At 74.2% G+C, this 57,671-nt stretch carries 50 protein-coding genes and 2 tRNA genes (1 of these 52 running past the window's edge); 24 read left to right on the top strand and 28 right to left on the bottom strand.

What is annotated here, in order from left to right; all coding sequences use genetic code 11:
• The 5 genes from O2W14_RS13700 to O2W14_RS13680 all read right to left on the bottom strand — a co-directional run.
• Positions 1 to 211 carry the start of a glycosyltransferase gene (locus O2W14_RS13700; RefSeq protein WP_269176660.1) on the bottom strand. 755 nt of this gene lie to the left of the window's left edge, so the window shows 211 of its 966 coding nt (coding positions 1-211); the start codon lies at positions 209 to 211; its stop codon lies beyond the left edge, outside the window.
• Entirely contained in the window at positions 208 to 1,224 is a 1,017-nt protein-coding gene (locus O2W14_RS13695) for a glycosyltransferase family 9 protein (protein WP_269176659.1), read from the bottom strand. Before O2W14_RS13695 ends, O2W14_RS13700 begins: the two co-directional genes overlap by 4 nt.
• Positions 1,221 to 2,720 (bottom strand): HAD-IIIA family hydrolase, encoded by a 1,500-nt coding sequence (locus tag O2W14_RS13690; protein WP_269176658.1) that lies wholly within the window; start codon positions 2,718 to 2,720, stop codon positions 1,221 to 1,223. Before O2W14_RS13690 ends, O2W14_RS13695 begins: the two co-directional genes overlap by 4 nt.
• 212 nt (positions 2,721 to 2,932) lie before the next feature.
• Positions 2,933 to 3,439, bottom strand: a complete 507-nt coding sequence (locus O2W14_RS13685; RefSeq protein ID WP_269176657.1) for a MarR family winged helix-turn-helix transcriptional regulator — start codon at positions 3,437 to 3,439, stop codon at positions 2,933 to 2,935.
• 94 nt (positions 3,440 to 3,533) lie between these two features.
• The gene (locus tag O2W14_RS13680) at positions 3,534 to 4,631 is read right to left on the bottom strand and encodes a hypothetical protein (protein WP_269176656.1); all 1,098 of its coding nucleotides are present in this window, start codon (positions 4,629 to 4,631) and stop codon (positions 3,534 to 3,536) included.
• Between the two features lie 197 nt (positions 4,632 to 4,828).
• Between O2W14_RS13680 and O2W14_RS13675 the strand changes: the two genes are divergently transcribed.
• The 3 genes from O2W14_RS13675 (at position 4,829) to O2W14_RS13665 (ending at position 7,520) form a co-directional block, all read left to right on the top strand.
• A complete protein-coding gene (locus O2W14_RS13675; RefSeq protein WP_269176655.1) occupies positions 4,829 to 6,118 on the top strand; it encodes an alpha-hydroxy-acid oxidizing protein in 1,290 nt (429 codons plus the stop codon).
• Between the two features lie 67 nt (positions 6,119 to 6,185).
• The gene (locus O2W14_RS13670) at positions 6,186 to 7,088 is read left to right on the top strand and encodes a universal stress protein (protein WP_269176654.1); all 903 of its coding nucleotides are present in this window, start codon (positions 6,186 to 6,188) and stop codon (positions 7,086 to 7,088) included.
• Positions 7,089 to 7,241: 153 nt separating this feature from the next.
• Complete coding sequence (locus O2W14_RS13665) at positions 7,242 to 7,520, top strand: MSMEG_0570 family nitrogen starvation response protein (RefSeq protein WP_269176653.1); 279 nt, start codon at positions 7,242 to 7,244, stop codon at positions 7,518 to 7,520.
• Between the two features lie 69 nt (positions 7,521 to 7,589).
• On the opposite strand, the gene O2W14_RS13660 is transcribed toward O2W14_RS13665, so the two are convergent.
• The 3 genes from O2W14_RS13660 to O2W14_RS13650 all read right to left on the bottom strand — a co-directional run bounded on the left by O2W14_RS13660 (position 7,590) and on the right by O2W14_RS13650 (position 9,087).
• Positions 7,590 to 7,662 (bottom strand) — tRNA-Arg (locus O2W14_RS13660).
• Between the two features lie 17 nt (positions 7,663 to 7,679).
• Positions 7,680 to 7,768, bottom strand: a tRNA-Ser gene (locus tag O2W14_RS13655).
• A 98-nt stretch (positions 7,769 to 7,866) separates the two neighbouring features.
• A complete protein-coding gene (locus tag O2W14_RS13650) occupies positions 7,867 to 9,087 on the bottom strand; it encodes an MFS transporter (protein WP_269176652.1) in 1,221 nt (406 codons plus the stop codon).
• A gap of 90 nt (positions 9,088 to 9,177) precedes the next feature.
• Between O2W14_RS13650 and O2W14_RS13645 the strand changes: the two genes are divergently transcribed.
• The 7 genes from O2W14_RS13645 to O2W14_RS13615 all read left to right on the top strand — a co-directional run bounded on the left by O2W14_RS13645 (position 9,178) and on the right by O2W14_RS13615 (position 15,049).
• Positions 9,178 to 9,708, top strand: coding sequence for a CGNR zinc finger domain-containing protein (locus O2W14_RS13645; RefSeq protein WP_269176651.1), 531 nt, complete (start codon positions 9,178 to 9,180; stop codon positions 9,706 to 9,708).
• A 65-nt stretch (positions 9,709 to 9,773) separates the two neighbouring features.
• Entirely contained in the window at positions 9,774 to 11,204 is a 1,431-nt protein-coding gene (locus O2W14_RS13640; RefSeq protein ID WP_269176650.1) for a bifunctional phosphatase PAP2/diacylglycerol kinase family protein, read from the top strand.
• A gap of 163 nt (positions 11,205 to 11,367) precedes the next feature.
• Complete coding sequence (locus O2W14_RS13635; RefSeq protein ID WP_269176649.1) at positions 11,368 to 11,910, top strand: DUF6318 family protein; 543 nt, start codon at positions 11,368 to 11,370, stop codon at positions 11,908 to 11,910.
• Between the two features lie 512 nt (positions 11,911 to 12,422).
• Positions 12,423 to 12,848: a hypothetical protein gene (locus O2W14_RS13630; protein WP_269176648.1), complete on the top strand. Its 426-nt coding sequence runs from the start codon at positions 12,423 to 12,425 to the stop codon at positions 12,846 to 12,848.
• 149 nt (positions 12,849 to 12,997) lie between these two features.
• The gene (locus tag O2W14_RS13625) at positions 12,998 to 13,180 is read left to right on the top strand and encodes a hypothetical protein (RefSeq protein WP_269176647.1); all 183 of its coding nucleotides are present in this window, start codon (positions 12,998 to 13,000) and stop codon (positions 13,178 to 13,180) included.
• 271 nt (positions 13,181 to 13,451) lie between these two features.
• Positions 13,452 to 14,000 carry a DoxX family protein gene (locus tag O2W14_RS13620; protein ID WP_269176646.1) on the top strand — a complete coding sequence of 183 codons (549 nt, stop codon included), beginning with the start codon at positions 13,452 to 13,454 and terminating at the stop codon, positions 13,998 to 14,000.
• Positions 13,997 to 15,049 (top strand): PHP domain-containing protein, encoded by a 1,053-nt coding sequence (locus O2W14_RS13615; protein ID WP_269176980.1) that lies wholly within the window; start codon positions 13,997 to 13,999, stop codon positions 15,047 to 15,049. Before O2W14_RS13620 ends, O2W14_RS13615 begins: the two co-directional genes overlap by 4 nt.
• Here the strand turns inward: O2W14_RS13615 and O2W14_RS13610 are convergent.
• Positions 15,014 to 15,907: an ATP-grasp fold amidoligase family protein gene (locus O2W14_RS13610; RefSeq protein WP_269176645.1), complete on the bottom strand. Its 894-nt coding sequence runs from the start codon at positions 15,905 to 15,907 to the stop codon at positions 15,014 to 15,016. The two genes, O2W14_RS13615 and O2W14_RS13610, sit on opposite strands and share 36 nt — an antisense overlap.
• Positions 15,908 to 16,058: 151 nt before the next feature.
• On the opposite strand from O2W14_RS13610, the gene O2W14_RS13605 reads away from it, so the two are divergent.
• The 5 genes from O2W14_RS13605 to cysC all read left to right on the top strand — a co-directional run bounded on the left by O2W14_RS13605 (position 16,059) and on the right by cysC (position 19,320).
• Entirely contained in the window at positions 16,059 to 17,162 is a 1,104-nt protein-coding gene (locus tag O2W14_RS13605) for a hypothetical protein (protein WP_269176644.1), read from the top strand.
• Between the two features lie 47 nt (positions 17,163 to 17,209).
• Complete coding sequence (locus tag O2W14_RS13600) at positions 17,210 to 17,341, top strand: hypothetical protein (RefSeq protein ID WP_269176643.1); 132 nt, start codon at positions 17,210 to 17,212, stop codon at positions 17,339 to 17,341.
• 485 nt (positions 17,342 to 17,826) lie between these two features.
• Entirely contained in the window at positions 17,827 to 17,991 is a 165-nt protein-coding gene (locus O2W14_RS13595) for a hypothetical protein (RefSeq protein WP_269176642.1), read from the top strand.
• Positions 17,992 to 18,093: 102 nt separating this feature from the next.
• Positions 18,094 to 18,237, top strand: a complete 144-nt coding sequence (locus tag O2W14_RS13590; RefSeq protein ID WP_269176641.1) for a hypothetical protein — start codon at positions 18,094 to 18,096, stop codon at positions 18,235 to 18,237.
• A 57-nt stretch (positions 18,238 to 18,294) separates the two neighbouring features.
• Positions 18,295 to 19,320, top strand: coding sequence for an adenylyl-sulfate kinase (cysC, locus tag O2W14_RS13585; protein WP_269176640.1), 1,026 nt, complete (start codon positions 18,295 to 18,297; stop codon positions 19,318 to 19,320).
• A 69-nt stretch (positions 19,321 to 19,389) separates the two neighbouring features.
• On the opposite strand, the gene O2W14_RS13580 is transcribed toward cysC, so the two are convergent.
• From O2W14_RS13580 to O2W14_RS13570, 3 genes are all read right to left on the bottom strand, one after another.
• Positions 19,390 to 19,617: a hypothetical protein gene (locus tag O2W14_RS13580; protein WP_269176639.1), complete on the bottom strand. Its 228-nt coding sequence runs from the start codon at positions 19,615 to 19,617 to the stop codon at positions 19,390 to 19,392.
• A gap of 151 nt (positions 19,618 to 19,768) precedes the next feature.
• Positions 19,769 to 20,551, bottom strand: a complete 783-nt coding sequence (locus tag O2W14_RS13575; protein ID WP_269176638.1) for a PIG-L family deacetylase — start codon at positions 20,549 to 20,551, stop codon at positions 19,769 to 19,771.
• Positions 20,552 to 20,712: 161 nt separating this feature from the next.
• Positions 20,713 to 22,023: a glycosyltransferase gene (locus tag O2W14_RS13570; RefSeq protein ID WP_269176637.1), complete on the bottom strand. Its 1,311-nt coding sequence runs from the start codon at positions 22,021 to 22,023 to the stop codon at positions 20,713 to 20,715.
• A gap of 157 nt (positions 22,024 to 22,180) precedes the next feature.
• Between O2W14_RS13570 and O2W14_RS13565 the strand changes: the two genes are divergently transcribed.
• Entirely contained in the window at positions 22,181 to 23,377 is a 1,197-nt protein-coding gene (locus tag O2W14_RS13565) for a glycosyltransferase family 4 protein (RefSeq protein ID WP_269176636.1), read from the top strand.
• Here the strand turns inward: O2W14_RS13565 and O2W14_RS13560 are convergent.
• Complete coding sequence (locus tag O2W14_RS13560) at positions 23,336 to 24,871, bottom strand: lipopolysaccharide biosynthesis protein (RefSeq protein WP_269176635.1); 1,536 nt, start codon at positions 24,869 to 24,871, stop codon at positions 23,336 to 23,338. The genes O2W14_RS13565 and O2W14_RS13560 overlap by 42 nt on opposite strands.
• A gap of 670 nt (positions 24,872 to 25,541) precedes the next feature.
• Between O2W14_RS13560 and O2W14_RS13555 the strand changes: the two genes are divergently transcribed.
• The gene (locus tag O2W14_RS13555; RefSeq protein ID WP_269176634.1) at positions 25,542 to 26,393 is read left to right on the top strand and encodes a glycosyltransferase family 2 protein; all 852 of its coding nucleotides are present in this window, start codon (positions 25,542 to 25,544) and stop codon (positions 26,391 to 26,393) included.
• A gap of 128 nt (positions 26,394 to 26,521) precedes the next feature.
• On the opposite strand, the gene O2W14_RS13550 is transcribed toward O2W14_RS13555, so the two are convergent.
• Positions 26,522 to 29,062 (bottom strand): alpha/beta fold hydrolase, encoded by a 2,541-nt coding sequence (locus O2W14_RS13550; RefSeq protein WP_269176633.1) that lies wholly within the window; start codon positions 29,060 to 29,062, stop codon positions 26,522 to 26,524.
• Positions 29,063 to 29,430: 368 nt separating this feature from the next.
• Here O2W14_RS13550 and O2W14_RS13545 point away from each other — a divergent pair, with 368 nt between their 5' ends.
• Entirely contained in the window at positions 29,431 to 30,618 is a 1,188-nt protein-coding gene (locus O2W14_RS13545) for a glycosyltransferase family 4 protein (protein WP_269176632.1), read from the top strand.
• Positions 30,619 to 30,854: 236 nt separating this feature from the next.
• Here the strand turns inward: O2W14_RS13545 and O2W14_RS13540 are convergent, their stop codons facing one another.
• A complete protein-coding gene (locus tag O2W14_RS13540; protein ID WP_269176631.1) occupies positions 30,855 to 32,750 on the bottom strand; it encodes a hypothetical protein in 1,896 nt (631 codons plus the stop codon).
• Between the two features lie 117 nt (positions 32,751 to 32,867).
• Entirely contained in the window at positions 32,868 to 34,256 is a 1,389-nt protein-coding gene (locus O2W14_RS13535) for a glycosyltransferase family 2 protein (RefSeq protein WP_269176630.1), read from the bottom strand.
• A 176-nt stretch (positions 34,257 to 34,432) separates the two neighbouring features.
• Here O2W14_RS13535 and O2W14_RS13530 point away from each other — a divergent pair, with 176 nt between their 5' ends.
• Positions 34,433 to 35,398 carry a glycosyltransferase family 2 protein gene (locus O2W14_RS13530; RefSeq protein ID WP_269176629.1) on the top strand — a complete coding sequence of 322 codons (966 nt, stop codon included), beginning with the start codon at positions 34,433 to 34,435 and terminating at the stop codon, positions 35,396 to 35,398.
• 38 nt (positions 35,399 to 35,436) lie between these two features.
• On the opposite strand, the gene O2W14_RS13525 is transcribed toward O2W14_RS13530, so the two are convergent.
• Positions 35,437 to 36,264, bottom strand: coding sequence for a glycoside hydrolase family 16 protein (locus O2W14_RS13525; RefSeq protein WP_269176628.1), 828 nt, complete (start codon positions 36,262 to 36,264; stop codon positions 35,437 to 35,439).
• 382 nt (positions 36,265 to 36,646) lie between these two features.
• Positions 36,647 to 37,456, bottom strand: coding sequence for a glycoside hydrolase family 16 protein (locus O2W14_RS13520; RefSeq protein WP_269176627.1), 810 nt, complete (start codon positions 37,454 to 37,456; stop codon positions 36,647 to 36,649).
• A 13-nt stretch (positions 37,457 to 37,469) separates the two neighbouring features.
• Here O2W14_RS13520 and O2W14_RS13515 point away from each other — a divergent pair, with 13 nt between their 5' ends.
• A complete protein-coding gene (locus tag O2W14_RS13515) occupies positions 37,470 to 37,838 on the top strand; it encodes a hypothetical protein (protein ID WP_269176626.1) in 369 nt (122 codons plus the stop codon).
• A 499-nt stretch (positions 37,839 to 38,337) separates the two neighbouring features.
• Positions 38,338 to 39,267, top strand: a complete 930-nt coding sequence (locus O2W14_RS13510) for an alpha/beta fold hydrolase (protein WP_269176625.1) — start codon at positions 38,338 to 38,340, stop codon at positions 39,265 to 39,267.
• A 42-nt stretch (positions 39,268 to 39,309) separates the two neighbouring features.
• On the opposite strand, the gene O2W14_RS13505 is transcribed toward O2W14_RS13510, so the two are convergent.
• On the bottom strand, positions 39,310 to 41,925 hold the full coding sequence (locus O2W14_RS13505; protein ID WP_269176624.1) for an alpha/beta fold hydrolase: 2,616 nt from the start codon (positions 41,923 to 41,925) through the stop codon (positions 39,310 to 39,312).
• Positions 41,926 to 42,455: 530 nt separating this feature from the next.
• On the opposite strand from O2W14_RS13505, the gene O2W14_RS13500 reads away from it, so the two are divergent.
• Together O2W14_RS13500 and O2W14_RS13495 are read left to right on the top strand one after the other, a co-directional pair.
• Positions 42,456 to 43,358: a glycosyltransferase family 2 protein gene (locus O2W14_RS13500; protein ID WP_269176623.1), complete on the top strand. Its 903-nt coding sequence runs from the start codon at positions 42,456 to 42,458 to the stop codon at positions 43,356 to 43,358.
• Positions 43,355 to 43,993: a metal-dependent hydrolase gene (locus tag O2W14_RS13495; RefSeq protein WP_269176622.1), complete on the top strand. Its 639-nt coding sequence runs from the start codon at positions 43,355 to 43,357 to the stop codon at positions 43,991 to 43,993. The genes O2W14_RS13500 and O2W14_RS13495 overlap by 4 nt, the downstream gene beginning before the upstream one ends.
• 626 nt (positions 43,994 to 44,619) lie before the next feature.
• Here the strand turns inward: O2W14_RS13495 and O2W14_RS13490 are convergent.
• From O2W14_RS13490 to O2W14_RS13475, 4 genes are all read right to left on the bottom strand, one after another.
• Positions 44,620 to 45,603, bottom strand: coding sequence for a glycosyltransferase family 2 protein (locus tag O2W14_RS13490; RefSeq protein WP_269176621.1), 984 nt, complete (start codon positions 45,601 to 45,603; stop codon positions 44,620 to 44,622).
• Positions 45,604 to 46,007: 404 nt separating this feature from the next.
• Entirely contained in the window at positions 46,008 to 46,607 is a 600-nt protein-coding gene (locus O2W14_RS13485) for a hypothetical protein (protein WP_269176620.1), read from the bottom strand.
• A 1,569-nt stretch (positions 46,608 to 48,176) separates the two neighbouring features.
• Complete coding sequence (locus O2W14_RS13480; RefSeq protein ID WP_269176619.1) at positions 48,177 to 48,917, bottom strand: 3'(2'),5'-bisphosphate nucleotidase CysQ; 741 nt, start codon at positions 48,915 to 48,917, stop codon at positions 48,177 to 48,179.
• 231 nt (positions 48,918 to 49,148) lie between these two features.
• Positions 49,149 to 49,835 carry a hypothetical protein gene (locus O2W14_RS13475; protein WP_269176618.1) on the bottom strand — a complete coding sequence of 229 codons (687 nt, stop codon included), beginning with the start codon at positions 49,833 to 49,835 and terminating at the stop codon, positions 49,149 to 49,151.
• A gap of 492 nt (positions 49,836 to 50,327) precedes the next feature.
• Between O2W14_RS13475 and O2W14_RS13470 the strand changes: the two genes are divergently transcribed.
• Positions 50,328 to 51,398, top strand: coding sequence for an acyltransferase family protein (locus O2W14_RS13470; protein WP_269176617.1), 1,071 nt, complete (start codon positions 50,328 to 50,330; stop codon positions 51,396 to 51,398).
• Positions 51,399 to 51,544: 146 nt separating this feature from the next.
• Here O2W14_RS13470 and O2W14_RS13465 read toward each other — a convergent pair whose 3' ends face one another.
• The 5 genes from O2W14_RS13465 to galE all read right to left on the bottom strand — a co-directional run bounded on the left by O2W14_RS13465 (position 51,545) and on the right by galE (position 57,621).
• Positions 51,545 to 52,876: an oligosaccharide flippase family protein gene (locus O2W14_RS13465; protein WP_269176616.1), complete on the bottom strand. Its 1,332-nt coding sequence runs from the start codon at positions 52,874 to 52,876 to the stop codon at positions 51,545 to 51,547.
• Positions 52,877 to 53,044: 168 nt separating this feature from the next.
• Complete coding sequence (locus O2W14_RS13460; RefSeq protein ID WP_269176615.1) at positions 53,045 to 54,364, bottom strand: UDP-glucose dehydrogenase family protein; 1,320 nt, start codon at positions 54,362 to 54,364, stop codon at positions 53,045 to 53,047.
• 172 nt (positions 54,365 to 54,536) lie between these two features.
• Entirely contained in the window at positions 54,537 to 54,689 is a 153-nt protein-coding gene (locus tag O2W14_RS13455) for a hypothetical protein (RefSeq protein WP_269176614.1), read from the bottom strand.
• 108 nt (positions 54,690 to 54,797) lie between these two features.
• Complete coding sequence (locus O2W14_RS13450) at positions 54,798 to 56,291, bottom strand: sugar transferase (protein ID WP_269176613.1); 1,494 nt, start codon at positions 56,289 to 56,291, stop codon at positions 54,798 to 54,800.
• 334 nt (positions 56,292 to 56,625) lie between these two features.
• Complete coding sequence (gene galE, locus O2W14_RS13445) at positions 56,626 to 57,621, bottom strand: UDP-glucose 4-epimerase GalE (RefSeq protein WP_269176612.1); 996 nt, start codon at positions 57,619 to 57,621, stop codon at positions 56,626 to 56,628.
• Positions 57,622 to 57,671: the final 50 nt, after the last annotated feature.

Raw genomic sequence — 57,671 nt, 5'->3', positions numbered from 1 at the left:
CGCGGGTGCGCTGGAGGACGACGACGTCGGGCTGCTCCGCGCGCAGCTGCTCCGGCGTCACCTCCCGCACCGACGCCGGCCAGTCCCAGGTGCGGGCCCGGCCGAGGCCGTCGGGCCCACGGTCGGGCACCACGGGGAGCAGGTACTCGTGCGCGCCCTGGACGAAGGACGTCGTCCACGAGCCGTGCACGTGCCAGAGCAGGACCTTCACGCGGCCACCAGCTTCTCGACGGCGGCGACGACGTCGGCCGCGGTGACGGAGGACAGACAGGGGTGCCCCGGCACCGGGCACTCGCGGGCCCGGGAGTCGCGGCAGGGGGCGGACTGGTCGCCCAGCAGCACGGTCGGGACGCCGTAGGGCGCCCACCGCACGGCCGGCACCACTGGGGAGAACAGCGAGACGACGGGCGTGCCCACGGCGGCGGCCAGGTGCGCCGGACCGGTGTTGCCCACGACCACCGCAGCGGCGCCGTCGAGGAGGGCGGCCATCTCGGCCAGCGTGGTGGCCCCGCCCAGGTCGGTGCCGCGGGTGCCGGCGACGGCGGCGGTGAGCCCCCGCTCCCCCGGCCCGCCGGTGACCAGCACGCGGTACCCGGCGTTGGCGAGGGCCTCGACGGCCTCGGCGCAACGCTCGGCCGGCCAAGCGCGGGCGGGCACCGAGGCGCCCGGGTGCAGGACGACGTAGCCGGGGACCCGGTCGGTGGCCGGCAGCGGACGGCGGACGGCGAGCCGGCCGTCGTCGCCGGCGGGCAGCTCGAACCCGGCGGCCCGGGCCAGGGACAGCGCGCGCTCGGGCTCGGGCTGGTCGTCGTCGGTGCGGTGCCGGACGTCGAGCAGCGAGCCGGGGTAGTCGACGCTGATCGCGCTGATCCGGGCCACGCCGGCGGTGCGCAGCACCAGGGCCAGCGGCAGCGGCGACTGGTGGAACGACGTGGAGACGACGGCCTCGGTGACCCCGGCGGCGCGCACCCGGTCGGCGAGCGCGGCCAGGTCGGCGGCGTCGACGGGCTGGGGGTGCCCGTCGATCCACGGGCAGTGCCAGGTCAGCACCTCGTCGACGCCGGGCAGCAGCTCGGCGGCGGCGGTGCCCTGCGGGCTGGCCAGGAAGACCACCCGGTTGGCACCGGCCGCGACCGCCCGCACCAGCGGGCCCTGCAACAGCACGTCCCCGGCGTTGTCCAGCCGGGCGACCAGGACGGTGCGGCTGGGGAGGCCGCGCGTCACCAGGCTCCTGCCAACACGTCACCGACCGCCTCGGTGAGCGTGGGCGCGCGGTGCCGGGCGGCGGTGACCTCGGCCGGCAGCGTGACCGGCGTGGGCACGAGGATGCCGTGCGCACCGGCGGCGGCCGCAGCACCCAGGTCGGCGGCGATGTCGCCGATGACGACGCAGCGGGCCGGGTCGACGCCGAGCTCGGCGCAGGCGGCGGTGACCATGCCCGGCGCGGGCTTGCGGCAGTCGCAGCCGTCCTCGGGGGCGTGCGGGCAGACCTGCACGGTGTCGAAGGGGCCCAGCAGCTCGGCGACCCGGGCGTTGACGGCGTCGGCCTGGGCCCGGGTGATCAGCCCGCGGCCGACCCCCGACTGGTTGGTGACCAGCCCGATCCGCACGCCCCGGGCGCGCAGGGAGTCCAGCGCCTCGCGGGCGCCGTCGACGGGGGCGACCAGCGCCGGGTCGCCGTTGTAGGGGACGTCGTGCACGAGCGTGCCGTCGCGGTCGAAGAGCACCAGGTCCGGCAGACCGCGCCAGGCCAGGACGTCGCGGTGCACGACGGCGCCGCGCAGGAAGTGCCAGGTGGCCAGCGGCGGGATGACCGCGCTGGTCAGGGCCATGGTGGTGACCTCGGCGCGGTCGCGCGGGCCGGGGGCGATGCGGGCCCAGGCGAACTCCGCCGTCCCGGCGAGCCAGCCCAGCGCCACCAGCCCGGCGGCCCTGGGCCTCCTGGCGGCCAGCAGCCCGACGGTGGCGAGCGCGGCGCCGGTGACCGCGAGGTGCCGGGGGCGGCGGCCGACGGCGGCGTCGGCGCGGTCGCGCCAGGTGGGGCCGTGCAGCCGGCGCATCAGCACGTCGTCGGCGTTGCCGGCCTGCACGCGGGCGGAGACCCAGCGGTCGACCGGGCGCACCGGGTGGGTGATCCAGCGCTGCCCGCGGGTCAGCGTGGACCCGGTGTCCATGACCCGCAGCGCCAGGTCGGAGTCCTCCCGGAAGGCGCGCGGGAAGCGCTCGTCGAACCCGCCGACCGCGGCCAGGGCGGACCGGCGGTAGGCGAGGTCGGCGGTGATCCAGCTGCTGGTGGCCAGGCCCGCGGTGCCGCGCTCCCAGTCGGTGGGCCGGCGGTCGGTGGGCAGCGGCACGCGCACCCGGCCCTGCGTGCCGGCGACGTCGTCCGGGAGCGCGGCCAGGTCGGTGGCGAGCCGGTCGTACCAGTCGGGGTCGGGGACGACGTCGTCATCGAGGAAGGCGATCCACTCGGTGGTCGCGGTGCGCCAGCCCAGGTTGCGGGCGCGGGCCGGGCCACCGCCGCCGGTGCGCACCACCCGCACCGGGGGCAGACCCGGGCGCTCGGGGCGCAGCGGCTCACCGGTGGGCCGGTCGTCGACGAGCACGAGTTCGGCCGGGCGGGGCCCGGTGCTGGTGGCGAGGGCCTCGAGCAGCACGTCGAGGGACGGGCGGCCGACGGTCGGCACGACCACCGTGCAGCCGCTCAGGTCACCCGTCATGCCCTCACGATCCCCTGCAGGTCCACCGGAGAAACACTACGGGCTTTAAGTTTTCGCCGGGCAGGCGGCGGATTACCCCGATCGAGGGACCCTCACGCGTCGGATCCGTCGCGATCACCGGTCTGGTCGCCTATCCCGCCCCGGGGCAGCGGTGCCTGCGTCGGGGCGGGACCCGGTGGAGAGGTCCGCCTGCCCGCCACCGGCGGCGGACGCTACGAGCGGGGGCGGCGGGTGGCCGCGGAGACCCGGGCCAGGGCGTCGGTGACCACGGGGGCGTCGTCGCCGAGCATGGTGAGCAGGTGGGCCACCAGGTCGTCGTGGGTGGCGGTCGCGGCGCGCACCCGCTCCCGGCCGGAGTCGGTCAGCCGGGCGTGCAGCAGCCGCCGGTCCTCCCCCAGTCGCTCGCGGGTCACCAGGCCGTCGTCCACGAGCCGGTTGACGGTGCTGGTGATGCCCGGGCGGCTGAGCCCGACGGCCTCGGCCAGGTCGCCCATCGACGCCCACTCCTCCGGCGACTCCGCCACCCGGCGCAGCACCTCGAACCCGGTCAGCGACAGCCCGTGCTGGCGGTGCAGGGCAGAGTCCACGCGGTGGGTGATGCGGTCGTGCACCTGGACGATGCGCAGCCAGGTCTCGGTGCTGCTGGGCCCGGCCGCAGCCAGGCCGCGCACGTCACGGGGCACGCCTCGGGGCGGCGCGCCGTCGTGCAGGCGGTCCATGTGCTGGTCCATGAGCGGGTCCACGTCTGTCGTCGGGGTGTCGGTGCGGGTCGTCCGGCCGGTGCGTCCGAGTGTGCCGGTGTGGTCTGCCGGCTCAGCGGTCCGTGTCTGCGTGCCGGCCGCGGGAACGTCGCGCACCCAGCAACCCGAGCGTCCCCGCCGCGCCGACCAGCGCCAGTCCGGCGGCGACCGCGACCGGTGAGCCCGTGCTCTCCGGGACCGCCCGGTCGCGGGCAGCCACGTCCAGGGCCAGCCCGGCGGTCGCGGCGGAGTCGCCGCCGGTGAACCGCACCGTGGTCGACCCCAGCGCCGCGCCGCGCGGGATCTGCACGACGGTCTCCACGCTGCCGTCGGCGGCGGCGGCCACGGTGGTCAGCGGCTCGTTGACCCCGGGGATCGTCACGGCGACCGGCTCGCCGGCGGTGAAGCCGGTGGCCCGCACGGTGACCACCCCGCCCGGGGAGACCGCGGCCGCGGAGCTGCTGGCGGCCGGCACACTGCTCCGCCCGGCCGAGCCGCTCGGGGCGCCGGGGCTGCTGGTGCGCGGCGGCGTGTCCGCGTCCGGCGAGCCGGTGGGCGTCCCGCCGGTGGGTCCGGGCGTGCTGCCCGACGTCGTCCCGGGAGCCGGGGTCGCCGGGTCGGCCGGCTGCGAGGTGCCCGGCACCGGGATCGCCGGGACGGCGGCCTCCGGGGAGCCCGGCCCGCCGGTGGTCGGTGGGGTGGTCCCCGACTCCACGGAGGTGGCGGGCCCGGGCCGTGTCGCCGTGGCCGGCGGGGCGGTGCTGGACGGGGGTGCGGCGACCGCCGCGCAGTCCTCGGCGCTGGGCCGGGTGTAGGTCTCGAGCTCCACCGGGGCCTCCGGCGTCCCGTCGCCGGCGCTGACGGCGACCGAGACGTCGACGGTCACGCCCCAGGCGATGGGGGCGCTGACCAGCTCGACCTGCTGCCCGGCGGCCAGCACCGCGGAGTCCTGCTCGGCGCTGCCGTCGAACACCAGCGCGACCCGGTGCGGCTGGGTGCCGTTCGTGACCAGCGTGCGCACGACGCCGGGGCCGCAACTGGGGCCGTGGGTGACCGTGGCGGTGGGCCGGCGGGGGTCCTCCATCGCAGCGGCGGGGGTGGCGAGGGCGACCCCGCCGGCGCCCAGCGCGAGGACGGCGACGGCCAGGGCCCGCGCGTACGACGTCGGCACGGTGGACCCCCCGATCTCGCCGGCCGGAGGGCGACTGCCCCGGCCCCTGGCTGCACTGCCCCGATCATCTCCGCTGCATGCGCTCAGTGGCCGCTTCGTCACTCCAGTCACGTCCGTGTCGCGCGCGTGTCGCGACGGGCGTGTCGGGCCGGCAGGTGCATGCAGGCCGGCGAGACACGCGTCACTACGGTGGGCCGGTGAGCTCAGCGGCGGGGACCGGACGGCGGCGGCAGGACGCGGTCTACCGGGCCGGCGTCTACGGCCGCACCCCGCGCGTGCCGACCAGCTACCGCGCCCTGGCCCGCGAGGCACGGCGCCGGCTGGGTGCCCGCGCCCACGACTACGTCGCCGGTGGCGCAGGTGACGAGGACACCCAGCGCGCCGACCGGGCCGCCTTCGACCGCTGGTCGGTGGTGCCCCGGGTGCTGCGCGACGTCAGCTCCCGGGACACCTCGGTCGAGCTGTTTGGACGACGACTGCCCGCCCCGGTGCTGCTGGGCCCGGTGGGCGCCCTGGAGCTGGTGCACCCCGACGCCGACCTGGCCGTGGCCCGGGCCGCCGCCTCCGTGGGCGTGCCGATGGTCTTCTCCAACCAGGCGTCGGTGCCGATGGAGACCACCGCGGCGGCGATGGGCGAGGCACCGCGCTGGCTGCAGCTGTACTGGTCGAGCTCCGACGAGCTGGTCGCCAGCCTGCTGGGCCGGGCGGAGGCCAGCGGCTGCGAGGCCGTGGTGGTCACCCTCGACACCACGATGCTCGGCTGGCGCCCGCGCGACCTGGACCTGGGCCACCTGCCCTTCGCCCTGGGCAAGGGGATCGCGCAGTACACCTCCGACCCGGTGTTCCGCCGACTGGTGGCCGAGCGGGTCGCCGCCTCGGCCGGCGCCCCGCGGGACCCGCAGCCCCGACCCACGTCCGCGGCGGTGCGCGCGCTGGTCGGCATGGCCCGCGCTTGGCCCGGCCCGCTGGTGGAGAACCTGCGCTCCCCGCTCCCCCGCGCGGCCGTGGAGACCTTCCTGGCCATCTACTCCCGCCCCTCGATCACCTGGGACGACCTGGCGTTCCTGCGGGAGCACACCCGGCTGCCGATCGTGCTCAAGGGCGTCCTGCACCCCGACGACGCCCGGCGCGCGGTCGACGAGGGCGTCGACGGCCTGGTGGTCAGCACCCACGGCGGGCGCCAGGTCGACCGCTCGATCGCCGCGCTGGACGCCCTGCCCGACGTGGTCGACGCCGTCGCCGACCGGGTGCCGGTGCTGCTGGACAGCGGGGTGCGCAGCGGCGCCGACGTGCTGGTCGCCGTCGCCCTCGGTGCCCGCGCGGTGCTGCTGGGCCGACCGTTCGCCTGGGGCCTGGGGCTGGCCGGGGAGGAGGGCGTCCGGCAGGTCGTGGAGGACGTGCTCGCCGAGTTCGACCTGACCCTGGGGCTCACCGGCCACACCGCGGTCGGCCAGCTCTCCCGCAAGGTCTTGCGACGCCGTCCGTGAGGCCGGTGCTGGCCGCCGGCGGCGCCGCCGGGCAGGCTGGGACGACACCGCCGCCGAGGAGGCCACGATGACCGTCCTGCTGGCCTGGGAGGCCGCCGAGCACGGCGGCGGGGACGACGCCGCGCTGCGGCTGGCCGTGCGGCTGGCCCGCGCCGAGCAGTCGCCGGTGGTGGTCACCACGGTCGTGCCGCCGGACCCGGCCACCCCGGTCACGTCCCGGCTGGACCGGGAGTACCTGCAGTGGCGGGCGGCGCTGACCGCGACCCGGCAGGCCGAGGCGCTCACCGCGCTGCGGGCGGCGGGCGTGGACGACGTCCGGACGGCGGTGGTGCCGGCGTCCTCGGTGCCCGCCGGGCTGGTCGAGGCGGCGTCCACCTACCGGGCCCGGCTGCTGGTGCTGGGGGCGGCGGCGGAGGCGCCGGCCGGGCGCTTTTCGGCCGGATCGGTGGCCGAGCGGCTGCTGCACAGCTCGCCGGTGCCGCTGGCCCTGGCGCCGCGGGCCTGGTCGGCCGACGCCGCACCGGCCCGGCTGACCTGCGCGTGGGCCGGAACGGCACGGTCGGCGGAGGCGCTCGCGGCGACCCTGGCGTTCGCCGAGCGGTGGCGGGTGCCGGTCCGGCTGGTCACGTTCGTGCCCGAGCGGGCGGCGCTGCTCCCCTCGGCCGCCGGCGACCGCATGGAGCAGGTGGTCAGCGAGGAGTGGGCCGGGCAGGTGCAGGGCGCGCTGGACGAGGTGGCGGCCGGCTGGGCCGGGCCGGGGCCCGCGCCGGCCACGCTGCTGGCCCGCGGCGCCGGCTGGGCCGGGGCGGTGGCCGAGACGCCGTGGGTGCCCGGCGACGTGCTGGTGGTCGGGTCCGCACGGTCCGGTCCGCCCGGGCAGGTGTTCGTGGGGTCGACCGCGACCAAGCTCCTCCGGGCGGCGACGGTGCCCCTGCTCGTCGTCCCGAACGGCTCGCCGACCACCTCTTGACGCCCCGCTGTGCCGTGGGTCACAGTTGAGGTGCGGGTGGGGGAAGCCGGTACACATGGCCATCCAGTTCCTGGGGATGGACCGACCAACGCGGCCAGACCGTCAGGGCCGGCCCCCCGCCCGCCACACACCTCCCTGACGCACACTCACCCCGTGCCCGAGGTGGAGTTCGACGTCCGGTGGCCGGACATGTCGCAGCAGTGGGTCTACTCGCCCTCGACCGTGGTCGAGGACGTCTTCACGGCCGGGGCGGCGTACTCGGTGGGCGAGTTCGTCGCGCTCACCCGCGAGGCGATGGGCGAGGCCAGCCGCCGCGTGCAGGAGCGCTGGGGCTCCCCGTGCTCGCGCGCCGCGGCCACGCTCGCCTCCGTCGAGGCCACCGCGGCCCGCTTCCCGGCCGGCGAGGTGCAGGTGGCCGGCTTCCGCCGGTGAGGCCGGACAACACGAACGGCCCCGCTCCTCACGAAGAGGAACGGGGCCGTTCGCTGTCTCAACCAGACGTGCACCCGAAGGGACTCGAACCCCTAACCTTCTGATCCGTAGTCAGATGCTCTATCCGTTGAGCTACGGGTGCGTGTGTTCAGTTGTGCGCGGAGGCTCCGGGATTTGAACCCGGGATGGGGATTAACCCAAACCGCATTAGCAGTGCGGCGCCATAGACCGGACTAGGCGAAGCCTCCCGGGTCCCGAGTCGCCCCGGAACCACCGAGGAGAGAGGTTACCAGCGTCCGGCGCCCGGGTTCCACGGGGGTGGCCGACCGGGCGCCGGGAGGCCTCCTCAGGCGTGGACGACGTCCCGCCGGGGAGCCGTCGGCAGGCCCGGGCCGCGCCCGGGGACCAGCGTCACCGCGACCGCCACGGCTGCGGCACCAGTGGCCATCACCAGCGCCCCGCCGACGCCGGCCGGGCCCTCGATGAGCGCACCGCCCACCGCCGCGCCGACCGCCGAGGCGCCGAAGGCCACCGTCGACAGCCAGGTGAAGGCCTCGGTGACCGCCGACGCCGGGGCGATGGAGCCCACCAGCGAGCTCTGCACGGTCAGGGTGGGCGCGATCGCCGTCCCGCCGAGGAACAGCAGGGCGGCCAGCACCCAGGGGCTGGACACCGCGGCGAGCGGCGCCAGGCCGATGGTCACGCCGAGCAGGCACCAGCGGTACTGGCGCGGCAGCGAGGCACTGAGGACACGGGCGCCGAACCACAGTCCACCGATCGTGGAGCCCAGCGCCCACACGGCCAGCAGGACACCGGACATCCCCGGCGACCCGGCGGCGTCGGCGAAGGCCGGGACGGCGACCTCGAGGCCACCGACGGCGACCATCAGCGCTGTGCCGCTGATCAGGACGCGCGGCATGCCGGGCAGGGTCACGGTCGCGAAGAGGCGGCGGCGGGGTGCCGCCACGGGCTGCCAGGCGCGCATCGGGGCGCTCATCACCACGCCGAGGGCGCCGCCGATGCCGAGCACGCCGGCGACGGCCAGCGCGACGACGGGGCTGGCCAGGAAGGTGAGGGCGGCGACGAGCGTGGGGCCGGCGACGAAGACCAGCTCGGTGGCGGTGGCGTCCAGCGCGTAGGCGGTGGGCCGGATCTTCGGGTCGACCCGCGACCACAGCGCGCGCACGGTGCCCGAGATGAGCGGGGTGCTCATCCCGACCGCTGCTGCGGCGGCGAACATGACCGGGACCGGGGCGCCGCGCAGGACGGCGACGGCGACGCCGAGCAGCAGCAGCGGGTAGGCCAGCGCCTGCAGGAGGAGCACCGGGCGCGGGCTGCGCCGGTCGGCGAGCCGGCCGAGCACGGGCGCGACCATCGCGGTGGCGATGCCGAACGTGGCCGAGATCCCACCGGCAACCGCATAGGAACCGGTCTCCTGCTGCACCATGAGCAGCAGGGCCAGCGGCACCATCGCCGACGGCAGTCGGCCGGCGAAGCCGGCCAGCAGCAGCACCGGGGCGGACGGCAGCCGCCACACGGGCAGGTAGGAACGCATGACAGGACTCACTTCAGCACGGTCGAGACGGGGAATCGTAGGGGCTCAACAGCCGTTGACCCCCTACAGCTTCCCGACGGTAGCACGGAGGTAGGGAGTCAAATGGACTATGACACCTACGGGTCGAATGCCGTCGAGCTCGCCATCGACCTGGCCAACGTCGACCGAGCCGATCCGGCCTGGGTGCGCACCTTCCTCGACGCCCATCACGAGTGGTGGACCGAGGGGACGGCGACGGAGCTCACCGACCCGGAGGACGAGGCGGTCGGGCAGACGTCGTCCCTCGTGCGCGAGGTCGCGCTGGCCGAGAGCCAGCCCGAGGTGATGACCCGGCTCAACGCCCTGCTGGACCTGGCCTCCCCCAAGCCCTACGCCACCGACCACGACGGCGAGCTGCACCTGCACTACGCCCGACCCGACGCCGGGGCGGTCGAGCAGCTGACGACCACCGTGGCGATGGGGCTGTCCCAGGTCGTCGTGCAGCACGGGTGGCAGCGGCTGGGGGTCTGCTCGGCCGAGGGCTGCGGCAACGTCTACGTCGACACCTCGCGCAACGCCAGCCGCCGGTACTGCTCCAACACCTGCTCCAGCCGCTCGACCGTGGCCGCCTACCGGGCCCGCCAGCGCAGTTGACCCGACGGGGTCATGGAGTCCCAGCTCCCGGCTCCGTGGCGCTCGTGCTCCACTAGCGTCCGCCCATGGCCTCACCCCGCCGCTGGGACGCGATGCTGCTCGCCCACGTCGGCCGACTGCCCACGACGCGGGTCGACCGCTGGCTGCGCCGGCTGTCCACCTCCGCCGACCACGGCAAGCTCTGGCTGCTCCTCGCCCTGGTGCTCGGGCTGCAGCGCGGTCAGCAGCGGCGTGGCGCCGTCCGGGGACTGGGGTCGCTGGCCTTCTCCAGCGCGCTGGTCAACGTCGTCCTCAAGCGGGTCTTCGGCCGGGTGCGGCCGGACCTGGCGAACGTGGCGACCGACCGGTCGCTGCGCCGGGCGCCGCACACCCTCTCCTTCCCCAGCGGCCACTCCGCGTCGGCGGCCGCCTTCGCCACCGGCGTGGCGCTGGAGAGCCCGCTGGCCGGCGCGCTGATCGCGCCGGTGGCGCTGGGCGTCGGCTACTCCCGGGTGCACGTCGGCGTGCACTACCCGGGCGACGTGCTCGCCGGCATGGCGGTCGGCGGCGCGGTGGCCGCGGCCACGCAGCACTGGTGGCGGGTGCGCCCAACCGACCCCGCCCGGGTCTGGACGGCGTGGGACGCCCCGGCGCTGCCCGGGGGCGAGGGGCTGGTGGTCGCGGTGAACCCGCGGTCCGGGCGCGAGGACTACTCCCCCGCCGCCGACATCGCCGAGCTGCTTCCGGCGGCCGAGGTGCTCGAGCTGACCGAGGACGCCGGCGTCCGCGAGCTGCTGGGCGAGGCGGTGCGGTCGGGGCGGGCGAGGGCGCTGGGCGTGGCCGGTGGCGACGGCAGCGTCGCGGCTGCCGCGGCGGTCGCACTGGAGGCCGGGCTCCCCCTGGCCGTCGTGCCGGCCGGGACGCTCAACCACTTCGCCCGCGACCTCGGGGTGGCCACACCGCGGGAGGCAGCTGCTGCTGTGGTGCACGGCTCGGCCGTGCAGGTGGACGTCGCGGAGGTCAACGGCGTGCCGTTCCTCAACACCGCCTCGATCGGCTCGTACCCGGAGATGGTCGAGCGCCGGGACGCACTCTCCGGACGGCTGGGCAAGTGGGCCGCACTGAGCGTCGCCGCGGCACAGGTGCTGCGGCACGGGTCGCCGGTGGAGCTGGAGATCAACGGGGAGCGCATCTCCGCGTGGATCCTGTTCATCGGCAACGGCGTCTACGTGCCCCGCGGGATGTCGCCGGCCTGGCGCCCGCGACTGGAGGACGGACTGCTGGACGTGCAGTACCTGCGCGCCGACCTGCGCTTCGGCCGCACCCGCGCGGTGCTGGCCACGCTGTTCGGGGTGAGCGAGCACAGCCGCACCTACGCGCAGTTCCAGGTGCCCGAGCTGCGGGTGCGGTCACTGTCGGGGCCGCAGCAGGTCGCCTACGACGGGGAGACCGGCGACTTCGCGACCGAGTTCGTGTTCCGCAAGCGCGAGCGGCTGACCGTCTACTGCGAGCGCTGACAGTCGAGCCCTGCCCCCCACTGGGGGCAGGGCTCGACCGTCCACAGTTCGGCCTTTCGGGCGACGCGGAACGGCCGCTGGACTGCGTAGTGTCCGGTGGACTTTCTGGACGTACGCGGGAGGACGACGGATGCGGTGGGGGCGAGGGGCTGCAGCGGCAGCTGTGGCGATCGCGGTGCTCGCGGGCTGTTCGAGCGGCGAGACGGCGAACGAGACCCTGCCCCCGGTGACGTCCTCAGCCGCCCCGACCAGCGAGGCTCTCCAGCCGCTTGGACCGCCCGACTTACGGCTTCCCGCGGGGGCCCGCGAGCAGACAGCGGCCGGGGCTAAAGCCTTCCTGGATTACTACGTCGAGTTGATGAACTACTCGACGACCAGTCTTGCAACAGAGTCCCTGCGCGATTTGAGTCGCGACTGCCAGACCTGCAGCAGGTTTGCCGATGGGTTGGACGAAGTGTCTGACTCGCAACGGCGTATCGAGGGCGCCGAATTCTCAATCAACGGCAGTAGCGATCCACTAGTTCGCAACGGCACTGCCGAGTTCTCCATGTCGCTTACTCAGCGGAAGTCTCGCCTCCTGTCAGCCGCTGGCGAGCCGCTGCCCGAATTCGATCAAGCGGATACGACATTCGCAGGGAGCGGCGCCCTACTGTCCTGGGACGCCGAAAGAAACACCTGGTTGATGTCGAACATCACCTTCCAGTGACTACATCTAGCTTCAGCCGTTTCGTCGCAGTCGTTGCTACCGCCCTCACTATTTTCCTGGTTCCAACAGTCGCTCTAGCGGCAGCCGATCCATGCCCCGACTACCTAGCCAACTGCATCAGCGCCGGCGCGGAAGATGGCTCCCTGTTCCTGCAGGCAGCCGACGTGACAACGTCTGAAAACTCGGCGGTCTGGCGGGCCAGCAACTCTGCGCCTGCTATTGCGCAGTACCGCTGGCGACTGTCGACGCCATGCGCCCTGACCGATCCAGTAGCTGGCGGCTGCCTACCCGGCGAAACAGCGTGTCCTGTCGTACCCGACCGAATCATCGGTTTGTACGTGGTCCAACGACAACGCCTGGCCCAGCCGATAACAGACGGCCGCCAGCCCGACGTAGACGGATTGACGCCAGACCCACCACTGCCCGCAGGCTCGCCCTACGGCACATGGGGCGATGACGCAGAAATCTGCGTCGACATCACCGACCTGAACCCGCCGCCGTCGCCGGACGAGGTGTTCCGATACTTCCAGACCCTCCCCCTGCCACAGCTGACCACCCGCCAGCAGCCGCCCGGCGAGGCGCTCGTCGGGCTGCCGGTCGTCTTCTTCACCGACAGCCCCACGACGCAGGTCTTCACCGTCGACATCCGCGGCTTTGCCGTCACGATCACCGCCCAGGCGACGTCCTTCGCCTGGACCACCGGCGACGGCACCACCCTGACCACCACCGACCCCGGTGCGCCCTACCCCGACCAGACCATCACGCACGACTACGCCGCCGGCACCTACACGGCCGGCCTCACCACCACCTGGGGCGGCACGTACTCCGTCGACGGCGGCGCGCAGGCCGACGTCCCGGGCACCACGACCACGGACGGCGCCCCGACGACCTTCACCGTCCGCCAGGCGCGCTCGGTGCTGACCAACCCCTACGACTGACCGGGACGCCCCACCGGCAACAACTAGGCCGTATGGACGATCCGCTGGCAACCCGACCATGCTGGATCCCAAGATGCATCACCGACGTTGGCATGACTTGCCCGAGGATCGTCCAACGGACCGCAACCCTGGGCCACTAGACACGACACGTGGTCATCGCCGTCATCTCCGCCGTCTGGGTCACCGCCTCCGCCGGGCTCGCGCTGGTGGTCGGGCGGGGCATCCGCCAGGCCGACGAGCACGCGCCGTTCAGCGACCACCTCGTCGGCCTCCCCGCAGAGCTGACCGTCGCCGACGTCCTCGGCGCACGCGCCGTCCAGCCCAGCCACTGACGGTCCGTCGTCCGCCGGGCTGACCCGGTCCCACCTGCCACTGCCCCTGGGCACCCCCGGGCCTGAGGTCGCACCGCGACAGCGCATCCGGTCCGGGTCCGGACCGAGACGCGGGGCCGACCGGCACCTCGCGATCCCGACGATGGAAACAGCGACCGGCGCTCGCCCAGCGATGATCGCCACTTCTCACTACGGTCACCGAGCAGGAGGTTGTCCCGGTCAGCACCGGGCAACCGCACTGCAGACGTCACCGATGGGAAGAGGTACCTCCATGTTGGTCCGCCGGATCGCCCGGCCCTTGATCGCCGGCACGTTCCTCTACGGGGGCATCGACACCCTCCGCCACCCGCAGAGCCGGGTGCCGGGTGCTGCCCCGATCGTCGAGCAGCTCACCGAGATCGCCGACAAGCAGCTCCCCGTCCAGGTCTCCCACGACGTCGAGCAGTGGGTGAAGTTCAACGCCGCCGCCCAGGTCGGCGCCGGCTCGCTGTTCGCGCTGGGCCGCTTCCCGCGCTTCTCCGCCCTCGTGCTGGCCACCTCGCTGGTGCCCACCACGCTGGCCGGTCACCGCTTCTGGGAGCACACGGACCCGAAGGAGCGCTTCGGGCAGACCAGCAACTTCCTGAAGAACACCTCGATGCTCGGTGGCCTGCTGCTCGCCGCCGTCGACACCGAGGGCAAGCCCTCGGTCGGCTGGTGGGCCCGCCGCAGCGCCACCGCCGCCGCCGCTGCCGCCGAGGCCAGCTACACCAAGGCCTCCAAGAAGGCCGCCAAGGCCCAGAAGCGCGCCAGCAAGCAGGTCAAGAAGGTCGGCCGCTGAGCACTGCACCACTGCCGCCCGCGGGCGCGCTCCGGAGGATCGCCTTCCTCCTGGAGCGCGCCCGCGAGCCGTCGTACCGGGTGAAGGCCTTCCGCACCGCGGCCGCCGTCATCGCCGGGCTGGACGACGCCGAGCTCGACCGGCGGGTGCGCACGAAGACGCTGACCGAGCTCAAGGGCATCGGCGACAAGACGGCCGCGGTGGTCGTCGAGGCGCACCGCGGTGAGGTCCCGGCCTACCTCCGCGGCTTGGAGGAGACCCACGCCGAACTCGCCCCGCTCGCCGACGACGCCGCAGCCCTGCGCGCCGCGCTCAAGGGCGACCTGCACGCCCACTCGGACTGGTCCGACGGCGGCAGCCCGATCCGCGAGATGGCCGAGGCGGCGATCTCCATCGGGCACGACTACCTGGCCCTCACCGACCACTCCCCCCGGCTCACCGTCGCCAACGGGCTCTCCGCCGCCCGGCTCGAGCAGCAGTTGGACGTCGTCGCGGCGCTGAACGCCGAGCTCGCACCGTTCCGCGTCCTCACCGGCATCGAGTGCGACATCAACGTCGACGGCAGCCTCGACCAGACCGACGAGCTGCTGGGCCGCCTGGACGTCGTCGTCGCCAGCGTGCACTCCGAGCTGCGGGCCCCCGCCGCCCAGATGACCGAGCGCATGCTCGCCGCGGTCGAGAACCCGCACACCGACGTCCTCGGGCACTGCACGGGCCGGCTGGTCATCGGGCGGCAGCAGCGCAACGGCAGTCAGAAGCCACGACCCGAGAGCCAGTTCGACGCCGACGCCGTCTTCCGGGCCTGCGTCGAGCACGGGACGGCGGTGGAGATCAACTCCCGCCCCGAGCGGCTGGACCCTCCGCTGCGCCTGCTCTCCCTCGCCGTGGACCTCGGCTGCGACTTCTCCATCGACACCGACGCGCACGCCCCCGGTCAGCTCGACTGGCAGGACGCCGGCTGCGCCCGGGCCGTCGAGTGCGGCGTCCCGGCCGACCGGGTGGTCAACACCCTGTCAGCGGACGACCTGCTGGCCCGCACGCACGGCTGAGCCCCGCACCTCCGACTGCGGTGGCAACTGCCACCACCCACCCAGCTCGGCGTCCAGCGCCGGGTCGAAGGCGTCCAGCCCGCCGCCGGGGTAGGGCGTGAGCTCGCCGAACCACACCTCGCCATCGACGTCGAAGAGGTCGACGCGCACGAAGTCGAAGGCCGCACCCAGCGCCTCGGCCACCTTGGTCATCTCCGCCAGCGCCGCCGGCGGCGGGGTCACCGGCCCGGGGGCGACCGCCTCGGTGACCGTGACCGGCCGCCAGTCGGGGTCGTAGAGCCGCCGCTGGTGGGCGCCGAACCGCCCGGTGTCCACCTGCACCAGCCGCACCCGGCCGCCGAAGACGAGGAACTTGTGGTCGGCCGGGACGGCGCCGTCCGCGCCGATGAACTCCTCGACCAGCAGCAGCCGGCGCGCCTGGCTGTAGACCCACTCGCCACGGTCGCGGAACAGCGGCTCGTCCAGCCAGCCGGCCGTGACCTGTCGGAGCTCGGCGACGTCGGGCGTGCCGGTGCCGATGTGCACCCGCATGGTGCCGTGGTTGGACTTGAGCACCCAGCGCTCGGGCAGGTCCACCCCGGACAGCGCGGCGACGTCGGTGCCGGTCCACAGCACCCGCGGGACCTGCACGGCCGGCACCACCTCGGCGGCGTAGGCCTTCATCGCCAGCTTGTCGCCCAGCTGCCCGATCAGCGGCCGCCGGTCGTGCACCACCCGCCAGTTCACCTTCTCGGTGAACGTCCGCGGCGGACGGCCCGGCCAGCGGCCGTGCGCCCGCCGGTAGAGCACGGCCCGCTTGGCGCCCAGCGGCAGCCGGACGAGGACGGCGTCCGGCAACGACGCGGCGATCGGACGCACCCGGCCAGTCTGCCGGGACGCCCCGCGCGGGGTCCTTCTAGGGTGCAGCCGTGAGCACCGGAGGCCTGCGCTGAACACCCCGTCGGACCCCCGCCCCGGGGTCGGCTTCCTGGCCAAGGACCCGTGGCACCCCGCGATCCGTCGCGAGCACATGATCGCCGCCCAGCTGGTGCGCCGGGGCATGCCCGTGCGCTTCGTCCAGGCCCCCAGCGACTGGCGCCGGCTCACCACCGACCCGGGCAACTGGACCCGGCACGTCGGGCGCGGCCGGTTCCTCCCCGTCGCTCCCGGCATCGAGGTCTCCGAGCGCTCCACCCTGCTGCCCGGGCTGCGCGGCCCGGTCGCCGAGCGGGTCGACGCGGCCCTCTACCACCGGTTCCTGCGCCGCTCCGGCTGGTCTGAGGAGCTCACCGTGGTGATGTTCCCGTGGGAGTGGCGGGCCACCCGCGGGCTGGGCGGCCGGGTGGTGTTCGACTGCACCGACGACTGGGCGCGACTGCTCCCCCAGGCCCGCGGGCTCCGCGACCAGCTGCGCCGGATCGCCGACGAGGCCGACGAGGTGGTGGTGGTCAACCAGGTGCTCGCCGACCTCTTCCCCGGCCGGACGCCGGTCGTCGTCCCCAACGGGACCGACGAGCAGCTGCTCACCGCGCCGCGCACGGTCGCGCGGGTGCCGCGGTCGGCGGTCTACGTGGGCAGCATCGCCGAGCGCTTTGACGTCGGCCTGGTGCGCGCGGTGCTCACCGCCCTGCCGGACTGGACGCTCACCGTGCACGGCCAGCTGGTCTTCCCGCTGCGCGCGCAGGCCGCGGCCGAGGAGTTCCTCGGCCTGGAGCGCGAGTTCCCCGGCCGGTTCCGCTACGCCGGGCTGCTCTCCCGGGACCGGCTCCCGGAGGTGCTGGACGCCGCGGCCGTCGGGCTGATCCCCGACGTGGCCAGCCGCGCCCTGGGCCAGTCGTCGATGAAGACCTACGACTACTGCTCGCGCGGGGTACCGGTGGTCGCCACCGCCGGGCACCTCGAGCACTCCAGCGACGTCCCACCGCACACCTACGTGGTGGACGGCGCCCGGGAGATGGCCGAGGCCGTGCAGGCCGCCGCCGACGAGCCGACCGGCTGGGCCGGCGACCGGATCGGCTGGGCGGCCGCGCGCACCTGGGACCGCCGCACGGACGCCTGGCTGGACGCCGCGCTGGGAGATCGTCCGGCCGCTGTGACAGGAGTGGACCCGTCATCAGGACGCACAACGGAGTGACCGGGTGTCGCCGGTGCCGGAAGGCGCCGCGGCCGTAGCGTGCCGCCATGACGAGCACCGCGCCCGCCCCGGTCGACCCCGCCCTCGCACTGGCCGACGCCCTGCAGTCCGGCTTCGCCGCCCAGCGCGCCGGCCACCAGCGCGTGAAGCTGCCGGAGAGCCGCCCCGCGACCCGCTGACGTCGCGGGGCCGGGAGGTCAGGGACCGGCCTCGGCCCGCCCGACCGCACGCCCGGGACGTCGAAGCGTGCGCGTCGGACGCGCGGCGCAGCGGCATGCCGTCGGCCAGGACCAGCCGGGGTGCGACGCCCCGCAGGACGGCGACGAGGAGGGATGCGCCGGTCATCGCCTCGCTCCTTCCTCGACGACGGAGGTCGCGGTTGCGGCCCACCCGCCGGACACGACCGACGAGACGGTCGACAGCCCCTCCCCGAGGCGGAGTCGTGGGCGCCACGCAGGGCAGGACGACGGCCGTGGTCGACACGGGCACCCGGCTCGGGCGCTGCGCGGTCCGGGTGCTGATCGCATCGTGCGCCTGGTCAACCGACCGATCGTCACCACCGCACCACGACCGGTGGCGTCCTCCAGGTGAGGGATGCGGCACATGACGAGTTCCCGGGCACCTGGGCGCTCCCCACCCGGCGCCGAACCTGCATGATCGTCGCGTGATCAGAGCCCTCGCCGCGCACGTGACCAGTGCCGGGACCGTCCCGGGCGCCACCGCCGGGCGCGTCCTGCACCTGCACCGCTACACCCGGTCGGGCGACGACCCGTTCAGCGGCTCCTCCCTGTACCGCTGCCGCTGCGGGGTCGTGCGCCCCGGCATGTGAGCCCGCCGTCCGGGTCGCACGACACCCCGGGTGGATGAGCCGTCACCGACAGTTCACCTCCCGTCCGTCCCGCCCGGGCCGCACGCCCCGCACCCTGGGGTCGTGCCGAACTCGACGTCAGCCGCGGTCGCCCGTCGGCGGCTGCCGGTGGTCCACCTCCACCGCTTCCGCCGGGCCGGCGACGACCCGTTCAGCGGCTCCGGCCTCTACGCCTGCCGCTGCGGCGTCGTCCGCCCCGCCGTGTGACCTGGTCCCGCCGCACCTGCTCCCCCACCCGGTCGACGGGCTTGCCAGACTGCTGCCATGGCGCAGACCCGCACCCGGCTGACGCACGCCCAGCTCGCCGACCTGGCGCGGCACGCCTTCGGACTCAGCCCGGTGGCACCCGACCTCCCGCAGACCGACCTCGAGGACGCCGAGGGGGTCCTGGTCGCCACCGCCGACGACGGGGGGCTGACCGTGCGGGAGATCCCGCGCTGGCGTTCCCCCTCCGCCGTGCGGGCCGAGCTCGACGCACGCGGCTGGGAACGGCCCGCGGCGTGGGTGGGCACGCCGCCCGAGGACCCCGCCGGCCTGCCCGAGCGGCTGCTGGTGCTGCTGCCGGTCGCCGGCACCGCCCCCGACTCGGCGGTCATCTCGCTGAGCGCGGCGGCATGGGCGACCCGCGCGCCCGGGGTGGAGCTGTTCGTCGTCCCGGTCCCGGTGAGCGCGGCCGACCCCGAGGTCAGCTGGACCGAGCTGGCCGCGGCCTACGGCGCCGGGCCGGTCGCGAGCCGGGTCGAGCCGGCGCCGCCGTCCACGGGTGGGCGGGTGGTGATGTTCACCGGGCTGTCCGGCGCCGGGAAGTCGACCATCGCCAGCCGCCTGGTCGAGCTGCTGCTGGAGTCCGGGCGCACGGTGACCCTGCTCGACGGCGACGACGTGCGCACCCACCTGTCGGCCGGGCTCGGGTTCTCCCGGGCCGACCGGGACACCAACGTGCGGCGGATCGGCTGGGTCGCCGCGCAGGTCGCCAAGCACGGCGGGCTGGCGGTGTGCGCGCCGATCGCCCCCTACGCCGCCACCCGCACCGACGCCCGGCGCCTGGTCGAGGAGCAGGCCGGTCCGGGTTCGTTCGTCCTGGTGCACGTGGCCACACCGCTGGAGGAGTGCGAGGCGCGGGACCGCAAGGGCCTCTACGCCCGGGCCCGCCGAGGCGAGATCGCCGAGTTCACCGGCATCAGCGACCCCTACGAGGCACCCACGGACGCCGAGCTGACCATCGACACCCGGTCGTCGGACGTCGACGCCAGCGCCCGGCTCGTGCTGGAGCACCTCGAGGGGCGGTGAGGACCGAGCACGTGGCGCCGGCGGTCGAGGAGGGTCGGAGTCCTGTCCCGACTGCCGCGGGGCCCCGGGTCAGCCGAGGTGCAGCATGCGGCGCAACGGCCCGCGGTAGCTCCCGCATCCGCACAGTGCGCAGTCGCTGCCGGCCCGGTAGTGCTCGTGCGTCCGCTTGCCGTGGCCGCAGGAGCAGGGCCTGCCCAGCGACTGGAGCGCCTCAGCCGAGCGGGAGCCGACCGTCCGGACGACGTCCCGGCGGTCCGGCACGCTCACGACGCTGTTGTCCCACACCGGCTGTGCCACGACGGTCTCCAATACTCAACGTGAATCACCGCTGACAGGCGGTCACTTCGGAGACTAGCCGTGTCGGGTGCCGGCACCCCGCCGACATGCCTGCGGATCACCCGTCGAGGGGGCTCGATCGCCTCGTCCGTACCGCTGCGTCACATCTGCCTCAGCGAGACGTCGGCACGTCCACCGTGCGGTACCGACGCGCCAGCCACGCCGCTTCCGGTGAGACCGTGTCCTGGACCGGGTCCAGGTGGAGCAGTCGGTCGAACCGCGCGTAGACCTCGACCGTGGCGGCCTTGTCGGCCAGCTCCCGGCCGTCCACGTTCGCCGGCAGCTCCGCCGACGGGTACCCCACGTAGCCGGCCACGGGCACCGACGCATCCCACCGCGCGGAGGCCGCAGCCGTCAGCTGCGCCACCGTGTGGTGGTCGCTGTGGTCACCATCGGCATGGCCCCGCTCCCCGTCCAGCGTGCGGATCCCCGTGGGCCGGACGTGCGTCATCACACCGGACAGCACCGCCAGGAGGTCCTCGGCGCCGTAGGCCTGAGCCGGGCTGTCCACGGTCCACAGCACCGGGACCTGCCCCTGTACCAGCTGCCGCAGGCTCGTCCGGGCCGACCGCGGCCAGCCGGAGCCGTCCATGCCGCCGTCCGGCAGGCGCAGGAAGAACAGCCGGACGGACGGGACGCCGGTCAGCGTGGCCTCCGTCAGCACGCGCCCCGCCACCGTGACGCGGGCACGCGCCCAGACGTCCGGGGCGCCGGCCATCGCGGCGTAGGCCGCAGCGATGCCCCGCTCGCGCGCGCGGTGGTAGGCGTTGCGCTGCCCCGCGTCGCCGGAGGTGACGTAGACCGTCGTCGTGCACACACCGGCCTGCAGGTCGTTCGCGAGATCGGGGTTGATGAAGAAGAGGTCGTCGTCCGGGTGCGCCACCACGGTGAGCACGCCCCCGGTGCACCCGGGGGCGGGCGGGGGCGGGAGGGTGCCGCCCCTGCGGTCCGACCACGCCGCCGCCGCCCGTCCCAGCGCCACCTCACCCGTGTGGCGACCCCGCAGGACCACGTCGCGCCCCCGCCGGCCCAGGAGGGTGCGCAGTTGCCGGGCGTTCACGCGCTCGTCGCGCGACGAGCGCGCAGCCGACTGCGCACGTAGGCGTCGGGGCCGCGGAACGCCCCCAGTCGCTCGACCCGCTTGAGCTCCTGCGGGGCGGCCGGCTCGTCGAACGAACGGGCGGCCGGCACGGGGGTCCCGGCCCCGCGTCGCTGCCTGGCCCGGACCACGGCGTACGGCAGCTGCGCCGCGACACCCAGCAGGTGCCGGGGGTCGTGGGCCACCAGCGAGGTGAGCGTGGCCGTGAACCCGAGCCCGTAGGCCCGGAGCTGGTCCCGCAGCTCGGGGTAGTCGGCCCGGTGGGTGTGGAAGACGACGGCGGCCGGCTCGTAGCCGATCACGCCACCGTTCCACAGGAGGCTGATGAAGGCCGCCAGGTCCTCGCCACCGCGCGCGGGCGTCCCCGTCCCCAGGGCGACGTCGAAGGCGCCCAGGCGCCGCAGGGCGCTCGCCCGGAAGGCCATGTTGGCGCCGGCCCCCACTGCGCCGGCCCCGTAGACGGCGAAGCGGCGCACCTCGCGCCCCTCCCAGTCCTGCACGAGCACCTCGGCGCGGGACGCAGGGCCGCCCGCCCCACCTCGGTAGGTCAGGGGCTGGAACACCCGGGTGCCACCGAACCCGCCGTAGTGGCGCTCGAACCACAACTGGGCTGCCGTCTCCAGCTCCGCGGGCAGGATGAGCCCGGTGACCGCGTCCTCGTCGGGCCGGAGCGCGAAGCGGGTGCCCAGCGCCCGCAGCCATCCCGGGTCGACCTGGACGTCGTCGTCGGTGAACGCGATGACCTCGCCGCGCGCTGCGGCCACCCCGGCGTTCCGGGCCGCGGAGATGCCGGGGACCGGCTCCCGGACCACTCGTACCCGCCGGAGCCCCTCGACGACCTGTGCCGCGACCCCCGGGGGGCTGTCACGGGAGTTGTCGACGACGATCACCTCGGCGTCGGGGTAGTCCAGCTGGTCCAGCGCGACCAGGCTGGCCCGCAGCTGCTGGGGTCGGGCCAGGTTGGTCGGGACGACGACGCTCGCACTGGGGAGCTGGGCGTCCGGGACGGTGGCCCTCGTCGGAGCGCCCGGCGACGACGCGGCGTCGACGAGCCGGCGCAGCCGCTCGGCGGGGATCGCCTCGGCACCGTCGAAGCCCGCCTCGACCACGGCGACCGGCGCCCCGCCCCGGCGGACCACGAGCCAGGCCCCGGACCAGCGGCGCCCGTCCGCCCGCACCGCGGGGAGTGCCGGGACGTCACGGTCGGCGTCGACCACGGCGACGACGACCCGCACCTCCGGGATGGGTCCGACGGGCTGAGCGCTCATCGTCCCAACCTAGCCCGGGCAGACGCCCCTCCGGCCTGGTCCGGACGGACTTCACCCGTCGGGGCGCATGTCACACGAACCACACAGCTCACACTGTGGTCACGGCGAGCCCGGCGACAGAGGATCGTCACGTCCCTCCCGCTCGAGATCAGGTGTCATGCGCATACTCAGCCAGATAGCGAGCCTCCAACGCTCCGGTGGGATCGAGGTCAACACCCTCGAGAGCGTGCGCGCCCTCACCGCCCGAGGTCACGACGTGCACCTGCTGTACGGCCCCGACTTCCCAGGGGTGGAGGGCGCCGGCATGCGCCCGGACTTCGAGGCAGCGGGTGTCACCCTGCACGGCCCCTTCGACATGGCGTCGTCCGTGCGCGGCGCCCCGCTGGCGGTCCGGCGCTCCCTGTCGGCCGGGGCGTACGCCGCCCGGTTGGCTCCCGACGTGCTGTGGCTGCAGCGCTTCGAGCAGATCATCTGGGGGCACGCCGTCGCCACCCGTTCGGGCACCCCGCTGGTGGTCCACCTCCACCACCCACCGAACCTGGGCCGCGCTCTGCCGCTGCTGTCCCGGGGCGTGTCCCGGTACGTCGCGGTGTCGGAGTACATCCGGCAGCAGTACGTCGCAGCGGGCGCACCGGAAGGCCTCGTGGAGGTCGTGCACAACGCCGTGCCGCCGCAGCTGTACCGGGAGGGCGGCGTGCCCGAACGTGACGCCGCGCGGGCGGCGCTCGGGCTCCCGGCCGGGACGCGCACGGCCCTGTTCTACGGCCGGTTGGCCGAGGACAAGGGACTCGAGACCGCCCTGTCGGCCTGGGAACGTCTCGCACCCGGCGCGGACGAGGCGCACCTGGTGCTGGCCGGTGAGTTCCTGCCCGCACCGCCGCCCGGGCTCACCGCCCGCATCGACCGCCTGGTGGCAGCCGGCACGCTGACCCTCCTGCCGGCGCAGCGCGACGTCCTCCCCCTGTTGCACGCAGCCGACCTGGTCGTCTTCCCCACCATCATGGTCGAGGCGTTCGGCCGTGTGGCGCTGGAGGCGCTCATGACCGGGCGCCCGGTGCTGGCGTCGCACAACGGTGGTGTCCCCGAGGTGCTCTCCGGTCCGATGAGCCGCTTCCTCGTCCCCACCGGCGACGCACCCGCGCTGGCCGCCGGTCTCCGGGACCTCCTCGGCTGGCGGACGACGGAACCGGAACTCGGGCGGCAGTGCGCCGCGCATGCCCACGAGCACTTCCCGTTCGCCGCCTACACCGACCAGATCGAACGGGTGCTGGAGGAGGCGGCCACCACCCGGCGCCCGCGTCGGCGCCGGCGTTCAGTCGGTCGCGGCCCTGCGGCCACGTCGGTGCCGGCCTGAGGGACGGGCGTCGCGCCCGGCCACACCTCCACCGCTGTCCCCGTTCCGGGCCGCCCGCAGCTGCACCAGCAGCCAGGGCAGGCAGAGCACGGCCAGCCCGAACCGGACACCGAGCGAGGCCGGCGAGTCCGGCAACCACAGCGTCGCCGCGCTCAGGCCCACGACGGCGAGGACGGCGAGGGCCAGCCTCGGCGGGGTCCGGGGGATGCGCACCCCGGCCGGCAGTGCCAGCTGGTGACCGAGGGCCTGCACGGCGAACGCCGCTGCCGTCGCGGCGGCTGCGCCGACCAGCCCCCACACGGGCACCAGCACCACGTTCAGTCCCACGTTGACCACGGCCGCCGCGATGGCGCTCACCGCCAGGTTCCTGGTGCGCCCCAGGGTGACCAGCACCCAGTGCGAGGCGATGCCGATGAGCACCGGGAACGCGGCCAGCGCGACCACGAAGACGACCGGCAGCAGGTCGCCCGGGCGGTAGTCCGGTGGCGCGACGATCCGCAGTCCCAGCGGGGCACCCAGCGTGATCCCGAGCAGGACCGGCAGCATGAGCTTGAGCAGTCCGTTCCGGGCACCGGCCACCACCTGCGACCGCTCCACCTGGTCGCGGACAGCGGCGATCCGGGGCAACCACGCCCCGTCGGTCATGCTCAGCAGCAGGACCGCCACGTTCCCGATGGTGTAGGCGATCTGGTACCTGCCGGCGTCCGCCGGGCCCATCAGCTTGAGGATGACCAGCCGGTCGCCGGCGTTGAGCACGTAGATGGCCAGGCCGCTGATCATGAGCGGGATGCCGAGCTGGAGGCCCCGCCGGCTCACCTCGAGCGCGGCGACGCCGCGCCACCCGGGCCGGACGAGCAGCAGGCCGATCACCACGGTCACGGCGAGCGCGACGAGGTTGCCCTCCGCGTAGTGGCCGGCGTCCCGTTCGCCGCCCAGCACCAGGATGGCCAGCCCCAGGACCTGGCCACCGATCCCGGCGAAGATGTTGATGAACGCGAAGGCCCTGAGCCGGTCCTGGCTCAGCAGCATGGCGGAGACGAGCAGGACCCCGGCGGCGAACGGCGTCCAGGCCACGGTGACGACCAGGATCCGGGCGCCCTGGTCGAAGCCGAGCGCCGGGCCCCAGAGCGGTTGGGTGAGGAAGGCGATCACGGTGAGCAGGACGGCACCGAGCAGGCCCACGCCGACCAGCGCCCTGGCCGGCGCATCACCGCCCGCCTCGGCGCGGAGCAGGATCAGCGACTGGTCCAGCCCCATCACCGCGAGGATGACGAGCACCTGGTGCAGCGCGATCGCCGAGGACAGCTGCCCGAACTGCTCCGGTGGCAGCAGGTAGGCCAGCACCGGTGAGACCACGACGGCGCTGAGCAGCTGGACCCCGAGGACGCCCACGTAGAGCAGGTCACGACCGAACAGGCTCGACGGACCGTCCCCCTCGGCCGCGTCCTGGCCGGACGGCACCTGGGCCGGGTCCTCGGCCGGCGCGGAGACCATGCGCACGGCACCGCCCTGCGGCTCGACGCCGTCCGGAGCAGGTCCAGGGACCACTGCGGCCCCGTCGGCGACCGGCCAGGCCGGGGACGAGGCCGCCCGACGCTCGGCGTCCGCACCGTCCTGCTGCGGTGGACGATCTCCCGGAACGTGCACACCCATCCTCTCGCGGACCCGGTCAGCGGACGTGCCGACCTCGTCGACGGCGGCCCCAGCGGGTCTCTGCAGTACAACACCCGCGGGACGACACGAGCCACGTGCCGTCGAACGGACTCCTCAATCCGGGTGTGTGCTCTGCCGCACGGTCACCACCGTGTGCGCTGCGCCACGAGGGCGGTCCATGTCGTGCGCCACAGTGACCCTCCCCCGGTGGACAGTGGGTACCCCCTTCGGTATGAAGGAGTGGGCCTGAGGTCACGGAGAGTCAGAGCGCCGGTGGCGACGACGCGGTCGACGGCGGTGGCGGCAGGGACGTCGATGTCCCCCGCGCAGCTCCCTCCTCCCCTGAGGCCTGTTCACAGGGTGCGTGATGACCTGCCGGGCGCTGAACTGGTCGCCTTTGCCCGGCGGCGAGCAGAGGCGAAACCGGGCCCTTCATCCTCGGAGAGGGACTCGTATGCCGAACGTCGTAGAACTCCACGCCCGTGCCCCGCAGTCGACGACCGCGCCGCGGGTGAGCGTGGTGATCCCCACGTACAACGAGGCGAAGAACCTGCCGCACGTCTTCGCGCTCATCCCCCCGGACGTGCACCAGGTCATCGTGGTCGACGGCCGGAGCGTCGACGACACCATCGAGGTGGCCCGCTCGCTGCGCCCCGACGTCACGGTGGTGCTGCAGAACCGCATCGGCAAGGGCAACGCGATGGCCTGTGGCTTCGCCGCCGTCACCGGTGACGTCATCGTCATGCTCGACGCCGACGGGTCCGCGGACCCCCGGGAGATCCCCCAGTTCGTCGCTGCGCTCACCGCCGGCGCGGACTTCGCCAAGGGCACCCGGTTCGCCAACGGCGGCGGCAGCGCCGACATCACCCGGACTCGCGCCTGGGGCAACCGCTGGCTCAACCGCGCGGCCAACGTGCTGTTCGGCACCCGCTACACCGACCTCTGCTACGGGTACAACGCCTTCTGGACCTACTGCCTCGACGTCCTCGAGCTCGACGCCGAGGGCCGCTCCCGGGAGCAAAAGCTCTGGGGCGACGGGTTCGAGATCGAGACGCTCATCAACACCCGGGTCGCGAAGGCCCGGCTCCGCATCGTCGAGGTGCCCAGCTTCGAGTTCGAGCGCATCCACGGTCAGAGCAACCTCAACACCTGGCGGGACGGTCTCCGCGTGCTGCGCGCCCTCGGCGTCGAGCGGCTCAACGACAAGGGCAGGAACGCCGTGCGCCGCCCGACCGCCGCAGCAGCAGCTGCCGAGCAGCTGGCCGTGCCGACGGCGGTCGCCGTCCCGCGCCGGTCGGCCCCCGACCGGGACGGCGGTCCCGCCGAGGCCCTCGCGGAGGTCGTCGACATCCGCACGGCGTGACGGTGCGACGACGGCACGTCCCTCGCCCCGGCCGGTGAGGCCCTGACGGAGCGCCCCGGACCACCTGGTCCGGGGCGCTCCGTCGTCCCACCGCTGTGCAGGCCGCACACCCGGCGGGACGGCGTGGCTCAGCTGTCGACGAACCTGTCGACGTCGGCGGTGATGAGCTCGGCGATGCCGTCGACGTAGGGCCGGCGCAGCATCGCCAGGTGGTCGGCGTCGATGCTGCGGATCTCGTGGTCCCCGACCAGGAGTGCGTCCCACCAGGCGGCCAGGTCGGGGTTCTCGTTGGACATCACGAGGAGGGCCCGTCCCGCCCATGGCCGGGGCCGGTGGAAGCGGGCCACCCGGGCACCGTGCTGGTGGAAGACCTCCTTCTGCACCTCGGGGGCGCGGCGGATCATGCCGGCCGTCACCACCTGGAAGCGGGTCCGCCACAGCTCGCGCGGGGTGAGCGGCTCGGCGGCCGGCCCCAGCTGCCGCGGTGCGCCCTCACCCCGTGCCGGCAGCGGGAGGTAGGTGTCCAGCAGGACGACGTCGACGACCTGGCGCCCGCGCTCCTGGAGCAGGTGCGCCACCGCCAGGGCGAAGAGCCCGCCGAGTGAGTGGCCGACCAGCACGACCGGCCCGTCGGGAGCGACCTGCTCGATCACCTCGAGGTAGCGACGGGCCGCCCGGCCGACGGTCCAGTCCGGGATGCCCCGGTTCTCGAAGCCGTGGACCTGGAGGCCGTAGAAGGGCTGCTCGGGGCCCATCGCCCCGGCGAGCGCCTCGAAGGCGGCGGCGGCGCCACCGGCCCCGGCGAAGCAGAACAGCGGCGGTCGGCTGCCCGTCGTCCTGAACTCCACCAGCGTGCCGGCGCGCCCTCGGGGCCGACCACCGCTCGAGGACTCGTCGACCAGCCTGGCGAAGGCGCTCAGCGTCGGGTGCTCCGCGAGGTCCGCGGTCGTCAGCGAGACGCCCAGCCGCCCCGTGACCGCGGCGAGCATCTCCTCCACGGCCAGCGAGTCGCCGCCGAGCGCGGTGAAGCTCTCGTCCCGGCCGACCTCGTCCAGGTGCAGGATCGGTGCCCAGATCGCCGCCAGCGACGTCTCCGCCGTGGTCGCCGGCGGCACCGGCCGGGGCCGCGGCGGGACCGGCGGCAGCGCGGCGAAGTCGACCTTGCCCCGCTCGGTGCGCGGCAGGGCGTCCAGCAGCACCACGTCCCGCGGCACCATCCACTCCGGCAGCTTCACCGAGGCGCCCGCCCGCACGAGGGCGGGCGAGGCGGTGCGCTGCGCCGGGTCGGGCACCACCCAGGCGACCAGCCGGGGATCGCCGTCGTCCGAGGTGACCGCGCGGACGACGGAGTCCTTGACCTCGGACAGGGTCAGCAGCGCCGCCTCCACCTCACCGGGCTCGACGAGGTAGCCCCGGATCTTCACCGAGTCGTCGGCGCGACCGAGGAGGTGCACGACACCGTCCTCGCCGATGCGCGCCCGGTCCCCGGTCCCGTACCGGGTCCGCCCGTCGGGCATGCGCTCGAACCTCGCCGCGGTCAGCTCCGGCGCGCCCCAGTAACCGGCCGCGAGGTACGCCGACCGGACGTACAGGCCGCCCACCTCACCGGGCGCGACCGGCTGACGGTCCTCGTCGAGCACCTCCAGCTCGCGCAGCGAGACCGCCCGGCCCCCGGGCACCACACCCGAGGGGACGGGGTCGGTCGACCGGATCTCGAAGGTCATCAGCGACCCCGTCTCCGACGAGCCCATCCAGTTCATGAAGCTGGCCTCGGGGGTCAGGTGCGTGCGGAAGGCGGTGACGTCACGGCCGTTGACCTTCTCACCGCCGGTCACCACCAGCCGGAGGTACGGGAGGACGGCCCCGGCCGGGAGCGTCGCGTGCAGGGCTCGGACCAGCGCGGGGGCGCTGACCAGCAGTGTGGGGCGCACCTCGTCCAGCCAGCCGGGCAGTCCGGGGAGACCGCGCACCCGCGGGTCCCGGGCGCAGACGGTCGCACCGTTGAGCAGGGCGTCCCAGAAGGTGATCTGACCGGCGGCGAACGCGATCGGCATGACGAACGCGAGCCGGTCGGCCGGGGTCACCCGGAACTCCTCCGGGCCGAGCGCCCCACAGCTCAGGATGAACCGCTGGGTGTAGAGCACCCCCTTGGGCGCACCGGTGCTCCCGGAGGTGAACACCAGGGACGCCCCGTCGTCCGGCGTCGTGACCGGCACGTCGGCGTCCTCGACGGGCCCGGCGGTGGTCGGGGTCAGGCCGAGCACGTCCGTGACGCCCGGGAGCGCAGCCGCCCGCTCCTGCCGTGCGGGTTCGGCGAGGACGGTCGACACCCCGGCCAGCTGCACCACCTGGGCCAGCCGGGCGTCGGGGAGCATCACGTCGAGGGTCACGCACGGGCAGCCACTGGCGGTGATGGCGAGGAAGGCCGCGAGGGAGTCGGTGCCCTGTTCGGCGTACAGCCCGACCGGACGGCGGGCACCGCCGTCCGCGGCGTCGCGGCGGGCCAGCTCGGTGGCCAGGACCCGCACGCGGGCGTAGAGCTCGGCGAAGGTCAGCTCGCCGTCGTATGCCTCGAGGGCCGGCTGGTCGGGCAGGGCTGCGGCGAGCTCGGCCAACCGGTCGAGGACACCGGAGTGCGGACCGGGCACGACGAGCGGTGGCAGCGGCACGGCCTCACCCGGTGACGTGGCGACGGGAGCGACGGAGCGTGGGCGAGCGACGATGGTGGCCTCCGTGGTCGTCGAGCCGGGAAGGGGTCGACCCACAGTGACACGCCGACGCCGGGTCGCACCACCAGTCACGGCCGCGCGGCCACGCTGTCACCCGATCGAGCGGGCGGACACCCGCATGCCACCCGTGCGGGCGAGGTGACGTTCCAGGAGCCCGAACAGGCGTGCTCGGAGCGTTAGCCTCCGCACATGACGGCAGTGTTTCCTCCAGCTGTGACCCCCGGCACCGCACGCAGCCCCCGACGAGACGCCGGCGCAGCGGCCGGCCCGGGGCGCGCGCAGGGCCGCGGGCACGAGGCGGCCGGGCGATGAGGATCGTCACCCAGGCCCTGAGCCTCGAGCGTCTCGGCGGCATCGAGGTCAACACCGTGGAGGTCGCCCGCGCCCTGGTGGCCAGGGGCCACGAGGTCCACCTGCTCCACGGGCCGTCCTTCGGGCTCACCGACGTCGACATGACCGCGGACTACGAGGCCGCCGGGGTCACCGTGCACGGCCCGTTCCCGATGGCCACCTCCCTGATCGGCGCACCGTCCGCGCTGCCGTCCTTCCTGCCTGCCGCGCGTCTGGTCGCCCGGCTGCAGCCGGACGTCCTCTGGCTGCAGCGCTTCGAGCACATCGTGTGGGGCCAGGTGGTGTCGCGCCGCGCGAACGTGCCCCTGGTCTGCCACCTGCACCACATGCCGAACTTCGGTCGGGCGATGCCCTACCTCGCCACCGGCGTCACGCGGTTCGTCGCCGTCTCCGACTTCATCCGTCAGCAGTGGGCCGACCGGGGCCTCGACCCTGCGCGCGTCGACGTCGTGCACAACGCCGTCCCGCCGGAGACCTACCGTCCTGGGCAGGACGCCGAGCTGGCCGCGGCCCGGGCGCGGTTCGGCCTCCCCGCGCACAGCCGCACGGCGCTGTACTACGGCCGGCTGACGGCGGACAAGGGCCTGGACGTGGCACTGGACGCCTGGGAGCTGCTGGGTCCGGGAGTCTCCGGCGCCACCCTGGTGCTCGCCGGTGACCTCGACCCCGTGGGGGACCCCGAGCTGGCGGCGCGTGTCCGGCAGCTGGCCGCCAACGGCACCGTGACCTGGCTGCCCACCCAGCGTGACGTGCTGCCCCTGCTGCACGCCGCCGACGTCGTCCTGTTCCCGACGAAGCTGCCGGAGGCCTTCGGTCGCGTGGCGCTGGAGGCGCTGATGACCGGGCGCCCCGTGCTGGCCTCCGACATCGGTGCCGTGCCGGAGGTCCTGACCGGGCGGCTCGACCGGCTGCTGGTCCCCCCGGGGGACGCACGCGCCCTGGCGGAGCAGCTCCGTCTGCTGCTCGACTGGCGGGACACCCAGCCCGGGTTCGGCGCCTGGTGCGCCGCGGAGGCCGAGGCGCACTTCTCCTTCACGGCGCACCTCAGTGCGGTCGAGAGCGTCCTGGACCACGCGACCTGCCAGGGCGCGGAGCGGCCGAGGCCGTCGAGGGCGCCGCGACGGGTCGCCGGGCAGAACGGCTGACCGCACCGGGCCGTCGCGCCCGGTGCGGCCGCTCCCCCACCCCAGGACGCACCGGCAGGGCACGGCTCCGCGGTCCTGACCGGACGACGCCACCCGCTGCCGGTCGCTGCCGGTGCCCCCGCACGCCCTGCGGAGCAGCTCGTGCACTGCTCGGCGCGGGAGGCCGGACAGCACGGCGGCCGCACCGTGTGAACGGTGCGGCCGGCCCTACCGTCCCGGGACGGGACCCCGCTGCCTCAGTAGTTGCACCGGTAGACGACGGTGTCCCCCTTCTGGAACACCTGGGTGAACGCCGGAGCCTGCTGCAGCCGGGTGACGAAGTCCTGGTAGACCGACGGCGGGACGGTCCCGTACAGCCGGGAGTGCGCCTCCGCCGACGGCCCGACCACGATGTGCAGGGGCTCCGCGGCGCTGCCCTGGACACACAGGCTGGCACTGAAGGTCACCAGGCCGGCCGGGTCCTCGGCGAAGACGCCGAAGTCGGGCTGGGCGAAGATGCTGCCCGGGCCGTCCTCGGCGTGCAGCGGGTAGTCGGCCGTGGCACGCAGCGGGAAGTTGGGCGTCATCGGCAGCAGCAGCGACCCGTCCGGGGTGGACGTCTCGAACCAGGTGTCGGCCGCGACGTCGGACTCCCAGATCCGGCCGATCAGCTCCGATGCGTACAGCGCGGGGAGCAGCAGCGTGGCCATCACCGCGGCGACCACGACCGCCACCACCCGGCGCAGGACCGGCACCCGGACCCGGTCGGCGAACAGCACCCGGGCGATGAGGTAGCAGGCCCACGGCAGGGCGAAGAGGTACATCCGGAAGACGGCCTCCTGCCCGTACGGCTGACCGAACACCAGCATCGCGGGCATGACGCCGATCAGCGCAGGGACGACGACGCGGCTGGCCACTCGCTGCCGCAGCCCGATGAACAGGGCGATCGCGGCCATCAGCGCGACCAGGAGCACGAGCACCGGCGCGGCCCACAGGGAGAGCGCCTGCCCGGGCAGCGCCTGGGTGAGGTCGATGGTCGGCGGAGCGGCGTTCTCGACGCCCCCAGCGGCGAACAAGGTCCACCTGGACGTGACGAAGGTCCACGCCTGGGCCAACCAGGCCGCCTCGATCGCGACGAAGACCAGCAGCAGCCACGGCCGGGCAGGCCGCAGCAGCACACAGATGACGCCCGTCTGGACCAGGCTGATCACCGGGGACAGCTGGTGGGACGTCGCGATGTAGGCGAAGGCGACGATCAGGACCGCCGTGCCCCGCCACGAGCTCCAGAAGCGGCTGACCTGGGGCAGGTCGTCGGCCGGCGGGGTCGCCGCCGTCGCTGCCCGGCGGGGCCAGCGGACCCCGGCACTGCCGGCCGGCACCGTCCGCAGCAGGCCACCGACCACGACGAGGCTGACGACGAAGGCGCCCGCCTGCGGGGCGAAGTAGTTCTGTGCGATCCAGTCGCCGAGGGTGAACAGCAGCGCGGCGCCGTACCTCACCCGACGGGACGTGGTCAGGGCACCGACGACCCAGTAGATGAGCGCCGCACTGACCAGGGCGAAGAACGGCTGGGACCACTGGGCCAGGTCGATGACCGGGATGCCCGTGAGCCGGTGCACGCCGGCGGCCAGGTAGAAGAAGCCCGGGAAGTTCTGGTAGATGTCGATCGACCGGTCGACCGACCCGTTGGCCAGCAGGTACTCGGCGACGCCGATGTGCTTGTAGACGTAGGCGAACCGCGGGACGTCGTAGACCGCCGACGTGGTGCCGTACAGCAGTGCCACCAGCACGACGTGGCAGGCCACGACGGCGTGGCTCACGCTCCTCCGGTCCAGCAGGGCCGACAGGTAGAGCACCAGGACCCCGGCCAGGCTGACGTACCAGAGCACCGGCAGGGCGTTGACGAGGCCCCAGCCGGCGATGGCATCGAGGTCGACCAGCGCCAGGGAGACCGCCCAGAGCACCGCGCACACCAGCGCGCCGACCAGCAGGACCCAGCGCCGACGCGACCGCCCCCCGGACGACTCAGCAGCAGGTGGGGTCTGCTCCACCGTGGGCGCCGTCACCGGGACGCCGTCCCGGTCGACGTCGTCCCGGTCGACGTCCGGGTGCGTCCCGGCCGGCGGTGTCCAGCGTTGCTCATCGGTCCCCATCGCTCATCGCGCCCACCAGGGGGGTGGACGTCCTCCGTCACCGGCCTGCGGCCGACGCGGCCGGGTCCGCCCGGGGCACGGACGCCCCCGCCGCCGACGCCGGGCAGGCCGCTGCGCTCAGCCACGGACGCCGACCCGGTCCTGCTCCAGGGTCCCCGGTGACCGCGGCGGGACGGCGCGGCGCGCGCGCAGGTACAGCAGCGGACCGGTGAGGAACCCGGTGAACTCGCGGCGCATCGCCCCCGCCGGCCGCTGCACCGTGCCGGTCGGCCGGGCGTCGGTCAGCTGGGCGTCGGTCGACTGGGCGTCGGTCAGCCGGGCGTCGGTCTGCGAGCGGATGGCGGCGATGCGGCGCAGCCCGAGCGGGACCCGGCGCAGCACCTCCCAGCGGGTGGCGGGGTCGAGCAGGCACTTGGCCATGAACGCCGACAGGCCGGTGCCGTAGCCGTACATCTGCGCCAGCAGCGCGGCCTCGTCGGCCCGGTGGTGGTGCCAGACCACCGCGGCGGGCTCGTAGACCAGTGCTCGACCGGCGCGGAGCACCCGGATGAACACGTCCAGGTCCTCGCCACCGCGGGTCAGCGTCCCGGCGCCCAGCGCCTCGTCGAACCCACCGATCTCCAGGAGCAGCGCGCGGTCGAAGGCCAGGCTCGCGCCGGTGCCGAAGATGCCCGGCGAGTAGGGGTAGAGCGCATCGGTGCGCCCGGTGCCGCGCAGGTCGAAGACCTGCGGCTCGACCCGGGTCGACCAGGACGCCGTACGCGCGTCGAAGTACTCCTCCGCCGGGCCGGTGATGCTCGCGGTGCAGACCAGTCCCGTCACGCAGCCGGTGTCCGCACGTCGCTGGAAGCCCCGCAGCAGCCCCTGCACCCAGTCGGCGTCGACCGCGACGTCGTCGTCGGTGTAGGCGAGGTACTCGCCACGGGCCTCCTCGAGTCCGCGGTTGCGTGCGCACGACAGGCCGGGCCGGGGCTCCAGCACGTACCGGAAGCGGGCGTCGACGTCGGCCACCGCCTGCACCACCCGGCGGGTGCTGTCGTCGGTCGGGGCGTTGTCCACCACGATGACCTCGAGGTGCGGATGGGTCAGTGCACGGAGCCGGTCCAGGCAGTCGACGAGGATCCCGCTGCGGTTGCGGGTGCAGACCACCACGCTCACGAGCGCTGCGGACTCCACGTGGTTCGGGCAGCCGGGGCCGGCGGCCGGCGGCCGAGACCCCTCCACCGGCAGGCCCTCCGCGGTCAGGTGCCCGGCGATCCGGTCCCCGTAGGTCTCCTGCGCACGACGGCTCAGCAGCGCGGTGTCCAGGCCCTCGGCGCCGAACGGGACGGTGAGGTAACCGAGGGTCTCACCGTGCAGCCGGACGAGCACCCGGGCCTGGGCCTGGCCCGCAGGGTCGGTGACGCCGACGGGCCGGGCGTCCCCGGACAGCTCGAACTCGCAGCACCACGTGCCCGCAGCGGGGCCGGGCACGGACCGTTCCGGGCTCACGTCGTCCGACGTCACGGGGGTTCAGCTCCTTGGGATGGCGGGTGGGAGCGGAGGATGGCCACGCTCCGTGACGTCCCGACGATACCGAGCCGGCGGCCGGCGGCGGCGCTCTTCACCCGGAGTGGTGACCCGGGGCACCGGGTCACCGCCACGGGCGCCCGGGGACCTGCCCCGGCAGTACTGTCGGGCAGGTGCTGAACCAGGAGAGCTCCACGATCAGCGTGGTCGTGTGCGCCTACACGCTGGCCCGGTGGGAGGACATCACCGCCGCCGTCGCCAGCCTGCGCGAGCAGACCCGGCGCCCCGACCAGGTGCTGCTCGTGAGCGACCACAACCCGGAGCTGCTCGACCGGGCGCGAGCCGCCTTCCCCGACGTCACCTGCCTGCCCAACACCGGGCCGCAGGGCCTGTCCGGAGCGCGCAACACCGGTGTGGCCGCCGCCACCGGTGACGTCGTGGCCTTCCTGGACGACGATGCCGCGGCCGGCCCCGACTGGGTGGCGGCCATGCTCGAGGCCTACCGGGACGACGACGTGATCGGCGTGGGCGGCGCCGTCCTGCCGGGGTGGCGCGCGCCGCGGCCGGCCTGGTTCCCCGACGAGTTCCTCTGGGTCGTCGGGTGCAGCTACACCGGCCAGCCCACCACCCGGGCCGAGATCCGCAACCCGATCGGCGCCAACATGAGCTTCCGGCGGAGCACCTTCGCCTCCGCCGGCGGGTTCGACGTCGACATGGGCCGCCTGGGTGCGGACGCGGCGGGGTGCGAGGAGACGGAGTTCGCCATCCGGGCCCGCCGCACGCAGCCCGGGGGCCGGGTCGTGCTCGAGCCCGGAGCGCGCTGCCTGCACAACGTCTCCCCCGACCGGGTCACCCGCCGGTACTTCCGGCGCCGCTGCCTGGGCGAGGGGCGGTCCAAGGCCGTGGTCAGCCGGCTCACCGGTACGGACGCCGCACTGGCCTCCGAGCTGACCTACGTCCGCCACACCCTGCCGCAGGGCGTGCTCCGCGGGCTGCGGGACGCCGTCCACGGTGACCGCGCCGGCGCCGCCCGGGCCGTCGCGATCGTGGAGGGGCTGACGCTCACCGCGGCCAGCTACGTGCTCGCGCGTGGGCGGCAGACCTGGCAGGCCCGGCGGACCCGGCCGCGCACCTCCTGAGCACGCCCGCTCCCGGCCGCGCACCGGGACGGGCCGCGCTAGCCGTCCTGGCCGTAGCCCTGGCTGCCCTGGCCGCTGCTCGCGGTCTCCTGGTCGGCGTTCCGGCAGCCCGTCCCGACCGCCTCACCGGCCGCCGGGTTGTCCGGCGTCATCGACCAGACCCGCACCCAGTCGACCTCCACGTGGCCCTGCGCGTCCGCCGGCGGCACCCCGTAGGCGGTCTCGGTCTGCAGCACCCAGTGCATCGGGCCGACGGGACTGCTCCCTGAGCGGGCCACCTCCTCGCCGTCCAGGAAGAAGGTGACGGCGCCCGGCGTCCACTCGACGGTGGCCACGTGCCAGTCGTCGAACTCGGCGAGGCCGGGGCTGTGCAGGTCGAAGACGCCCGGTCGACCGACGCACAGGTTGGCCGCGTAGAGCGTGCCGTCCAACCGGCCCTCCGGGAAGTCGACCTCCCCGTCGGCCCACTCGTCGGAGTCCGGCCAGAGCAGCCAGGCGGTCTTGTACCCGGGGACCGGGTCGGCACGGAACCGGACGCTGAACCGGCCGTACTGCAACTGCCCCCAGGTGCCGTTGACCAGCGGGATCGGTGCGGCGACGAGCGGCTGACCGTCCTCGGTGCGCAGGTGCATGTCCAGCCTGCCGTCAGCCACGGAGAGGACCCGGGAGCTGGAGTACGTCCCGGCACCCGAGGTGTCCTGGAGGTCCTCGTAGCCGGTCCAGCGGCTCCCGTACACCTCGCCGGGGAAGGACCCGAGCGGGACGTCGGTGGCGAAGTCCTCGGCGAAGGTCAGCTGCCAGCCGGGCAGGTCCCCGCTCCGGGGGTCTGCGTCCGGCCACCACACGGACGTGAGCGTGGCAGCCACGGCCACCACGACGCCACCGGCCAGCGCAGCCGCCCACCTCCCGCGGCGCGGACGCCGTCGGCCGGGTGCGTCTCGTGGTGGACCCACGCTCGGTCCGTCCACGGTGCTGCGGGTCACGGCCGTCCTCCTCAGGCTGGTCGAGACGCTGCCCGCTGCGCGGGCGCAGACCCTGGTCGTCTCGTCGAGTGCGTCGTCGGGGACAACCCCCGGGAACGGCTTCTGGTTCCCGGGGCCCTGGGCGCCCGGTACCGGCGTGTCCCATGGTGACACGCCGTGAGCCGACTCCGGGACCTCGTGCTGCACCTCACAGCGGCGGCCGGGCGGGGACCCCTCGGTCCCCGCCCGGCCGGCCGGCTGCGCACCCATCCGGGAGCGGGAGTGCTCAGCTGCGCGGCACGGCCATCGTGTAGCTGGGGTCGTAGGCGACCCGGTCGACCTGGACGTGACCGGTGATCCGAGGGTCGGGCTTCTGCCCCTCCGCCAGCCGGTTGGAGAACTCCACCTGGAGCACGGGCCGCATGGGCTGGTCAGGCACGTTGGAGGTGACCCTGGTGACCTCCACGCCGTCCTGGAAGAAGGTCAGCGAGCCGGGGGCCCACTGCCACGTGTAGTCGTGGAACTCGTTCCAGGACTTCGGGACGGCCAGCTGGCCGGCGGGCTGGAACCGCACCGACGGGCTGGTCGACTGCAGCACCGCGGGGTAGGGCTTGGGCTCGGAGGTCTCCTGCTCCGGACCGTCGATCTCGTGCGTCCACTTGTTCGTCACCGGCCACAGCAGGAACGCGATGTGGTACTGCTCGAACTGGTCGGCACGCATGCGCACCGTGTACGTGCCGTACGTGAACCCCTCGTAGCCGAAGGGGAGGACGGCCGCGGCCATGCTCGAGTGGCAGTACCAGTCCAGCACGCCGTCGTGGACGCTCAGGACCTTGGACGGGAAGTACTTCCCGCTCGTCCCGTCGGGGTAGCTGAGGTAGTTCGGGTAGGCGCTGGGTGCCCGCCCGTCCGACGGCCACGACCCCTGCGCGACGGGGGTGTCGAACTCCTGGCTGACGGCGTAGGTCCCGGCGCTGCCACCGACCCCGGCCGGCGCGGGGACGACGGGGGCCGTCGCGGCGGGCGGCGGCGCGGCGGGCGCGGTGGTGACGGGCGGGGCCGCCACGGGCGCGGTGGCGGCGGGCGGGGTCGTCACGGGCCGGGTGGCGGTGGGGGTCGCCGCGGGCTTGGTCGCGACGGGCGGGGCCGCCGTGGGCGCCGGCGCCGCGGTCGTCGACGGGGCGGAGGACGTCGGGGTCGCGGCGGGCGTGCTCGGCGGCGTCACCGTGGACGTGGGCCAGGGACGGCGCGCGCGGGAGGTCCCCGTGCCGGTCGCCAGCCGCTGCGCCTCCGTCACCATCTCGGGTGACGCCGAGGCAGCCTGGTCGCTGGGCTGGTCGACGGTCAGGACCCCATGGCCACTGACGACGCAGAGCCCGACCGCGGATGCCGCCAGTACATGTCGCTTCACGTTCCGTATGCGCCTCATCACGGGGAAGCGTAGCCAAGAGCTACCGGGCAATTACGTGCTGAAGTGACGAACGGCGCGTCCCACTTGACACGGGGCCGTCCGGCTGAGCGGCCGCACGCGCCGGGGAACCTGCAGGTCACCGCCCTGCCGCCGCCCTCCACCGGCCGCCCGGTCCGGTGGGACGCCGTCCCCGGGCGCCCCACCGACCTCATCCCCCACATGCTGGGTCGAAACATCCCGGGTCCCACGAGTCACACCCACCTCGCCGGTCGCAGCAGTCGCGCCCCGCCGGGGCCCGTCCGCGCGTCGCGGCCGCCCTCCGGACGGCGACGGAGAGCGTCCCGCGGCCCGGTGCAGCCGGCGGTGTCGGTCCGGGACGTCGCGCCGGCGGACCGGGGACGCGGCCGACTCGCGACCGGCGTCCAGGATCCGCACATGTGCACCCCGCAGAATGGCCGGAGAGCCGGCAGGCCCGGCACCCCGCCGGTCGCTGTCCGGTCCACTGAGCTGCGGCATGTCGTACCTTTCGGCCGGCCACCGGCATCGAGTCGTCAGGAGAGTGCAGCGTGTCGTTGAGTCGGAGGCACTTCATGGGCCTGTCCGCACTGCTCGCCCTCAGCCCGGTCGTGACGACTGCCTGCGGCGGGCCGGGCGTCCGCGACGTCCCCGACCAGGTCGGCGAGCCGACGGTGGTCACCACCCGCGGCAAGGTGGCCGCCCAGAAGTACGACGTCCGGACCGACGCGGGCGTGACCCCGGGCCTGGCCGGCCGGGCGGTCCTGTACGTCCCGGACAGCCTGCTGTCCACCGACGTCCGCAGCGTCCCAGTGGTGATGGCCGCCCACGGCTACGGGGACGACGCCGCGACCTGGCTGGACCAGGGCGCCGCGAGCCCGATGCGCGACGCCCTGCTCGACGCCGGCTACCTCATCGTCTCGCCGTACCACGAGGCCTCGTTCGGCAACGCCGACGGACAGTCCCGGATCCAGCGCGCCCGGACCTACATCGGCAACGTCTGGGGGGTCTCCGGCACCGTGCTCCTGGGCTTCTCCATGGGCGGGGGGATCTCCGCCGTGGCGCTGCACCAGAAGACCCTGTCCGACGTGCGGGGCGCCTTCCTCACCGCACCGCTGTTGGACTGGTCGGAGGTCTACCCGACCATCCACGACGACTTCACGTTCCGGGCCTCGGCTGCGCTGTTCGCCGCCTACGACGCGAGCGGGCCCGAGGAGTTCCGGGTCAACAGCGCTGCCTACGACCCCATGCGGCAGCCGCCGTCGGCCTATGCCGGGATCCGGGCGCTGGTCCGGTCCTCACCCGAGGACACGGCCATCGACCAGAACACCAACGCACTGCGCTGGATCGACCTGGTCCGGGACCAGGCTGCCCAGGTGTTCGACTCGCAGGCGACCGGGGAGCACGGGACGGAGAGCCACTTCGGGAACACCGAGGAGCTCATCGCCTTCTTCGACCAGGCGATCGCCGCCACCGACTGAGGTCCGGGGCGGACCCGTGAGGGCCCGACCCCGGCCACGGCGTCAGCCGGCGGACCGCCCGGTGCGCAGCGCCTCCACCGCCGGGGCCAACTGCTCGGCGACACCGTCCACGTAGGGCCGCCGCAGCATCGCCAGGTGGTCGCAGTCGACCTGGCGCACCTCGTGCTCGCCGGTGAGGACGAGGTCCCACCACTCCGGCTCGTCCAGGTTCTCGTTGGACATGAACACCACGGTGCGCCCGGGCCACGCGGTCGGCCGGTGCAGGTGGGCGACGCGGACGCCGTGCTGGTGGAAGACCTCGCGGTGCACCGCAGGGTCGGCGTGCCGCCAGATGCCGGCAAGCGCCACCTGCACGCGCGTCCGCCAGAGGTCCCGGCGGCCCGCGGCCGGAGCCACCTCCGGGAGCGCGTGGTGTCCCGTACCCGCGGGCCGGGCGGCCGGTGGGAGGTAGGTGTCCAGCAGCACCACCAGCGGCACCACGCGACCCCGCGCCGCCAGGAGGTGCGCGACCTTCAGGGCCACCAGCCCTCCCAGCGAGTGCCCGACGAGCACCACCGGCCCCTCCGGGGCCAGCCGCTCGAGGTCCTCCAGGTGCCGCCGGGCCGTGCGCGACACGCTCCAGTCCGGGACGCCCCGGCCCTCGAAGCCGCGGGCCTGGAAGGCGGTGACCGGCTGGTCGGGGCCGAGCAGCTCGGCGAGGTCGGCGAAGGCAGCCGCCGCCCCACCGGCGCCGGCGAAGCAGAACACCGGGGGGCGGCTGCCCGGTCCACGCAGCCGGAGCACCGTCTGCCGCGACCGGCGGCTCCGCTCGGGAGCCCCACGCTCGAGCCGGGCGGCGAACCCGGCCAGCGTCGGGTCCTCGGCGAGGTCACCGGCGGTCAGGGAGGTGCCGAACAGCTCCGGCAGGGCGGCGAGCATCTCCTCGACCGACAGCGAGTCGCCGCCCAGGGCGGTGAAGCTCTCCGTCCGGCCCACGTGCTCCACCCGCAGCAGCGGCGCCCACAGCTGTTCCAGCCGGCGCTCGGCGTCCGTCACCGGCGGCACCGGCGCCGGGCGGGGGGCGGGAGCCGGCAGCGCCGCCACGTCGACCTTGCCGCCGGTGTTGCGCGGCAGTTCGGTCATCAGGACGACGTCGCGGGGCACCATCCAGTCGGGCAGGGTCCGGGCCAGCTCGGTCCGGACGCCCACGGTCGACGGCGGGCGCTGCCGCGGGTCGGGCACCACCCAGGCCACCAGGCGTCGACCCTCACCGTCGGGCAGGGCCCGGACGACGGCGTCCCGCACCTCCGGGAGCGCCCGGAGCGCGACCTCGACCTCGGCCGGCTCCACCTGGTAGCCGCGGATCTTCACGGCGTCGTCGCCGCGTCCCAGCACGTGCAGGACGCCGTCGGCGTCGATCCGGGCCCGGTCGCCGGAGGCGTACCGGGTGCGGCCGTCCGGCAGCGGTGAGAAACGCGCCGCCGTCTGCTCGGGGTCGTCCCAGTACCCACCGGACAGGTGCCCCGAGGTGACGTGGAGGAAGCCGGTCTCACCGGCGGACACCGGGCGGCCGGCGTCGTCCAGGACGGTGATCTCGCGCAGCCGGCCGCCGGCCCCGGCGGGGACCACCCCGTCGGGAGCCGGGTCGCCGGCGGCGACCTCGTAACGGCTGTAGATGCCGGTCTCCGAGGAACCCAGGTAGTTGAGCACGCTGGCCTGCGCGTCGAGGTGCTGGCGCACGGCGGTGACGTCCCGGCCGTGCACCCGCTCGCCGGCCGTGGTCACCAGCCGCAACGAGGGCAGCACCTGGTCGGGTGGGAGGACCGCGACGAGTGCGCGCAGCAAGGACGGGGTGCCGTGCAGGGTGGTGACCCGGCTGGCCGCCAACCAGGCGGCGAGGTCGCGGATGCCGTGCTCGCGGGGGTCGCGGACACACAGCGTGGCCCCGTTGAGCAGCGCCATGAGCATGAGCTCCTGACCGGCCGCGAACGCCCAGGGCATCACCAGCGCGACCCGGTCGGTCGGGCCGAAGCGCATCCAGTCCCGGCCGATGACCGTGTTCGCCAGCACCGTGCGGTGCAGGTAGTCGATGCCCTTGGGGGCGCCGGTGGTGCCCGAGGTGAAGATGATCGAGACGGAGTCCCCGGCCCGGACATCCGGCCGGGACAGCCGCCCGGCGCGCGAGGTGCCCGCGTCGACGTCACCGGCGCACGGCACCAGCCCGCGCACCACCTCCACGCCCGGCAGCCCCGCCGCCCGCGGGCGCCTGAGGTCGTCGGCCAGGACGACGGTCACCCCGGCCTGCTGGGCCAGCTGCCCGACCCGGGCGTCCGGGAGGAGGACGTCGAGCAGCACGAAGGGCCGGCCGGTGGCCACGACGGCCAGGGCCGCGGCCACCGCGTCCGTCCCCTGGGCGGCGAAGATGCCGATGGGCCGCCGGTTCTCCCGGTCGCCCGCCGGCCCACCACCGTCGGCCGTGCCGGGCAGCACGGCGTCCAGCTCGTCGGCCAGCAGGCAGGTGCGGTGGTGCAGCTCGGCCCAGCTGAGGTCGCCGTCCGCCGAGGTCACCGCCAGCTGGTCGGGCAGCCGTGCGGCCACCTCGTCCAGCCGGTCCAGGACGCTGCCCGTCCGGTCCAGGTCGACCGCCGTCAGGGCAGATCCGAGAGCGCTCTGGTCCACTGCGTCGTCGTCCTCCGTCGTAGGGGCTCTCATCGGGCGCCACCTCCGCGTGCAGCGCACCGCCAGGTCCTGCGCCCTCACCCGTCCCCGGGCACCGGGTCGCCGGACGTCACCGGTCTGATCCTCCGACCACTCGCAGCCGGCAGCCCCCCAACGGTCGCACTGTCACCTCATCGGGTGATCCGACCACCACTGTTGGTGACAGAGCGGCTCCAGACGGGCTCTGCCGACTTACCTTACTGGTGCACCAGCGGCTCAGTCCTCACCGAGCGTGAGCAGGTCCGCGGCTCGTGCGAGGTGTGGCTGCCGAGTCGGCCCCACCCCGCTCCCGCCGTCGCGGACCGGCCGAGAAGGGATCAGCACCACGGACACGGTGCCCGGATGAACCGCTGTCCGGTCACAGCACGAACACACGAACGAGCACATGCACGGGTGAGCGATGACCCGCTGGGCGCCCTCTTGGTCGCCAGAGCCCAGCGGTGAGCAGAGGCGAAACCGGACCCGTCCCTCTTGGACAGGACTGAACACACATGCGTCGCCGAACCTCTGCCGAGTTCTCCGTCTCCCCCGCAGGACACCGGTCCTCCGCCCCGCGGGTGAGCGTGGTCATCCCGACCTTCAACGAGGCCAAGAACCTCCCGCACGTGTTCGCACTGCTGCCCCAGGACGTGCACGAGGTGATCGTGGTGGACGGCCGGAGCGTCGACGACACCATCGAGGTCGCCCGGTCGCTGCGGTCCGACGTGCGGATCGTGCGGCAGAACCGCAAGGGCAAGGGCAACGCGATGGCCTGCGGCTTCGCCGCCGTCACCGGTGACGTCATCGTCATGCTCGACGCCGACGGGTCCGCGGACCCCCGGGAGATCCCCCGGTTCGTCGAGGCCCTCGTCGGCGGTGCGGACTTCGCCAAGGGCACCCGGTTCGCCAACGGCGGTGGCAGCTCCGACATCACCCGGGTCCGTGCCTGGGGCAACCGCTGGCTCAACCACGCGGCCAACCTGCTCTTCGGCACCCGGTACACCGACCTCTGCTACGGGTACAACGCCTTCTGGACCCGCTGCCTGGACGTCCTCGCCCTCGATGCGAGCGACCGCGGCAGCACTGGCAAGCTGTGGGGCGACGGCTTCGAGATCGAGACGATCATCAACACCCGGGTCGCCAAGGCCCGGTTGCACATCGTCGAGGTCCCCAGCTTCGAGTTCGAGCGCATCCACGGTCAGAGCAACCTCAACACCTGGAGGGACGGGTTCCGCGTGCTCAGGGCACTGGGGATCGAGCGGGTCAACGGGCAGGGCCGCACCCAGGCAGCGGCGCTGCGCCGGATGCCGGTCGCAGCTCTGCCGTCGCAGGACCTGCGGCCCGCAGCACAGGTGCCGGACGCCGTCCTGGACCTGCCGACGGCGCCCGACGCGGCGGGGATCCGGAGCGCATGAGCAACAGGGCACCGCAGTCCGACGGAGGCTGGGCCGGCGGGGTCTGGGCCGCCGGCCGCGGACTGCGACTGCCCTGGGCATCGGGACTCCGGCCGCCCGCCGCGGTGCTGGTGGCCGCACTCGTCACGATCGGGTTGCTGGACGTCGTGGCGTCACTGCGCACCTGGCCGACGGCAGTGGTCGGGCTGCTGGACTGGCCGGCGCACCTGCTCACCGCGTGGCTCGTCCTCGCCGCGCTCGGCTTCCGGCTCAGCACCACGGTGCAGGGCTGGGCGCTGTTCGCCGCGATCGCCATCGACGTCGACCACGTGCCGCTGTACCTGCACTGGCACCTGATCCCCGCGCCCGACGGCCGACCGGTCACCCACTCACTCGCCACCGTCGTGCTGCTGCTCGCGCTGACAGCGGTCCCCCGGCTGCGGGCACCGGCGGCCGGACTCGCGCTCGGCCTGGTGCTCCACCTGACCCGCGACCTGGTCACCGGTCCCGGGGTGACACTGGCCTGGCCGGTCCACGGCGGTGGCGTCCTCCTCCCCTACGCGGTCTACGTCGCGGCACTGGTGGTCGTCACGGCCGCTGCCGTGCTGGTCGGCCGGCGCCGGGAGACCGAGCCGGGTGGCGTCCACAGCTCCTGAGCGACTCCGCCGTCGGACCCGGCGGCGTCACGGCACCGTGTGCTCAGCGCCCGGGGAACCGGAACGGTCGGTGGAACCTCAGGCAGGGGCACAGCGAACAGTCGGTGCCCTTCCGGTAGTGCAGGTGAGCGACCCGCGGGTGCCCGCACGTGCAGCTCCCCCCGTGCGGAGCCGCCTGCGGCGCGAGGCGCCAGGACGCGAGCTGCACGGCGACGGAGGGCTGGAGCGCGGTCACCGGGTCACTCCGGGGGCAAGGGTGGGGTCGCGACCACCGGGCGGCAGCATGCCGTTCGAGCTGTGCACCCCTGTCCACGCAGTGCGTCCACGTCCCGCGTCCTGTCAGCCATGACGACGGAGCGCACGGGTCATGGTCCTGATGTTCCCACGGGACGCCGGTCCGCCTGACGTCTCCCAGGTCCCCGACGGCGTGACCCCGGCCGTCCAGGACCGGCAGCGGGCACCGGCTCCCGTCGTGCCAGCAGGACGCGCCGCCCCTGCCGCGGATCGACCGACCCGAGCCCGCGCTGCCCTGGACGGCAGCGCGGGCTCCGGAGCGCGATGGACGGTCACCACGCCACGGCCTGCACCGGGGTGCACCCCTGGCCTCTGGAGCGCGCAGCCGGGCGTCAGGCCACGCGATCACCCCCGCGCCCGACACCCGGGACAGCGACGGGCGCGGCCGTGCGGGGCTGGGGGCGCGCCCTGCGGCCCGTGCTGCTGAGCCGCTCGACGACGAGCGCACCCAGCACCCGGAAGCCGTCCCGCCAGGTGTTCAGGTTGCTCTGCCCGTGGATCCGGGACAGCTCGTAGCTCGGCACCTCGGCGATCACCAGCCGGGCCTTCGCGATCCGGGTGTTGATGATGGTCTCGATCTCGAAGCCGTCACCCCACTGCTTGCCGCCCCGGTCCCCGGCCCTGGGGTCGAGCTCGAGGGAGTCCAGGCAGTGCCGCCAGAAGGCGTTGTAGCCGTAGCAGAGGTCGGTGTAGCGGGTACCGAACAGCACGTTCGCCGTGCGGTTGAGCCACCGGTTGCCCCAGGCGCGCACGGCGGTGATGTCGCTGCTGCCCCCACCGGCCGTGAAGCGGCTGCCCTTGGCGAAGTCGGCTCCTCCGACGAGGGCCGCGACGAAGCGGCTGATCTCCTCCGGGTCGGCCGAACCGTCGGCATCGAGCATGACGACGATGTCGCCGGTCACCGCAGCGAAGCCGCAGGCCATGGCGTTGCCCTTGCCGATCCGGTTCTGCATGACGATCTTCACGTCGGACCGGAGCGCACGAGCCACCTCGACGGTGTCGTCGACGCTGCGCCCGTCGACCAGGATGACCTCGTGCAGGTCCGCGGGGAGCCGGGGCAGCACGTGCGGCAGGTTCCTCGCCTCGTTGTAGGTGGGGATGACCACGCTGACCCGAGGCGAGCGCCGGGAGAGCCGGGCCGGGGCATGCGTCGCCGACGTGCCCACCGGGACGTCAGCGGTGCGATCGGCCGGGAGGGCGGGGGTGGCGTCGCCGTCCTCGCGGACGTCGAGTCCCAGGGGTGGCATCTCCCGGACGAGGTCGGTCTGGTGCTGGCCGTCGTCGCTGTGGGACGAGCCCGGGACAGCAGCGCGCACGCCGGCCGATCGCGCACGTCGCCCCCGCAGGGGGTCCCCGTGCACTCGATCGCGGGCCGTGGCGGCGAGAGCGCCGTCGTCGGAGGTGGTCAGGTGGTCGGTTGCTGCAGACATGTGAGCCTTTCTCTGCCCGTGGTGAGACGGTCCTGGAGGTGCTGCTGGACGAGGCGCGGTGGTCGCACGTGGCGCAGCGCTGCGGTGCGCGGGTCACGGGGATGAGGTCCGTCGGTCGGTGCCGGACGGCCTCGGCCGTCACGCTGCCGACCGGGGCCGCCTGCGACACGGGGTCACGGTCGCGAGCAGTGCCCCGAATGCTCGAACGGCGCGTCGGCCCGACGATCGGGCCGGACGGTCGGTCGGCACGTCGCTGCGGCGAGCCGCCGGCGCGACGAGCGATCAGTGCGTCAGTCGGGCTGCATGCCCGAGTCGTGCGTCCCACCGACCACCCGGGCGGCTACGGCACCGCCCGGCGCGACCGGCGAGCCGGCGAACAGCGTTGCGTGGTCCGCCGGGAGCACTGCTGAGGGCAGCCCGTGCTCGTGCGGTCCGTGCTGCCCTGCGGAGACGCTGGTGCCACCGGTCGAACCGACCCCGGTCGGCGACGGCGGCGGTGGCGGCAAGGTGGGCATGGGGCTGGGTGTGGAGCCGGGGCCGTGCCCGCGCGAGGGCGTCAGGGGTTCGTCGCCCGCGACGAGGACCGGTGCGACGTCGACGGCTGCCGAGGACGGTGCAGCACCGGATCCCACGCCGGTGACTGCGGGAGCACGGGTGCGGGAAGAGACGGCGCCGGTGAGCTCCTCACGACCCTGACCGGTCGCCAGGTCGGCCGCGGCAGCTGCCTCGCGTGTCAGGCACGGCGCCGCTTCGACTCCCGACGGCGTCGGCACAGCCACCGACACCTCTCGCGTCCCGAGCGGCGCCACCTGCTCGGCCGGGCGGTCGGTCACCACCGTGCCACTGCGAGGCGGGTCGGCCGCCGCACTGGTCCCCTTCACCACCAGCACGGTGTCGGCTGGTGGCACGGCTGCCGACGTCCCCTGGCCCGTGGACCGCACCGAGTCGGCCGCCGGGGTGCAGGCCGGTGCTCCGGGACCGGGCTGCCTCGTCGGGTCCTGCCCCGAGGTCACCCGCGTCCCGATGACCGCCTCACCACTCGAGGTGCCTGCGGAGCCACCGCCGGCCGGCACACCGGCGGAGGTGACGGCAGCGCCGACGGTGCAGGACGGCAGCGAGGTCGACATCGAGGGAGCTGCGCCCGATGCCGGGAGGGAGGTGGCAGGGGCCGGGGTGACGCGGGCCGGGACGACCGGAGCCGGGACGACCGGAGCCGGAGTGGCGCCGGTCGGGGAGCCGGGTGCTGGGTTCGCGGTGGTCGGGATGGCGGCCACCGGAGTCGCCACGGTCGAGGCGCCTGGACCGACCGGGGTCGGGGTCGCTGGAGTCGGGGTCGCCGGCATCGGGGTCGCCGGAGCCGGACTCGGAGTCGCCGGTTTCGCCGGAGTGGGGGTCGGTTTCGCCGGAGTGGGGGTCGGTTTTGCTGGAGCCGGGACGGCCGGAGCCGGAGCCGGGACGGCCGGAGCTGGAGTGGCCGGTGCAGGAGCCGGAGTGGCCGGTACAGGAACCGGGACGGCCGGAGCAGGAGCCGGAGTGGCCGGTGCAGGAACCGGGACGGCCGGAGCAGGAGCCGGAGTGGCCGGAGCAGGAACCGGGACGGCCGACGGGGGCGTCACGGTCGAGGTGTCGGACGCAGGGGCCGGGGCCGGCTCGGTGGTCCCGGTGTCAGGACCGGTCACGAGCGGCCGGGGGGCGTCCGCGCCGTCGGCAGGCAGTTCCCCGGCGCCAACGACGCTCTCGTCGTCGGCGGCGGAGCGCATCGAGTCCTCGCCCCCGTCGATGGGGTCGTCGACCCCCTCGCCGGGGTGGGCCGCGCGCGGAGCCTGGCCAGCGGGCCGGTCCGCCGTCTGCTGACCCGACTCCGTCGGCGCGGCAGGGTCATCGGCCCACGCCGGACCGGCCACGGCGAGCAGCAGCCCCCAGAGCCCCAGCAGCAGGACGGTCGCGAGGAGCAGCCGACGGCACCACACCGGCGGATGCGCGGCGAGGGGGTGGAGCCCGAGGAGGGTCAGCGACGGTGCCGCGCCGCTGGCACGTGCACTTCTGCTCATCACCCGCCCCCGACTCCGCATCACCGGGTGTGGGCCAGCCGGGTACCCGAACGGTCCCCGTGTCACCCGTCGTGGAGCCACGCTGGCCTCGGGCTGACGTCGGGTCAACCCTGTTCGGCACCGGATGCGACACTCCGACGCAAGCGTCACGGTGGGTGATCGAACCGCAGCAGTGGGCTCAGGGTGTCGGCCTGTCTGCGGGGTGTCTCGCCGTGGGTCGTGACGCAGGGCCAAGCCAACCAACGCCGAACGTCCGCGCCCGACTGGACCAGGGGTCGGTCAGCCCGGTCCTACCGAGCGCCCGTCCGGTCCTGCCCGAGACGACGTCCATCGACCGGACGGCGAACGCGCTGCGCTCCGTCCCCGGCGAGAGGCTGGAGGCGACCGGTCAGCGGCACGGGCGACGGCTCAGGTCAGGGACCGGAGCAGCTGATCGGCGAGCTCGGGCCGGCAGACGAGCAGGTCGGGGAGCCATGGGTCCGGCCGGTTGTAGCGCAATGGCGAACCATCGAGCCGGCTGGTGTGCAGGCCGGCGGACCGGGCGACGGCGACGGGCGCGGCGGAGTCCCACTCGTACTGACCGCCGCCGTGCACGTACGCGTCGGCCGTGCCGCGGACGACGGCCATCGCCTTGGCCCCGGCCGACCCCATGGGCAGCAGCTCGGCACCCACCTGCTCGGCCAGGTCGACGACGAGGGCAGGCGGACGGCTGCGGCTGACCGCCAGCCGGATCGCTCCGTCGGCGCGCGGCGGCACCGCGAGGGACTCCGCGGTGCTCAGCGTGGTGCCCTCGGCCGGCAGGGCAACGGCGCCGGCGACCAACGCGCCCCGCTCCCAGAGCGCGACGTGCACCGCCCAGTCGGCCCGGCCGTGCTCGGAGAACTCACGGGTGCCGTCGAGGGGGTCGATGATCCAGACCCGGTCGCTGACCAGCCGTATCGGGTCGTCCGCCCCCTCCTCGGAGAGGACGGCGTCGTCGGGCCGCAGCCGTGCGAGCTGCTCGGTGAGGAAGCGGTGGGACTCGCGGTCCCCGGCGTCCTTGCGGGCGTCGGCGTCGGCGAAGTGCCGGGTGCGGACCTGCATGAGCAGCTCGCCTGCCTCGGTGGCCAGTGAGGCAGCGGCGTCGTGGTCGTGTTCCAGTGCGGTCACAGCCGGTCTTCCGTCGGAGGAGGTGGCTGCTCATCCTCGCCGTCCGCGGATCCGGTGTCGTCCACGGCCCCTCGGCCGGCGCAGGACCGTCGGCCCGGGCACGATGCGCGCACCCCTGGCGGCGGGCCGCCGGGACCAGGCGTGCGCGTCGACGGCGTGCGGGGGTGCTGGTGCCGCGCCAGGGCGTCGATCACCCCCCGGGTCTGCGGCAGCGCAGCGAGGCCCACACCGTCAGTACCAGTCCAACCGGTGAGCACGGGCGCTCGGGTGCCGGAGGACCCCGGGGGCGTCCACGGTCTCGGCGTCGGCCTGCCGGCGCAGCGGACACTCGGTCGGCAGCACCAGGCGCGGTACGACCCCCACCAGCACGGCGACCAGGACGGCGACCCCGCCGAAGACCTCGCCGGTCTCCTCGGCGAAGGTGGCAGCAGCGGACCAGAACGGGTCGCCGCCCCTGCTGACGACGGCGGACAGGGCGGAGAGCCCGACAGAGGCGACGGAGTAGAGACCCAGGGCGGTGAGCACCCGGCGCCGGTCCCGGCGCTCGTTGCGGCTGCAGTACCAGAGCAGGGCGAGGACCACACCGACGACGGCGGTGCTGACGAGGAGGCCCACGTCCGGTCGGTCGGCGACCCCGGCGGCCTCCAGTGCCCGGACGTGCACGGTCCCACCGGCCTTGACCTGGGCGATCAGCACGGTGACCAGTCCGACTGACAACCACCAGGGGCGGCGTCCGGCGTCGCGGGCGGCGGCCACGAGGGCGACCACCGCGGCAACGGTGAACAGTGCGGCGATGAACATCCGCGGGACGGCGAGCGGCAGGTCCATCGACCACAGCCGGGCGGCACCCTGCTCACGTCCGGTCGCGCGGATGACGAAGCCGACCGCCTCCAGGCAGACGCCGACCAGCAGGAGCACCGCTGCGACCGGCGGCAGGGGGACGCGTCGGCGTGCGGGCCGGGGCTCTGGGCGTGCGAGGGCCCCTGGCACCTCACGACGATCGGCTTCCCGGATCGCCGTGCCCACCAGCGGGGCGAGCAGGAGCGACAGCCCCACCCACCCGATCAGCGACCATCCCCACCACGGCATGCACAGCCCATCGGTACGGCGGGGGCAGTTCTTTAACGTCCCGTTCCTCGAGGGGACTGGGACCATGGGATGAGGAGCCCCGGACGGACCGCCACGGTCCGGGTGCCGGGCACCGTCAGGACCATCCCCCGGCGACCCAGCCATCGGCGCGGACGCCCCACCGCACCGGGCAGGTGAGGCGATGGTCACCCCACCGCTACGTCCGGCGTCACTACGCTCCTGGAGAGCAGGCCCCACCGACGTGGCCGGCGCTCACCAGCGGCCGGGAACACGTGGGAGGTCGAAGTGGCGCACGCATCGGGACGGACGTCCCCGGACACGGTGCCTCGGCTCCCCTCGCTCACCGGTCTGCGGTTCGTGGCGGCCCTCCTGGTCTTCGGCTTCCACGTCGCCGAGTACGCACCGGACGGTCCCCTCGGCGCCGTCATCTCCGCCGTGTTCGACCACGGGCTCGTGGGCGTCTCGTTCTTCTTCGTCCTCAGCGGGTTCGTCCTCACGTGGTCCCGGCGGACCGACGACTCGGCGGCCCGCTTCTACCGGCGCCGGTTCGCCCGGATCGCACCCGCCTACTGGGCGGCGCTCGTGCTCGCACTCGCCGCCCGGACCCTGAACCCCCCGCCCAGCGGTCCGGAGAGCCTGCTCGTCCCGGCCCTCCCGTCGGTGGTCGGGGTGCAGGCGTGGTTCCCGGCGCCGGAGGTGCACTTCGGGGGGAACGCGGTCGGGTGGTCGGTGTCGGCCGAGCTCTTCTTCTACGCCGCCTTCCCGCTCCTGGTCCCCCTCCTCGACGGCAGGCGGACCCGGATCGCGCTCGGCGCGGTGGCCCTCGCGGTCGTCGTCGTGCCCCCGGTCGCCCTGCACCCGGTCCAGGTGGACGACCTCGCCTTCTGGGCGGTCTACATCTTCCCGCTCCAGCGGATCGGCGAGTTCGTCTGCGGGATGCTGCTGGCGACCGCGATGCGCGCGGGCCGCAGGGTCCCGATCGGCCCGGTCGGGGCGATGGTGCTGGTCACCACCTGCTACCTGCTCTCCGGCCTCGCCCCCCTGTGGGCCCAGACCTCGCTCCTGATGCTGGTGCCCTTCCTCGTCCTCATCGCGGCCGTGACCCAGGCCGATGCCGACGGCAGCGGCACGCTCGCCGGACGACGGGTCATGCGCCTGCTCGGGGAGTGGTCGTTCTCCTTCTACCTGGTCCACCAGGTGGTGCTCAGCACGACCCTCTGGCTGGTCCGGCAGACCGTCCCACCGGACGCCGTGTTCGTCGTCGCCGTCCCGGTCGCAGGCGCCGCCTCGCTCCTCGTCGCGGTCTGCCTCTACCTCGGGGTGGAGAAGCCGCTGGAGAAGCGGTGGCGGCACGCACGCCCCCGTCCGGAGATGTCCGACACCTCCTCGTGACGCCGCCACCGGCATGACGTGGGCAGCCGGTCCCCCACCGGCCCGGCAGTGGCTGACCCGTGCCCGGCTGCCGGCTCGACGCAGTCCCCGGGGTCCGGCCGCGGGCCCGGGACGGGCGCCGGGCGCTCACCCCCGCGCGGACTCCGTCAGCGTCGGGACCGGCGGCCGCCCCGGGTGAGGCGCCCGGCCGCCTTCCTGCTCTCGGAGACCAGGAAGACCACGTCCGCCACCCTGGGCACCAGGAACCGGTCCGCCGGGATCCTGAGCTGCCGGGCGGCCATGACGACGCCGAAACCGGTCGACAGGACGCTCCCCGCCAGGGCCGCGGTGGCCGCGCCGACCGCCCCGATCACGGGGACCAGCACGAAGATGCCGACGAGGTTGGTCAGCAGCGCGACGACCAGGGCAGCCGACCGGAGTCCGGGACGCCCCGCCGAGGCCAGGCCCGCACCGGCGATCAACCCCGGGACGGCGATCACCGAGCTCGCCAGCAGCAACCAGGTCGGGAAGACCGCACCGGTGAAACCCTCACCGAAGAGGAGCCCGATCCACAGGGGCAGGGACGCCCCGAGCACGAGCGAGCCGACCAGCGCGATGAGCGCACCCAGCCGGGAGGTCGACGCCAGCCGCTCGGGGTCGGCCTGCGCGCTGCTGGTCCCGAACACCACGTCCCGCACCGTCTGGGCGACGATGAACGGCACGTCGGAGATGGTGATGGCGACCACGAGCAGCCCGAGCTGGGTGACGTCCGACAACGGCGTGACCAGGAGCTGGCTCAGCCGGGCCATGAGAACGCTGGCCACCGACCCGAGCCAGATCTTCGAGCCGAACCCGAGCAGCGCCGAGGCCATGGCGGGGGCGGGGCCGACCCCCTCGGGCGGCGGGGGGACCGGCAGCACCAGTCGCCAGTACACGATGCCGGCGACCATGGGGACGATCGTCATGACCAGCACCGCGTTGAGCACGTCCAGATGGCCGGTCAGCGCGAGCGCCCCGAGGACCACGAGCCGCAGCACCGAGTTGAGGATGCGTTCGGCGGCCACCGCCGTCCACATCTGCCGCCCCGAGGCAGCTCCCCGCAGGAGGTTGACCAGCAGGGTGGGGATGGCCAGCACGGCCCCCAGCACCATCAGCCGGGCCAGGTCGTCGTCCCCGGCGGACAGCGGTGAGGCCAGCAGCAGCACGACGACGAGGCTGACCGCGCCGAGGAGCGAACTGAACAGGCTCGCCCACCAGAGCGCGCGACGGGAGACGTGCGGGCGCTTGGCCAGGTGGAACGTGAGCGCCTCGGGGAGCCCCAGCGTCGCGACGCTCACCACGAGCAGGTTCGGGGCCACGGCCGCAGCGGCCTCGCCCCGGCCGGCGACGCCGAGCGACTGCGCCAGGATGGGTGCGGTGAGGATGCCCACCACGGGCACCAGCATGCTGGACGCCGTCATGACGAGCATGGCGCGGCGGAAGTCTCCGGTGTCGGACATGCAGCTCTCTCCGCTCGGGCTGGCCTCGATCACCGTGAGCCGGGACGATCCATCCTGTCATGGCCGGTCTCCGGCCCCCGGCTCCCCGCAGGGACCGGCGGCCGACCCTGCCGGGTCGGGGTGCCCGCCTCACCGCTCCGCGGAGGGCGGCCGGGCGGGGCCGGCTGGTCAGCCGGCGCGGCGCCCCAGCGCCCGGTAGCTCCACCCGGCGGCCACCCAGCGGTCCATGTCCAGGGCGTTGCGGCCGTCGAGCACCCGCCTCCTCGCCACGATCTCCCCGAACGGGACCGGGTCCAGCTCCCGGTACTGCACCCACTCGGTGAGCAGCAGGACGGCGTCGGCCCGCTCGGCCGCCTCCTCGGGGCTGTCGACGACGTCCAGCTGCGGCCAGCTGCGGCGGATGTTGTCCCCGGCGGCGGGGTCGGTGACCCGCACGACCGCGCCCTGCAGCTGCAGTTGGGCGGCGACGTTGAGGGCCGGGGAGTCGCGGATGTCGTCGCTGTCGGGCTTGAACGCAGCCCCCAGCACCGCGATCCGCTTGCCGAGCAGCGAGCCGTCGCAGACCTCCCGGGCCAGGTCGACCATGCGGATCCGGCGGCGCATGTTGATGTTGTCGACCTCGCGCAGGAACGTCAGCGCCTGGTCGGCACCCAGCTCCCCGGCCCGGGCCATGAACGCGCGGATGTCCTTGGGCAGACAACCACCACCGAAGCCGAGGCCGGCGTTGAGGAACTTGCGGCCGATCCGGTCGTCGTGGCCGATGGCGTCGGCCAGTTGCTTGACGTCGGCACCGGTGGCCTCGCACAGCTCGGCCATGGCGTTGATGAAGGAGATCTTGGTGGCCAGGAAGGAGTTGGCCGCCACCTTGACCATCTCGGCGGTGGCGTGGTCGGTGACGACCTGCGGGGTGCCGGCGGCCACGATCGGTGCGTAGACCTCGTCGAGCACCGCCCGGGCCACCTGGCCGTCGGGGCCGGCGGACAGGCCGTAGACCAGCCGGTCCGGGTGCAGCGTGTCCTCCACCGCAAAGCCCTCGCGGAGGAACTCCGGGTTCCAGGCCAGCATCGCCCCGGGCACCTTGCCCTCGATCAGCTCGGCCAGCCGTGCCGCGGTGCCGACGGGCACCGTGGACTTGCCGGCGACCAGGTCACCGGGCTTGAGCGCCTCGAGCAGCGTCTCGACCGCCGACTCCACGTAGCGCAGGTCCGCGGCGTACTCCCCCCGCTTCTGCGGCGTCCCGACGCAGAGGAAGTGGACGACGGCCTCGCGCGCGTCGGCCATGTCCGTGCTGAAGCGCAACCGGCCCGACGCCAGCGACGTGCCCAGCAGCGCCTCGAAGCCGGGCTCGTAGAAGGGCGCCCGCGCGTGCTGCAACTGCTCGATCTTCACCCGGTCGACGTCGATGCCGACCACGTCGTGCCCGAGCTCGGCCATGGACGCGGCATGGACCGCACCCAGGTAACCACAACCGATGACGGAGATCTTCATGGACGCCGCTCTCTTCCCCGTGTGACACGAGGGCGACCGCCCCGCTGACCTGCACGGTAGAAGAAGCGACCCCACGTGCGCCAGCCACCGTCGGCACCGAGGGAGCACCCTCGGTCACGTCATCCGTCTGTGCCGACGCCCCCTGGTCCCGGTGTCCGGGCCCGCCGGGGCGTCAGCGGTACAGGGCAGCCATCTCGTCGGAGAGCGAGGACTCGGGCGGCCGTCCGCCCCGGTCGGCCACCAGCCGGGCAGCGCCGCCCAGCCAGACGGCCCCCACTGCGGCGACAGCCGCCCAGCACACGAACAACACGAGCAACCACGACATCCGGATCACCTTTGACCCTCAGCGGAACAGTTGCGGTGGAGCATGCCCACCGATCACGGGGACAAACGGTACCGCCAGTCCGCGTCGGACGGTGCAGCCCCCGGTGACTCAGTAGGCGCCCGAGCCCCGCAGGACCGCTCCGAGCGTCTTCCACAGGATCATCAGGTCGAAGGCGAGCGACCAGTTCTCCACGTACCGCACGTCGAGCCGGACCGAGTCGTCCCACGAGAGGTCCGACCGGCCGCTGACCTGCCACAGGCCGGTGATGCCGGGCTTGACCAGCAGGCGCCGCCGCATGTCGAAGCCGTACTGCTCGACCTCGCGGGTGACGTGCGGCCGCGGACCGACCAGCGACATCGTGCCGCTGAGCACGTTGAACAGCTGGGGCAGCTCGTCGAGGGAGTAGCGGCGCAGCACCTGGCCGACCCGGGTGACCCGGGGGTCGGCCTTCATCTTGAACTGGACGTCGTTGCCCTCGTTCTGGTCGAGCAGGGTGTCGACCTTCTTGTCGGCCCCGGCGACCATGCTGCGGAACTTCAACACGTGGAACGGCTGACCGTCCCGACCGATGCGCTCGTGCCGGAAGAAGACCGGGCCCCGGCTGGTCGCCTTGACGGCGAGGGCGAGGGCGAGGAGGACCGGACCGAGCAGGACGATCGCCAGGCCGGCGGCCGAGCGGTCGAAGACGTCCTTGGCGATCCGGCGGACGCCCTTGAACTCCGGGCGCTCCATGTGCATCAGGGGCAGGCCCGACAGCGGACGGATGCGCACCCGGGGGCCGGCGACGTCGGTCACCGCGGGGGCGAGCAGCAGCTCGGCGTCAGTGGTCTCCAGGTCCCACCCGAGCCGCCGCAGGGCGGGGCCGTCGAGCTCGCGGGAGGGCAGGACGGCGACCGAGTCCACCTCGTACAGGCGCACGACCGCCAGGACGTCGCCCAGCCCGCCGAGCACCGGCAGGCCGTCGAAGCTGGGGACCGAGTCGGCCAACTCGCCACCGGGGACGCAGCACCCGATCACCCGGTAGCCGTGGCCGGTCTGGCGGTCGATCTGCTCGTGCATCGCCGCGACACCCTCACGGTGGCCGACGAGGACCGCGGTCTGCTGGAACCGCCCGTGCGCCCGCTGCCGCTGCAGCCACCAGCGCTGGACGAGACGCTGCCCGAGGGTGAGCACCGCGACCAGCGGCAGGGCCACCACCACGAAGCCGCGAGCGACGTCGTAGCGGAACGCCCACGAGACCGTGCCCACCACCGCGAGCAGGACCACCGACGCGTCGAACACCCGACGGAACTCGTCGGGGCCGATCCACAGGAAGCGCTGCTCGTAGGTGCGGGCGAAGGCCAGGCCGGCCACCCAGACCACCGGCAGCAGTGCCGCCGCCCACATCGGGGCGTGCGCCGAGCTCAGCTGCCCGGCCTCCGGCCCGAACTTCACCAGGTAGCCGACCGTCGCGGCGATCAGACCGGCGACGACGTCGCCGAGCAGGATGCGGCGCACATAGGCCCCGCGCCAGGCGCGGCGGGCCTCCGTACCCTCACCGCGGAGGCGGGCGGCGGAGAAGAACCGGCGCCGCTGGGACACCCGGGCCTCGGCGACCGCCATGTCGTTCAACTGCTCGAGCAGATCCAGTCTGACGCACCCCCGGGCCGTCGACCGCGAGTGATCGCGGTCAATGGATGTCACATGGATCCGGGAACGACCTTGTTCGACCGGTTGGCGGAAAGCTATCCGAGCTGTGAGCCCGCGGGCAGCCCTGATCTGTGACTGACTCCGCACGCGGTGTCATCAGAGGCGTGTTGTTGGACGACCAGCAGTGGTGCGCACACGCAACGTCACAACTGGCCGCATCGGACGAGTTCCACGTCCGCAGATGACGGATGGTGTTCATCACAACGTCACCACTCGTCATGAGAGCACGGGCCCGGGGGCCGGTTGGTCAGGACCTGTCAGGTCCACGCCGGGGGGCCGACTGGTCCCGGTCCGCGGCCCAGGCGCTCGCGACCATCTCGGCGAGGTCCCGGGTGGCCGTCCACGCCAGGTCGCGGGCGATGCGCCGCACGTCCCCGACGACGCTGGCCGGGTCTCCCGGCCGGCGGTCCACCACCCGGTGGTCCAGCGGCCGCCCGGTCACCGCCCGCACGGTGTCGAGCACCTCCAGGACGCTGTAGCCGGTGCCCCGGCCGACGTTGTAGGTCCCGCCGGACCGGCCCGACCCGAGGGCGGTCGCCGCGAGGGCGTGTGCGTCGGCGAGGTCCCGCACGTCGACGTAGTCCCGGACGCACGTGCCGTCGGGGGTCGGGTAGTCGTCGCCGAAGACGAGCGGCGCGCGCCCCTCCCGCAGCGCCTGGAACACCAGTGGCACCAGGTTGTACGTGCCGGTGTCCCGCAGGGCCGGGCCGGCGGCGCCCACGACGTTGAAGTACCGGAGGCTGACCACCCCGATGCCATGGGCGCGGGCGGCCGCCGCCAGCACCTGCTCCCCGTAGAGCTTGGACTCGCCGTAGGGGCTCTGCGGCAGGGTCGGGGCGTCCTCCCCCACGCTGGGCAGGTCCGGCGAGCCGTAGACCGAGCAGCTCGACGAGAACACGACCCGGCGCGCACCGCTGTCCCGGACCGCCTGGACCAGGCTGACCACGCCGCCGACGTTCTCCCGGGCGTAGAGCAGCGGGTCGGACATCGACTCGGTCGGGGACTTCTTGCCTGCCAGGTGCACGACGCCGACGGCCCCGGTGTCCCGCAGGAGACCGGTGAGCCGCCCGGTCTCCAGCACGCTGAGCTGTTCGAGGTCGACGTCCGCCGGGACGCGCGACGTGGCCCCGGTGGACAGGTCGTCGACGACGACCACCTGCCGGCCGGCCCCGCGCAGCGCCTCGACGACGTGCGCGCCGATGTACCCGGCACCACCGGTGACCACCCAGGTCTCCTCCGTCACGCGGCGGAGCCTAGACACCCGGCGGGTCCGTTCGGCGCCGAACGGACCCG

Source organism: Modestobacter sp. VKM Ac-2986, from assembly GCF_026967795.1.
Taxonomy (GTDB): Bacteria; Actinomycetota; Actinomycetes; order Mycobacteriales; family Geodermatophilaceae; genus Modestobacter.
The sequence above is the reverse complement of the archived record's forward strand: the minus strand, read 5'-3'. Positions and strand labels throughout refer to the sequence as shown.

Coding starts and splice junctions, on each gene's coding strand:
- O2W14_RS13495 (WP_269176622.1), top strand. CDS start 43,355: ATGAGCAACAGGGCACCGCAGTCCGACGGAGGCTGGGCCGGCGGGGTC.
- O2W14_RS13570 (WP_269176637.1), bottom strand. CDS start 22,023: ATGAGCGCTCAGCCCGTCGGACCCATCCCGGAGGTGCGGGTCGTCGTC.
- O2W14_RS13460 (WP_269176615.1), bottom strand. CDS start 54,364: ATGAAGATCTCCGTCATCGGTTGTGGTTACCTGGGTGCGGTCCATGCC.
- O2W14_RS13565 (WP_269176636.1), top strand. CDS start 22,181: ATGCGCATACTCAGCCAGATAGCGAGCCTCCAACGCTCCGGTGGGATC.
- O2W14_RS13685 (WP_269176657.1), bottom strand. CDS start 3,439: ATGGACCGCCTGCACGACGGCGCGCCGCCCCGAGGCGTGCCCCGTGAC.
- O2W14_RS13560 (WP_269176635.1), bottom strand. CDS start 24,871: ATGGTCTCCGCGCCGGCCGAGGACCCGGCCCAGGTGCCGTCCGGCCAG.
- O2W14_RS13620 (WP_269176646.1), top strand. CDS start 13,452: ATGTTGGTCCGCCGGATCGCCCGGCCCTTGATCGCCGGCACGTTCCTC.
- O2W14_RS13545 (WP_269176632.1), top strand. CDS start 29,431: ATGAGGATCGTCACCCAGGCCCTGAGCCTCGAGCGTCTCGGCGGCATC.
- O2W14_RS13640 (WP_269176650.1), top strand. CDS start 9,774: ATGGCCTCACCCCGCCGCTGGGACGCGATGCTGCTCGCCCACGTCGGC.
- O2W14_RS13455 (WP_269176614.1), bottom strand. CDS start 54,689: ATGTCGTGGTTGCTCGTGTTGTTCGTGTGCTGGGCGGCTGTCGCCGCA.
- O2W14_RS13690 (WP_269176658.1), bottom strand. CDS start 2,720: ATGACGGGTGACCTGAGCGGCTGCACGGTGGTCGTGCCGACCGTCGGC.
- O2W14_RS13670 (WP_269176654.1), top strand. CDS start 6,186: ATGACCGTCCTGCTGGCCTGGGAGGCCGCCGAGCACGGCGGCGGGGAC.
- O2W14_RS13500 (WP_269176623.1), top strand. CDS start 42,456: ATGCGTCGCCGAACCTCTGCCGAGTTCTCCGTCTCCCCCGCAGGACAC.
- O2W14_RS13605 (WP_269176644.1), top strand. CDS start 16,059: ATGATCGCCGCCCAGCTGGTGCGCCGGGGCATGCCCGTGCGCTTCGTC.
- cysC (WP_269176640.1), top strand. CDS start 18,295: ATGGCGCAGACCCGCACCCGGCTGACGCACGCCCAGCTCGCCGACCTG.
- O2W14_RS13465 (WP_269176616.1), bottom strand. CDS start 52,876: ATGTCCGACACCGGAGACTTCCGCCGCGCCATGCTCGTCATGACGGCG.
- O2W14_RS13450 (WP_269176613.1), bottom strand. CDS start 56,291: ATGGCGGTCGCCGAGGCCCGGGTGTCCCAGCGGCGCCGGTTCTTCTCC.
- O2W14_RS13600 (WP_269176643.1), top strand. CDS start 17,210: ATGACGAGCACCGCGCCCGCCCCGGTCGACCCCGCCCTCGCACTGGCC.
- O2W14_RS13540 (WP_269176631.1), bottom strand. CDS start 32,750: ATGGGGACCGATGAGCAACGCTGGACACCGCCGGCCGGGACGCACCCG.
- O2W14_RS13645 (WP_269176651.1), top strand. CDS start 9,178: ATGGACTATGACACCTACGGGTCGAATGCCGTCGAGCTCGCCATCGAC.